This window comes from Streptomyces sp. NPDC111606, from assembly GCF_055656945.1.
In genome coordinates, this window is the sequence record NZ_JBVKBY010000017.1 from 1 (window position 1) to 57,114 (window position 57,114).

Annotated in this window: 47 protein-coding genes, 1 tRNA gene and 6 pseudogenes (1 of these 54 only partly in view); 22 read left to right on the top strand and 32 right to left on the bottom strand. The window is 68.3% G+C overall.

Going from position 1 to position 57,114, the window contains the following annotated elements:
- Positions 1–116 precede the first annotated feature (116 nt).
- The gene (locus ACZ7M7_RS40815; RefSeq protein ID WP_472126103.1) at positions 117–725 is read left to right on the top strand and encodes a hypothetical protein; all 609 of its coding nucleotides are present in this window, start codon (positions 117–119) and stop codon (positions 723–725) included.
- Positions 726–841: 116 nt separating this feature from the next.
- Here the strand turns inward: ACZ7M7_RS40815 and ACZ7M7_RS40820 are convergent, their stop codons facing one another.
- The 10 genes and pseudogenes from ACZ7M7_RS40820 to ACZ7M7_RS40865 form a co-directional block, all read right to left on the bottom strand.
- On the bottom strand, positions 842–1,198 hold the full coding sequence (locus tag ACZ7M7_RS40820; protein WP_472126106.1) for a hypothetical protein: 357 nt from the start codon (positions 1,196–1,198) through the stop codon (positions 842–844).
- Between the two features lie 340 nt (positions 1,199–1,538).
- Positions 1,539–1,961, bottom strand: a complete 423-nt coding sequence (locus ACZ7M7_RS40825) for a DUF6221 family protein (RefSeq protein ID WP_472126109.1) — start codon at positions 1,959–1,961, stop codon at positions 1,539–1,541.
- The gene (locus ACZ7M7_RS40830; protein WP_472126111.1) at positions 1,958–2,416 is read right to left on the bottom strand and encodes a hypothetical protein; all 459 of its coding nucleotides are present in this window, start codon (positions 2,414–2,416) and stop codon (positions 1,958–1,960) included. The genes ACZ7M7_RS40825 and ACZ7M7_RS40830 overlap by 4 nt, the downstream gene beginning before the upstream one ends.
- 197 nt (positions 2,417–2,613) lie before the next feature.
- On the bottom strand, positions 2,614–3,027 hold the full coding sequence (locus tag ACZ7M7_RS40835; protein ID WP_472126114.1) for a hypothetical protein: 414 nt from the start codon (positions 3,025–3,027) through the stop codon (positions 2,614–2,616).
- A 50-nt stretch (positions 3,028–3,077) separates the two neighbouring features.
- Entirely contained in the window at positions 3,078–3,446 is a 369-nt protein-coding gene (locus tag ACZ7M7_RS40840; protein ID WP_472126117.1) for a helix-turn-helix domain-containing protein, read from the bottom strand.
- 178 nt (positions 3,447–3,624) lie between these two features.
- Positions 3,625–3,792: a hypothetical protein gene (locus tag ACZ7M7_RS40845; RefSeq protein WP_472126119.1), complete on the bottom strand. Its 168-nt coding sequence runs from the start codon at positions 3,790–3,792 to the stop codon at positions 3,625–3,627.
- A 177-nt stretch (positions 3,793–3,969) separates the two neighbouring features.
- Positions 3,970–4,881, bottom strand: coding sequence for a zinc finger domain-containing protein (locus ACZ7M7_RS40850; protein ID WP_472126122.1), 912 nt, complete (start codon positions 4,879–4,881; stop codon positions 3,970–3,972).
- Positions 4,882–5,146: 265 nt separating this feature from the next.
- Positions 5,147–5,218, bottom strand: a tRNA-Ile gene (locus ACZ7M7_RS40855).
- Positions 5,219–5,424: 206 nt separating this feature from the next.
- Positions 5,425–6,048, bottom strand: coding sequence for a DUF932 domain-containing protein (locus ACZ7M7_RS40860; RefSeq protein ID WP_472126125.1), 624 nt, complete (start codon positions 6,046–6,048; stop codon positions 5,425–5,427).
- Positions 6,049–7,109: 1,061 nt separating this feature from the next.
- Positions 7,110–7,236 (bottom strand): annotated as a pseudogene (locus ACZ7M7_RS40865) (integrase core domain-containing protein); the annotation flags it as partial.
- Between ACZ7M7_RS40865 and ACZ7M7_RS40870 the strand changes: the two are divergent.
- The 5 genes and pseudogenes from ACZ7M7_RS40870 to ACZ7M7_RS40890 all read left to right on the top strand — a co-directional run.
- Positions 7,223–7,894: a hypothetical protein gene (locus tag ACZ7M7_RS40870; protein ID WP_472126306.1), complete on the top strand. Its 672-nt coding sequence runs from the start codon at positions 7,223–7,225 to the stop codon at positions 7,892–7,894. The pseudogene ACZ7M7_RS40865 and the gene ACZ7M7_RS40870 overlap by 14 nt on opposite strands.
- Positions 7,895–7,930: 36 nt before the next feature.
- Positions 7,931–8,671, top strand: a complete 741-nt coding sequence (locus tag ACZ7M7_RS40875) for a DUF2637 domain-containing protein (protein ID WP_472126128.1) — start codon at positions 7,931–7,933, stop codon at positions 8,669–8,671.
- 145 nt (positions 8,672–8,816) lie between these two features.
- Positions 8,817–10,238 (top strand): annotated as a pseudogene (locus ACZ7M7_RS40880) (replication initiator).
- 74 nt (positions 10,239–10,312) lie between these two features.
- Complete coding sequence (locus ACZ7M7_RS40885; protein ID WP_472126131.1) at positions 10,313–10,462, top strand: helix-turn-helix domain-containing protein; 150 nt, start codon at positions 10,313–10,315, stop codon at positions 10,460–10,462.
- A pseudogene (locus ACZ7M7_RS40890) lies at positions 10,462–11,739 on the top strand (tyrosine-type recombinase/integrase); the annotation flags it as partial. The gene ACZ7M7_RS40885 and the pseudogene ACZ7M7_RS40890, both read left to right, overlap by 1 nt.
- Before the next feature lie 707 nt (positions 11,740–12,446).
- Here the strand turns inward: ACZ7M7_RS40890 and ACZ7M7_RS40895 are convergent.
- From ACZ7M7_RS40895 to ACZ7M7_RS40905, 3 genes are all read right to left on the bottom strand, one after another.
- Positions 12,447–19,328 carry a polymorphic toxin-type HINT domain-containing protein gene (locus tag ACZ7M7_RS40895; RefSeq protein ID WP_472126134.1) on the bottom strand — a complete coding sequence of 2,294 codons (6,882 nt, stop codon included), beginning with the start codon at positions 19,326–19,328 and terminating at the stop codon, positions 12,447–12,449.
- Positions 19,329–19,470: 142 nt separating this feature from the next.
- Positions 19,471–23,082 carry a LamG domain-containing protein gene (locus tag ACZ7M7_RS40900; RefSeq protein ID WP_472126137.1) on the bottom strand — a complete coding sequence of 1,204 codons (3,612 nt, stop codon included), beginning with the start codon at positions 23,080–23,082 and terminating at the stop codon, positions 19,471–19,473.
- Between the two features lie 244 nt (positions 23,083–23,326).
- Entirely contained in the window at positions 23,327–24,676 is a 1,350-nt protein-coding gene (locus ACZ7M7_RS40905) for a VCBS repeat-containing protein (RefSeq protein WP_472126140.1), read from the bottom strand.
- A 608-nt stretch (positions 24,677–25,284) separates the two neighbouring features.
- Between ACZ7M7_RS40905 and ACZ7M7_RS40910 the strand changes: the two genes are divergently transcribed.
- Both ACZ7M7_RS40910 and ACZ7M7_RS40915 read left to right on the top strand, forming a co-directional pair.
- On the top strand, positions 25,285–27,276 hold the full coding sequence (locus ACZ7M7_RS40910; protein ID WP_472126143.1) for a glycosyltransferase family 2 protein: 1,992 nt from the start codon (positions 25,285–25,287) through the stop codon (positions 27,274–27,276).
- Positions 27,277–28,018: 742 nt separating this feature from the next.
- The gene (locus ACZ7M7_RS40915; RefSeq protein ID WP_472126146.1) at positions 28,019–28,387 is read left to right on the top strand and encodes a hypothetical protein; all 369 of its coding nucleotides are present in this window, start codon (positions 28,019–28,021) and stop codon (positions 28,385–28,387) included.
- Here ACZ7M7_RS40915 and ACZ7M7_RS40920 read toward each other — a convergent pair.
- From ACZ7M7_RS40920 to ACZ7M7_RS40930, 3 genes and pseudogenes are all read right to left on the bottom strand, one after another.
- Positions 28,384–28,926, bottom strand: a complete 543-nt coding sequence (locus tag ACZ7M7_RS40920) for a hypothetical protein (RefSeq protein WP_472126149.1) — start codon at positions 28,924–28,926, stop codon at positions 28,384–28,386. The genes ACZ7M7_RS40915 and ACZ7M7_RS40920 overlap by 4 nt on opposite strands.
- Before the next feature lie 592 nt (positions 28,927–29,518).
- Positions 29,519–29,722 (bottom strand): annotated as a pseudogene (locus ACZ7M7_RS40925) (transposase family protein); the annotation flags it as partial.
- 592 nt (positions 29,723–30,314) lie between these two features.
- The gene (locus ACZ7M7_RS40930; RefSeq protein WP_472126152.1) at positions 30,315–30,437 is read right to left on the bottom strand and encodes a hypothetical protein; all 123 of its coding nucleotides are present in this window, start codon (positions 30,435–30,437) and stop codon (positions 30,315–30,317) included.
- Positions 30,438–30,499: 62 nt separating this feature from the next.
- Between ACZ7M7_RS40930 and ACZ7M7_RS40935 the strand changes: the two genes are divergently transcribed.
- Positions 30,500–30,631, top strand: coding sequence for a hypothetical protein (locus ACZ7M7_RS40935; protein WP_451175721.1), 132 nt, complete (start codon positions 30,500–30,502; stop codon positions 30,629–30,631).
- A 239-nt stretch (positions 30,632–30,870) separates the two neighbouring features.
- On the opposite strand, the gene ACZ7M7_RS40940 is transcribed toward ACZ7M7_RS40935, so the two are convergent.
- Entirely contained in the window at positions 30,871–31,785 is a 915-nt protein-coding gene (locus ACZ7M7_RS40940) for a squalene/phytoene synthase family protein (RefSeq protein ID WP_472126155.1), read from the bottom strand.
- A 106-nt stretch (positions 31,786–31,891) separates the two neighbouring features.
- Here ACZ7M7_RS40940 and ACZ7M7_RS40945 point away from each other — a divergent pair, with 106 nt between their 5' ends.
- Positions 31,892–33,031, top strand: a complete 1,140-nt coding sequence (locus ACZ7M7_RS40945) for a DUF6183 family protein (protein ID WP_472126158.1) — start codon at positions 31,892–31,894, stop codon at positions 33,029–33,031.
- Positions 33,032–33,800: 769 nt separating this feature from the next.
- On the opposite strand, the gene ACZ7M7_RS40950 is transcribed toward ACZ7M7_RS40945, so the two are convergent.
- Entirely contained in the window at positions 33,801–34,271 is a 471-nt protein-coding gene (locus ACZ7M7_RS40950) for a hypothetical protein (RefSeq protein ID WP_472126161.1), read from the bottom strand.
- Positions 34,272–34,504: 233 nt separating this feature from the next.
- Between ACZ7M7_RS40950 and ACZ7M7_RS40955 the strand changes: the two genes are divergently transcribed.
- The 4 genes from ACZ7M7_RS40955 to ACZ7M7_RS40970 all read left to right on the top strand — a co-directional run bounded on the left by ACZ7M7_RS40955 (position 34,505) and on the right by ACZ7M7_RS40970 (position 36,529).
- Positions 34,505–34,867, top strand: a complete 363-nt coding sequence (locus tag ACZ7M7_RS40955; protein WP_472126164.1) for a helix-turn-helix domain-containing protein — start codon at positions 34,505–34,507, stop codon at positions 34,865–34,867.
- Positions 34,848–35,726, top strand: coding sequence for an RNA-guided endonuclease InsQ/TnpB family protein (locus tag ACZ7M7_RS40960; RefSeq protein WP_472126167.1), 879 nt, complete (start codon positions 34,848–34,850; stop codon positions 35,724–35,726). Before ACZ7M7_RS40955 ends, ACZ7M7_RS40960 begins: the two co-directional genes overlap by 20 nt.
- Positions 35,727–35,913: 187 nt before the next feature.
- Entirely contained in the window at positions 35,914–36,156 is a 243-nt protein-coding gene (locus ACZ7M7_RS40965) for a hypothetical protein (RefSeq protein WP_472126170.1), read from the top strand.
- A gap of 169 nt (positions 36,157–36,325) precedes the next feature.
- Entirely contained in the window at positions 36,326–36,529 is a 204-nt protein-coding gene (locus ACZ7M7_RS40970) for a hypothetical protein (protein WP_472126173.1), read from the top strand.
- A gap of 508 nt (positions 36,530–37,037) precedes the next feature.
- Here ACZ7M7_RS40970 and ACZ7M7_RS40975 read toward each other — a convergent pair.
- From ACZ7M7_RS40975 to ACZ7M7_RS40985, 3 genes are all read right to left on the bottom strand, one after another.
- Positions 37,038–37,706 carry a hypothetical protein gene (locus ACZ7M7_RS40975; RefSeq protein WP_472126175.1) on the bottom strand — a complete coding sequence of 223 codons (669 nt, stop codon included), beginning with the start codon at positions 37,704–37,706 and terminating at the stop codon, positions 37,038–37,040.
- The gene (locus tag ACZ7M7_RS40980) at positions 37,703–38,305 is read right to left on the bottom strand and encodes a sigma-70 family RNA polymerase sigma factor (protein ID WP_472126178.1); all 603 of its coding nucleotides are present in this window, start codon (positions 38,303–38,305) and stop codon (positions 37,703–37,705) included. Before ACZ7M7_RS40980 ends, ACZ7M7_RS40975 begins: the two co-directional genes overlap by 4 nt.
- 439 nt (positions 38,306–38,744) lie before the next feature.
- Positions 38,745–39,035 (bottom strand): SUKH-4 family immunity protein, encoded by a 291-nt coding sequence (locus ACZ7M7_RS40985; protein WP_472126288.1) that lies wholly within the window; start codon positions 39,033–39,035, stop codon positions 38,745–38,747.
- Between the two features lie 252 nt (positions 39,036–39,287).
- On the opposite strand from ACZ7M7_RS40985, the gene ACZ7M7_RS40990 reads away from it, so the two are divergent.
- From ACZ7M7_RS40990 to ACZ7M7_RS41000, 3 genes are all read left to right on the top strand, one after another.
- On the top strand, positions 39,288–40,367 hold the full coding sequence (locus ACZ7M7_RS40990; RefSeq protein ID WP_472126181.1) for an ArsR/SmtB family transcription factor: 1,080 nt from the start codon (positions 39,288–39,290) through the stop codon (positions 40,365–40,367).
- Between the two features lie 235 nt (positions 40,368–40,602).
- Complete coding sequence (locus ACZ7M7_RS40995; RefSeq protein ID WP_383614678.1) at positions 40,603–41,061, top strand: hypothetical protein; 459 nt, start codon at positions 40,603–40,605, stop codon at positions 41,059–41,061.
- A 260-nt stretch (positions 41,062–41,321) separates the two neighbouring features.
- Complete coding sequence (locus ACZ7M7_RS41000; protein ID WP_472126184.1) at positions 41,322–41,732, top strand: peptide deformylase; 411 nt, start codon at positions 41,322–41,324, stop codon at positions 41,730–41,732.
- Positions 41,733–41,937: 205 nt separating this feature from the next.
- On the opposite strand, the gene ACZ7M7_RS41005 is transcribed toward ACZ7M7_RS41000, so the two are convergent.
- Positions 41,938–42,120 (bottom strand): hypothetical protein, encoded by a 183-nt coding sequence (locus ACZ7M7_RS41005; protein ID WP_472126188.1) that lies wholly within the window; start codon positions 42,118–42,120, stop codon positions 41,938–41,940.
- Positions 42,121–42,314: 194 nt separating this feature from the next.
- Positions 42,315–42,503 (bottom strand): hypothetical protein, encoded by a 189-nt coding sequence (locus tag ACZ7M7_RS41010; RefSeq protein WP_472126191.1) that lies wholly within the window; start codon positions 42,501–42,503, stop codon positions 42,315–42,317.
- A 747-nt stretch (positions 42,504–43,250) separates the two neighbouring features.
- On the opposite strand from ACZ7M7_RS41010, the gene ACZ7M7_RS41015 reads away from it, so the two are divergent.
- A complete protein-coding gene (locus ACZ7M7_RS41015) occupies positions 43,251–43,589 on the top strand; it encodes a hypothetical protein (protein WP_383614685.1) in 339 nt (112 codons plus the stop codon).
- A 1,194-nt stretch (positions 43,590–44,783) separates the two neighbouring features.
- The gene (locus ACZ7M7_RS41020; protein WP_472126194.1) at positions 44,784–45,230 is read left to right on the top strand and encodes a hypothetical protein; all 447 of its coding nucleotides are present in this window, start codon (positions 44,784–44,786) and stop codon (positions 45,228–45,230) included.
- A gap of 93 nt (positions 45,231–45,323) precedes the next feature.
- Here the strand turns inward: ACZ7M7_RS41020 and ACZ7M7_RS41025 are convergent.
- Positions 45,324–46,482: pseudogene (locus ACZ7M7_RS41025) on the bottom strand (RNA-guided endonuclease InsQ/TnpB family protein).
- An 80-nt stretch (positions 46,483–46,562) separates the two neighbouring features.
- Here ACZ7M7_RS41025 and tnpA point away from each other — a divergent pair.
- A pseudogene (tnpA, locus tag ACZ7M7_RS41030) lies at positions 46,563–46,952 on the top strand (IS200/IS605 family transposase).
- A 397-nt stretch (positions 46,953–47,349) separates the two neighbouring features.
- Here tnpA and ligA read toward each other — a convergent pair.
- From ligA to ACZ7M7_RS41050, 4 genes are all read right to left on the bottom strand, one after another.
- Entirely contained in the window at positions 47,350–49,437 is a 2,088-nt protein-coding gene (gene ligA, locus ACZ7M7_RS41035) for an NAD-dependent DNA ligase LigA (protein WP_472126197.1), read from the bottom strand.
- A 90-nt stretch (positions 49,438–49,527) separates the two neighbouring features.
- The gene (locus tag ACZ7M7_RS41040) at positions 49,528–50,541 is read right to left on the bottom strand and encodes an NAD(P)/FAD-dependent oxidoreductase (protein ID WP_472126199.1); all 1,014 of its coding nucleotides are present in this window, start codon (positions 50,539–50,541) and stop codon (positions 49,528–49,530) included.
- Positions 50,538–51,068 (bottom strand): isoprenylcysteine carboxyl methyltransferase family protein, encoded by a 531-nt coding sequence (locus ACZ7M7_RS41045; protein ID WP_472126202.1) that lies wholly within the window; start codon positions 51,066–51,068, stop codon positions 50,538–50,540. The genes ACZ7M7_RS41040 and ACZ7M7_RS41045 overlap by 4 nt, the downstream gene beginning before the upstream one ends.
- Before the next feature lie 46 nt (positions 51,069–51,114).
- A complete protein-coding gene (locus ACZ7M7_RS41050; protein WP_472126205.1) occupies positions 51,115–52,182 on the bottom strand; it encodes a type III polyketide synthase in 1,068 nt (355 codons plus the stop codon).
- A 148-nt stretch (positions 52,183–52,330) separates the two neighbouring features.
- Between ACZ7M7_RS41050 and ACZ7M7_RS41055 the strand changes: the two genes are divergently transcribed.
- Positions 52,331–53,200 (top strand): UbiA family prenyltransferase, encoded by an 870-nt coding sequence (locus ACZ7M7_RS41055; protein ID WP_472126207.1) that lies wholly within the window; start codon positions 52,331–52,333, stop codon positions 53,198–53,200.
- Positions 53,201–53,418: 218 nt separating this feature from the next.
- Here ACZ7M7_RS41055 and ACZ7M7_RS41060 read toward each other — a convergent pair whose 3' ends face one another.
- Positions 53,419–54,060 (bottom strand): TetR/AcrR family transcriptional regulator, encoded by a 642-nt coding sequence (locus tag ACZ7M7_RS41060; protein ID WP_472126210.1) that lies wholly within the window; start codon positions 54,058–54,060, stop codon positions 53,419–53,421.
- An 84-nt stretch (positions 54,061–54,144) separates the two neighbouring features.
- Here ACZ7M7_RS41060 and ACZ7M7_RS41065 point away from each other — a divergent pair, with 84 nt between their 5' ends.
- A complete protein-coding gene (locus ACZ7M7_RS41065) occupies positions 54,145–54,882 on the top strand; it encodes an SDR family NAD(P)-dependent oxidoreductase (protein ID WP_472126213.1) in 738 nt (245 codons plus the stop codon).
- Between the two features lie 176 nt (positions 54,883–55,058).
- On the opposite strand, the gene ACZ7M7_RS41070 is transcribed toward ACZ7M7_RS41065, so the two are convergent.
- The 3 genes in view from ACZ7M7_RS41070 to ACZ7M7_RS41080 are tightly spaced (at most 21 nt apart) and all read right to left on the bottom strand, a layout consistent with a single transcriptional unit that may run on beyond the window.
- Entirely contained in the window at positions 55,059–55,835 is a 777-nt protein-coding gene (locus ACZ7M7_RS41070) for a hypothetical protein (RefSeq protein ID WP_472126216.1), read from the bottom strand.
- Between the two features lie 21 nt (positions 55,836–55,856).
- Complete coding sequence (locus ACZ7M7_RS41075; protein WP_472126291.1) at positions 55,857–56,348, bottom strand: hypothetical protein; 492 nt, start codon at positions 56,346–56,348, stop codon at positions 55,857–55,859.
- Positions 56,345–57,114, bottom strand: the 3' portion of a protein-coding gene (locus ACZ7M7_RS41080; protein WP_472126219.1) for an MCE family protein. It continues 469 nt past the right edge of the window; the window shows 770 of its 1,239 coding nt (coding positions 470–1,239); its start codon lies off the right edge, out of view — the gene reads right to left on this strand; it ends in the stop codon at positions 56,345–56,347. Before ACZ7M7_RS41080 ends, ACZ7M7_RS41075 begins: the two co-directional genes overlap by 4 nt.

Genomic DNA, 57,114 nt, shown 5'->3' on the forward strand with positions numbered 1-57,114 from the left:
GACGAGACCGACCTGCCCACCGAACTCACCGCATAGCCTCAAAAACGAGATCGCCGAGTGGCCGTCGATACACCACTCCAGCGGACGTGACCCGCATACGGAGTAACTTCCCTTGAATGGAGAACACTTGGGTAGAACGGGATTTGCCAGTCCTTGAGGCGATTGTTCAGTGGCTGGATGAGTCGTTCGGCACGTCGCAACCTGAGCTGAGCGATCTCGCGGAGAAGACCGGCCTCGACGTGACCACGGTGGCCAGGGCTGTGGTCGCGCTGGAAGGCGATCACTTGATCTCGCTTCAGAGGATGGGCGGCGGCCCCGAAGGCTGGTACGTGAAGCAGGTCTCGGGCGAGGCACGTAGACGTGTGGGGCAGTGGCCGAGTGCCGAGCAGTTCGTTGACACCCTGGTGCAGCGGCTTGAGGCAGAAGCAGAGGAGGAGACGAACCCAGAGCGCCGGTCCCGGCTGAAGGAACTCGCCAGGTCAGCGAAGACCTCCGCGCGTGACATTTTCGTCGATGTCACGGCCGCGGTGATCTCCAAACAGATGGGGGGCGTGATCACGGGTGACCGACCCCGGGGTTCGACCATCCTGGAGCACGGCGTGCGCGCGGGCCTCCAGGGACCGTCCGGTGTACGGCCGGGCAGCGCTCCGTCCGGGCCCCAGCGTACGCCGGCGGTCAGCTGTCCGCCCTGCGGTAGGCGCGGCGTCCGGCCAGGGTCTCGGTGACCGTGGCGCCCTTCCAGTGGTGTGCGCGGCCGGAGGTGTCGTCCGGGGCGGGCCAGCGGCCGCGCGTGCCTCAGCTCTCACGGCTCGGACATGGGACTGCTTCGGTACTGGAGGAATTACCGGCCGAGGGCCCGGCGGGCGAAGCGCACCTCATGCTCAATGCGCTCGCGCAGCGATGCTGGGAGGCCAACCGGGTTGCCCTCTGCATCGGCCAAGTAGAAGCCCAGTAGCCCCCGCCACTCGGCCTGGTATCGGTGCCCCAGAGCTTCGGCGACCTTCCCGCCAAGGGCGTTGATTTCCTGGTTCGGATTGTCCGCATCAGAAGTGTCGTACAACAGTCGCAGTCCGGGGACGACAGGGAGAGCGGCAGTACCCATGGGACCCGCGTCACCGACGATGCGATCAAGGGCTGCCTGATAGGGAACGTGGCGCACGGTGTAGTTGCTGATCGTGATCATCTGAGTGTCGCTCATCGACGTAACCCCTCGGCCAGATAGGGGGTTTAGCCTAGGACCCCCTCGGTTCGCTGGCCGCCACAGGCGCATCCCGCACACGCGAGCGAACACTCACATGAGGCCAGGGCCAAGACTCACGCCAGTCGCCACCCGTGCAACCGGTCATCCTCGCCGACCTCCGCCGTCACCCGCTTCCCGGGCAGGTCGCCCTCCGACAGGCCGACCGCCACAGCGATCTCGGCGGCCGGGTAGCGCTCCGATCCCCCTGCTCCTCCGGCGGGACGTCGGCTACGACCTCGGCCTGGGACCGAACAGCAGCAGCACGCGGACAGTCACTCGGTCGCTCATCATGTCCCTCTCAGCTCGTTTCAGGCCGCCACTCGGGGCGGTAGTCAGGGTGGTCGGCGAACCGCAGGGCGCGGTACCGGACGGCCAGGCCGAGACCGACGGCGCGGCCATAGGCGAACTCCGGCTCTGCGTCCTCGGTATCCATGTCGGCGACGGCCTCGTACTCTGCGAGCAGGGCGCGGTCGGCTTCGATGTCTGCGAGGACGCGGGCCGGGTCCTGGCGCGAAGCGAACTCGGCTGCTGCAATCGTTCCGTATCCGTCGAAGACAGGTTCATCCGGCGCCGAGGTGATGCGTGCATCGAAGTCGTGATACGAGAGGCGTCTCCAGTCAGCCCGCCAGTGCGCGGACTTCGTGGCGTGTTCGGCTTGCCGCGCGGTGTTCGCGATGAAGTCGAGGTGGGCGCGCAGGAACGCCACCAGGTCGGCATTCACGACCGCTTCCCGGCTGAGGCGATGATGTCGATCAGTGCGTCTACCGCTGCCAGAGCAGATGGACCGCCACCGAACACGGCGCTCTCCCACTCGCCACGGAGGCCCCGCTGCTTCTCCGCCAACTCATGTGCGTGGAGCGGCAGGACTCCGTCAAGGACCGCGCGCATCGCGGTCTCCGGCGTCTGGTCGGCGTCAATATGCTGCTGGTAGATCGCCACGGCTCCGCTGATCAGGCTGGGGACTCTCGCGAAGAAGTGGTCGGACTCGGCCTTCTCCGTGACGCACTGGCACGGTGTCTGCTGCGCCTGTACTGCTACCGCGCGGGTGAGATGCAGGATCGGCTGTGCCGGGATACCCAATGCCTCGTTGCCGAGGCGCCCGCTCTGGAACAGGAGGCAGTCCTCGCCGGTGTGGTAGCGGCTGCTGCCGTCGGTCGTGATGTAGCCAGCGCTCATGGGGCCATCATCTCCAAGTTGAACAGGGGCGTCTGGGGATTGGGCCCGCGAGAAGCTACGACCGATGCTGGGCTTCGAGGAGAGTGTCTGCCATGGAGCGGATCACGGCGCGTGCGGCGGCGACTTCTGCTTCTCGGTGTCGTGCGCCGACGGTGGCGCGCAGGGCGGCGTGGCCCCGGCGCAGCTCGCGGAAGCAGTCATACGGTACCGCCGGTGCCTGGGCTCGTTGGCGGGGCGACTGCCGGCGCTGGCTGGAAAGAGGCGTTCAACGCAGATCGTTGCGCCCTGGCCACTGCCTGCATCTGGGCGGTGTCATTGCGACGGAGCACGAACAGCGTCGCCAGGGCGAGGACACTGGGCCCCGAGAGCATGGCTGCAAGCCACGGCTGGTCATTGCTGCCAACGATGACCGCACCGGTGAGCATGCCGACCGTGACGACGAATCCGGCGGCCAGCCCACAGAGGTAGAGCCGGTGAGCGCGCACTGCACTCGCTTCTTCGGCAGCGAGACGCATCCGTTCCATGCGAGCTTCGTGCTCCCGGCGGAGCTGTGGCTCAAGGGCTTTGAGGGCGAGATGAAGGTGGTCCGCAGGCAGCTTGGCCCACTCCATGGCGATTTCCAGACCGCTGGGCTCCTGTCCGGCTGTGCCAGCCCCGTGCGTCATCGCTCTGATCCCCCGCCCCCGCGCCAGATAAGTTCCAGTTCCGTCAGCCCGTCTGGTGGCGGGCCAAGCCTCCTGAAGAGGTCATCGAAGCCCTCAGCGATGTGGCGCACTGCCAGGCCCGCCTCGTCATCCTGGGCGATCTCCATGAGGTCAGGTGCCGCCCCACGCTCTTCGCCAAGGCTGGCCCCGACGGTGAGCCGCCCTTCGCCGGACTGCAACTTGTCGAAGACCCTCCGAACGCATCCCTGCACTGTGGCCACCGAGACGGACAAGGCGGCGGCAACCTCCCTGTCAGTCAAACCGGACGCCACCAGGCGCAGGACCTCTCTCTCCAGACGAGTCAGCCGGATGAGCGGCCTCGACATGGGCTGAGCGTCGGAGGTCCGATCGTCGAGGGTGTTGGCACCTGCACCGGGACCTAGCTCCTGCCCCCGCAACAGCGCCACAATTACTGGGATCCATGCCCCGGCTGCCCGCAGGAGCCTCCACACAGAAGTCGGCATCCCCCCGCCCTTCGCCTTCACGCCACTGTAGCGCCGCCAATCAGTGTCCGGCCCCCTCCGTGTCGAAAGCGCCGAACGTCTCCCGTACGACATCTGCGGTGGCGCGCACGGCGGCGCGGACGACGGCGACGTTGACGGCCTCGGTATCCGGCTGGCCCCGGGTGGCGCGCAACACAGCGAGGGCCTGGCACAGCGGCTCATCGAGCACGAGGACCAGGAGGTCACCGTCCAGCGCATCGTCCGACTCGGCGGCGGCCCATTACGGCGCGGGCTGGCGCTGCGCCGCCTCGATGGCGTCGACGTCGCGGCGGATCGTGTCCTTGCCGACACCGAGCCGAGCTGGATGGAGCGCTGGCTGATGCCCGGCTCCTGGCGCATCAGTTCCTCAACCATGGCGCGGCGCGCAGTGATCGTGAGTGGCGCGGGCATGTTCACTGGCTCGCTCCTTGTGGCTGGCGCCGCCCTGGGCCTCGTCGAGGATGAGCGCAGCGGCCTGCTTGGCGGACAGCGGCCTTTTGCGCTCGGACACCGTGCGCCGGATACGCGTGGCCTCGGCGGTGTAGCCGTGGTCGTGGAGCAGTTCGGCGGCGTGCTTGCCGTGCATACCGCGCCGCTCACGGGCGGCGTCGAGGGTGAGACGCACGGCGGGGTTCTCGTTGATGCGGGCCTCGTCGTACGCGACCTTGCGAGCCAGGTGGACGTTGTCGCGGCGGACACGCTTCCCGGCGTGGCTCGTGCACGGCTGGCCGGCGGGCGAGTCGCACGCGGGGCAAGCCACGGCGCGGGACGGCAGGTTTGGAGTGGTGCTCATCAGTTCTCCCTCGGGGTGCAGCGGGGTGCGCCAGGGCAGGGGCCGAAGCGTGAGGTGGCCGCGCGCCTGGGTCTCCGCGGCTTCCATGCGAAGGTCCTTCGCGGCCTCCTCGACGGCCCGGCCGCCGATGGCCTGCTGGTAGCGCAGGTGCACGTCCTCGGCGAGGATTCGGCGCAGGTGCCGGTCGACCTCCGCCGGGGTCGCGTCGAACCGGCCGGGCAGCGCCACCGCCGGGGCCGGCCCGCGCTGGGCTGCGCGCGCCACCCACGAGACGATGACGGCGAACGTCGACCAGTCAGAGGTCTGGGCGAGCCAGCGGGCGATCCGGTCGTCATACGCACCCAGCCCGATACCGGCCGCGCGGAACGCGTCCCGCAGGATGCCCTCCCGCTCGGTCGCGGACGGGAAGACCCCGGGCGTCGGGTTGTCGAGCGGCTCAGTCTCGATCGGCCCGACGGGGATGCCGGGCGGGCTGTCAGTTCTCATGATCCTTCCTTCTTTGCGCGGTAGTTGTCGCGCGCGTCGCAGGGCTGGGTGAGCTGGGCGAGCAGCAGGGGCAGCGTCTGGAGGTCGCCAACCTCGCGGGCGTACGCGATGGAGGCGGTGATCTGCTGCTTGTCGTCGTCGGTGACCCAGTGGGCGATGACGTGGTGGCAAGTGGTGTGGTCTCGCTCATGGCGGGCTCTTGGAGCCCGGCGGCGGGAAGCGAGTCGGGAGAGTCGCGTGTCCGGCCGCCGGACGATGGATGGAGCCGCAGCGGCGGATTCGAACCCGCGACCCAGGACTTATAAGATCCGCGCTCTGCCAACTGAGCTACGCTGCGTCGATCTTGAGTTGTGCGAGCCGCCGCCCCGGTGACGGGGCAGGTGGACGGGGCGGCGGCCCTGGGAGCGGCCAGGCTGGGGGGGAGTCAGCCCGGCCGCTGGTCTCGTCAGGCCTGCCGCAGGAGCAGCAGGCGCGGGTGGGCCTTGGACTTCATCTCGTCGTCGGCGCCTTCCAGCGAGGCCGTGGCGCGGGCAAGTTCCTCGGTCATGGTCTTGCCGGGGCGCCGGGGGCGACGTGGTCCAGGTAGCCGGTGATCGCGCGCTCGGCGGTGTACGCGGTGCGTCCGACCCGCTCCGCCTCGGTGCGGAAGCCCTCGTCGAGGGCGCCGAGCCGGACGGCGTGGTTGGTCTTGGTGCGGTCGGAGGCGTCGTCGAGCGGCCACAGGTCGCCGACCACGTCGTGGAAGTCGCGCAGGGCGATGTCCGTGCGGGCGAGCGCGGTCTCCTCGTCGGCGAACCGCTCGAAGTACTTCACCGACAGGCCGAGCGTGCGGCGGGCTTCCTTGATCTCGTCGGTGGCCCCGGCGGTGTGGCGGACGGCCCAGCGGGTTACGGCGTCGCGGACAGCGAAGCGTTCGGTGTTGGCGCAGACGGGCCGCCACGGGGTGACGACGCACTGGAACTGGCCGTTGCCGGAGTGGTCGTTCATCACGGCGACGTACGGGACGACGATGTCGTTGATGCCGTCGGCGTCCACCGCGACGGTCTCGGGGAGGCGGATGGCGATAAACACGCGCTTCCCGCCCCGGATCAGCCCGGCCGACTCCCACACGACGTCGTAGCGGCCCACGAGCTCCTGGAGGAACTCGAAGCCCTGCGTGTACTGCACTCGTAACCCTATTTAGGCCTAGTACTGCAACGGTGCTTGCCGTGACTGCTGGCCAGCTCAGTCGTTGATGTGGTCATGGGTGGGGACCAGGACGGCTTGCGCCGTGCTGCTGCATGGACCGGCTGCGCGCTCAGGCAGCGCCGACGCGAGCCAGTGGCTGCTGCTGCGCGACCGCACAGCGAAGCGCCTGTAACCGACGCACCAGCAGCAGCCACACGTCACAGATGTTTCTCGGAAGTTGCGCCTGCGCTTGTCCTCTGACGGTGTATCAATCGGGCAGGAGGGCCGGGCGACCCGGCCCTCCTGCCCGATTGATACGTCGGTGTCTCGTCATGGGCATCCCCGGGTTCCGGTGGTGCCCATGAGGGGACTCTTGTCGCCACCGGCCGGGCGCGACAACGACGCTGACCGCCCAAGCCCCCAGCAAGACACCAACGAGACCCGTCAATGCATCAGCCGGGACACGGATCGGCCTCCACCAAGACCCTTGACGGCCTCACACGAGTACGCCCGGTGCCGGCGCTGAACAGAGGCGTGGGAGCGGTCAGCCGGTTCGCCACCGCTACCTCGATCACCCGGCGGATGGGAGGTTCGCACGACAACGGTGCTGACGTTCTCGAGCGTCTCCCGGACGGGCGGACCATGGTCATCCAATGCAAACTGGCGTACGCCAGGTAACCGACAGGGCAGTGTCTCCAACAGCCCTGGGATCAGCTACCGTTGCCGTCCTACAGCCTCCAAGCCAGGTAGCGCAGGATCTTATCTCCCTGCTCGTGGCCGTCCAGAAGGGATCGCACCTGCTGATGGCAGCGCTCGGACTGCAAAAAGGTCGAGGCACCCGCTAGAGGGGCTTGCACACCTCACCGCCTGTGGTCAGGACATCGACACAGGTGCCTGGCTGCCCTCGGTGGTTTGCTCGGGAATCTGAACCACTGCTGGCTGCGGCCGAGAGGTCCCGAAGAATGCCTCGAAGACGAGTTCGAACTCGCAGATGGTCGATTCCTTGAACACCGGTAGCCCGCGGATGGCATCGGCCGTAGTGTGCAACCGACGATGATCGTTTACGCCTGGGTCGTGGTCTTCTGCTTGAGGCGTTCGTAGGGTGTCTGGCCGCCGAGGCCGGCGTGGGGGCGATGGTAGTTTGTAGTAGTCCTCCCACTCGCGCAGTTTGTCGTTGAAGACCTCGGCGTGCGGGGACGACCTCGATGAAGCCAACGCGCTGTTCAAGCGCCTGGTGGAACTGCGCAAGCGGCGCTCGGCGACCATCCGGGACGTGCTGGGCGTGAAGAACATGTGGCACGTCGGCCCCTCGCCGCATTGGCCGCTCACGGTCCTGATCATCGACGAGGCGCACACGTACTTCCGCGAGTACAAGGGCAGCGACGCCGAGACGAAACGTTTGGCAGCACTCACGGCGGAGAACGCCCGGCTGGTGGAGGACCTGGTCAAGAAGGGCCGCAGCGTCGGCATCCTGGTGATCCTGATCAGCCAGAAGACCACCGGCGACGCCATCCCCACCTTCATCCGCGACGTGTGCCCCATCGGGCTGTCCTTCGCGCAGAAGACCGTGGAAGCCGCGGTGGCCGCGCTCGGTGACGACATCCGCAACTGGCCCGACGCCAGCCCGGTCACCTTGCAGGACCCCGCCTACGTCGGCGTCGCGGTGATGGCGATGCAGGGCCGGCCCGGCTACACCCGCATCCGCACCGCCTACGTCTCCGACGCCGACGCGGCCCGCGTCGCCGAAGCCACCTCGCACCTGACCGCCGACCCGGACCTGTGCCTGGACGCCCTCCTGCGCTCGACCGGCCGGACGGCAACGCCCGCGCCCTCGCTCACCAAGTGATCCCGAAACGCCCACACCGGAAAGGAGGTTGAGGATATGACGGAGCAGCAGTTCACCCGGCGCACCGTGACCGTGGTCATGGCGGTCATCGCGGCCCTGGCCTTCGTCTTCTCCTTCGGCAACGTCTGGGCACTCGCCCTGCGGCTCGGCGTCCCCCACCCGATCGCCCCACTGATCGCCCCCATGGTCGACCTGTCCGTCGTCGGACTCCTGATCGCCCTGCGGTTCCTCGCCCTGCACGGCGTCCCCAAGACGGAGTTGAAGGCCGGTGCCCGACTGCTGCACCTGTGCGGCCTGCTCACCCTCGCCCTCAACACCGCCGAACCACTGCTGACCGGACGCTACGGACGGGCCTGCCTGGAGACCGTCGCCCCGCTCCTACTCCTCGGCTGCGGCCACGTCGGCCCCGCCTTCCTCGCTCAGTTCCACACCCTCACCCACCCCACCCCGCGCCTGGAGGCCACCGCCGCCACCCTTGCCGCAGAGCCGGTGCCCGACGTAGCACCGTCACCCGAATCGGCACTCCCGACGCCCGTCCCGGACTTCGTCGCCTCCCCCGCCGAAAAGCTGGAGCCCGCTCCGACTCCGACCGTCGCAGTCGCCAAGACGGCCCAGCCCATCTCCGGCCCGGTCCTGCCTATCGCCCTGCTGGACGCGGCCCGACGCATCGCGGACACCCACCGCGCCGAGCACGGAACATCGATCAGCGCCGCCCACCTGGGCACGCGCATGGGCCTCGCCCTGCCGGTGGCCGCCGCCGCACTCGCTCAGCTCTGAGCCCCGGCCCTCACCGGCCAAATCCCCCTCGCTGAACCCACGCCCGCCCACGGGCCCGGTTCGTCATGCCTCGAGCAGCACCACCGCGCCTTCCCGCTACGTGGTGCTCGGGGCCACCCACCCGAACTGAAGGGACACGCCCCGAATGGTCACCCTGGACCTGCGTCACGTGGCAAGCCCCGCCGTACGGGACCTGCTCCACCTGGTCAACCACCCCGACTTCGACCGCGCACAGCAGCAGATCGAACGCCTCGGCGGCTGCACCGAACCCATCCGCCTGACCGGCCACAGCACCACTGTCGACACCACGACCGGCGAGGTACTGCGTACTTACGTCTCTTCCGAGGAGCCCACGGGCAGTCTGCTCACCGCGTGCGGCAACCGCCGCGCTTCCCGTTGCCCGGCCTGCTCGCGCCTGTATGCCGCCGACACCTATCACCTCATCCGCGCTGGCCTGTCCGGCGGCAAGACCGTGCCTGACACCGTCCGCACCCACCCCAGGGTCTTCGCCACTCTCACCCCGCCGTCCTTCGGCCCCGTCCACAACCGCCTCACCACCCCCAACGGCGACATCCGGCCCTGCCGCTGCCGCAAGCTCCACGGCCCTACGGATGCTCTGATCGGGACGCCGCTGAACCCGGCGACGTACGACTACAAGGGCGCGGTTCTGTTCAACGCCCACGCCTCCGCGCTGTGGGCCCGCTTCACCACCTACCTGCGCCGCGAGATCGCCGCCGGGCTCGGCATGACCCAGAAAGCCGCCCACGCGGTCCTGCGGGTGTCCTTCGCCAAGGTCGCCGAGTACCAGCAGCGCGGCCTGGTCCACTTCCACGCCGTCATCCGACTCGACGGCCCGGACGGCAACAGCCAGCCCCCACCGCCGGACGCCACCGTCGCCGTACTCACCGACGCCGTCCGCGCCGCCGCCGCGCGAGTCCGCGTCACGGACGAGTCGGACGCGGTCGGGGAACGCGAACTCGGCTGGGGCGAACAGCTCGACGTACGCGAGATCACTGCCTTCGGCACCGACGCCGACTTCACCGACCAGGCCGTGGCCGCCTACGTGGCCAAGTACGCCACCGAGTCCGCCGATGCCTCCGGCGCCCTCGACCGCGCCCTGTTCTGCCGCCCCTGCCAGGGACGCGGCGCCACCCTCCTGCCCCATGGGACCCCACTGCCGTGCACCGCCTGCGGCGGCACCGGGCAGGCCCGGCCGCTGTCCCGGCTCGCCGTCGCCCGCCACGTGCGGCAGATGATCCGCACCCGCTGGGAGCTGGGCAGGCTGCCGGAGTTCGCCCACCTCAAGCTCCGGAAGTGGGCGCACATGCTCGGCTTCCGGGGCCACTTCTCCACCAAGTCCCGCAGCTACTCCACCACCCTGGGCGCGCTGCGCGACGTCCGCCCCCTGGCGCACCGAACAGGCCCGCGCCCACGCCGGCATGCCCAAACTCGACCCGGCCACCACTCTCGTCGTCGGCCATTGGGACTACCTGGGCTCGGGCTACAGCCCCATGTCTGGCACCGCACAGAACAGGAACGGCAGTTCGTGGCAGAGGGCGGCTGCTGATGACTACGTACCCGCCTACGGCGCTTCACTAAGAACCGGACCCGTCACAGGAGTTGCTGACAGTCGCCCAGGTCATGGCCCGCCTCCAGCTCGGCCGCTCCGCCGTCTACGACCTGCTCCGCTCCGGCCAGCTCGCCTCGATCGCCCTCGGCCGCGCCCGCCGCATCCCCACCCACGCCCTCACCGACTTCATCCGCACCCGCCTCGAACAGGAAGCCGCCTGATGACCACGCCCCGCGACGCCTCCGCCTCCCGCCGTGTCCGCGCCAACGGTGACGGGACCGTCTACCAGCGCAAGGACAGCCGCTGGGAAGCCGCCGGATACGTCCTCGCCCCCGGCAACACCCGCAAGCGCATCCGCGTCTACGGCACCACCAGGAAGGAGGCCCTGGCGAAGCTCACGGAGAAGATCGTCGCCAGCAACCGCGGCCTCCCCGTCCCCTCCGCGCAGGGCAGCGTAGCTGCGTACCTGACGTACTGGCTGGAGAACGTCGCCGCCCACCAGCTCCGCGAGAACACGCACACCCGCTACACCGCCGTCGCCCGGCTCTACCTCATCCCCGGCCTCGGACGGAAGAAGCTCGCCAAGCTCACCGCCAAGGACGTCCGCACCTGGCTCAACCAGCTCCGAACCACCTGCCAGTGCTACACCCGTGGCCTCGACGCTGCCCGCAACCAACCCCTCTGCTGCGCCGCCGGAAAGTGCTGCTCCAAGCGGCTCTCGCCCCTGACCCTCGCCTACGTGCACTCCGTCCTCAAGTCCGCCCTGGAGCACGCGGTGCGCGAGGAGGAGATCCCGCGTAACGTCGCCCGCAACGTCCGCACTGGCACACCTCGACCGCGGCGCTTCGAACCCCTCACCACCGACGAAGCCCTCCAGTTCCTCACCGCCAGTCGAGATCACCGGCTGCACGCGCTATTCGAACTCGCCCTGCACACCGGACTGCGCAAGGGTGAACTCCTCGGCCTCTATTAGGAAGACATCGACCTCACAAACGGCACCGCCGCCATCCGCCGCACCCTCCAACGCACAAACGCGGGCGGGCTCAAGACCCTGCCCACCAAGACGCGGGCCTCCGAACGCCACATCGCCCTCCCAGCCAGTTGCCTCCACTCTCTGAAGCTGCACCGCGAACATCAGCAGGCGGAGAGGGACAGAGCTAGCGCCGAATGGCAGGGAAGTGGACACGTTTTCACTACGCCACAGGGCAGGCCGACCAACCTCACCCGCACCTTCACCACGCTCCTCCGAAAGGCTGGCCTTCGCCGCATCCGCTTCCACGACCTCAGGCACTCGACCGCCACGCTGCTCCTAGAACAGGGCGTCGAACTCGTCGTGATCAAGGAACTCCTCGGCCATGCCCACATCGGCGTCACCGCCACCGTCTACGCCCACGTCCGACTGCGCCTCCAGCGCGACGCCATCGACCTCCTCGGCTACGCCCTCCGCAACCCCGAGGAGACCACTGGCCAGCCCGACGACGGCGACGACGACCTACCGCTCTGCGCGGTCCACGTCCGCTCACGTTGCCGTCAACTACTGCCGTCAGACCACGCTGAAGCCCCGCCAGGACGCACCTGGCGGGGCTTCAAATTTGCATGAGGGATGCCGAATCAGATCAGCCCGAGCTCGGGGACCCCACGTCGATGCCAGCCGACCGCTCATGCCCCCAAAGATCAGGCGACAATAGCGACGGCCCAACGACGGCATGAGCACCGCTGAGATAGAGAATCCATCTCAACTCGTCGCAGGCGAAGACCGGCTCTCCCAGGGAATCCACCCACACCTGGAGCAAATTCCCACCAAGCAGAGTCACATCCCACCATTTCCAACGCCTCTGCTTCGGCTCGAATGAGAACAGAAGATCCTGCGCCGTCCACTCCTCTTCTCCACGATGCAAGGAATACCGGAGGCGGGCGTCCCTGTGCACCTCAGAGAAATCACCACCTCTAGCCCATGCCGGAAGGACATATTCTGGAAGTTGATCCAGTTCAAAGTCTCCGTGCCGGGAAATTTCTACTCCGGCAGCGACGAGCCCTCGAACGCGACGGGCAAAGCATTCCGCTTCTTCCCATCGCCCAACTTCCACATGAAACACTGCCAGCGGACCAACTGGCGGCACCATAGGGCGAACCCACAGCCGACCAAGCTCTTCCTCGACGGTTCCCGTCATCTCTCCATCACCTGCGATCCGTTCCAGAGGCCGATCACAGCACTCTCCCCGATCCTGGAATTATCGCATCCAAGAGCCCGGGGAACATCTCCGATGGAAGCCCGTACAAATCTGGCCCCTTACCTGGATCATCAATCTGCGGACGCCCCGACGAGAAGATGTTCCACTGTCGCCGACTCATACCAGATGGACGACGCTGGTCGATTGCAGCTGAGCGAACCTGAGCCACATACGAACTCGGAACATCGAAAGCGACTATTTGACCACCCGAGCCGCGGAATTGCTCTGTGTGCGCAATGTTCCCGCTCATGTTCAGATGCAGCATTCCGTCACCATCGATCGAGACTCCCCCATCACCATCGACCGACAGGCGCTGACTATCTGGGTGATCCGTCTGCAATCGATATACCGTCGTGTTGCAGTTGTGAACGAGTACCGGAGTGGCCCCCGCCAGCACATAGTACGCGTGGATGCCCGTGACCGTTAGGTCGTGGGTGCGCTGCCGCTTGTCGAAGTGACGGTTGGCCGTGACCTCCGCCGTGGCGCCGGACGGGGTGCGCAGCTGCATGCCGGGCTTCAGGGCGCCGGCCTTGATCCATGCCTGCTGGGACTCGACCCAGAAGGGGTGGGTCGTCGTGGCGATCAGCGCCTGTTTCTTGCCCGAGGCGGCCTTCACCGTGAGGTTGGAGAAGTGCTTGTCGTCCTCGGTGACGATGGTGCCCGCGACTTCCCGGACCGTGGTATTGCGGGTTTTCGGGTCGGTTGTGACGACCTTGTCGCCGAGCTTGATCTTCTCGATCGGCTTGGTTGTGCCGTCGGCCAGCAGGACCTTCGTGCCTGGCAGGAAACTATGGCACTGCGATTCCTCGGTCTTTTTCTTTTTCTTGAGAGCCTCCGCCGCCTTCTTCCTGGCATCTGCCAGTTTGTCCGTCGCCTGGGCAAGGCCGGCTCTTGCCTTGCCGACGGCCTTGTTGGCGTTCCACAGGTCCTTGGCTCCGCCGATCAGGTCGCCGACCAGATTGGTGACCCGCTTGGCGAGCTGGATGCCCTTGGCCCAGTTCCAGGGCGCACCGTATTTGGCGAGGATCTTGCCTGCCAGGCCGCCGGCGAAGCTGCCGGCGATATTGAGCAGGGTCTCGCCGCAGGCTCCGACGTCCCCGGTGGAGATGCAGTCGAGGGCTGCGTCCACGCCCAGGATGTCCCGGGCGATCTTGACCAGTGCCTTGCCCGCGGATTTGATCCGCTGCTTGGCGGAAGACTGCTGGAACTGCGCGCCCGCCAGATTCGCGGCAGCAGCGCTGGCCTCGGACTGAGCGTCTTCGACGGGGTCCGGTGTATAGCCGACAACCTGGCCACCCTGGCACTCGACCCGTGGGTCCTCACAGGCCGCGTTCTTCAGGCCAGTGGGATCGGCGTTGGTGACCGGCGAGTTGGTCGCGTATGCGTAGCCGTTGACCTGCTGCGGTTGCGTGTAGTCGATGAGCGGGTCGACCGAGATGAACTTTCCGATCACCGGGTCGTACTCGCGCGCTCCCAGGTGTGTCAGTCCGGTCGAGGCGTCGATGGTGCCGCCGACGTAGCCCTTCTCACCCGGCCAGGTTCCGGTCTTCTCGCCGCGGGCTACGCCGTAGGGGTCGAAGCGGCGCTGGCTGATCGCGCCGGTGGTGGCGTCGATGGCCACCTCGCCGGTGCCGTGGTGATCCGAGGCGACATAGGACAGCTTGGCCGCGGTGCGGACAGCGACCGCCTGTCCGGCGAACTCGTAGTAGCGGGTGGCTTCCGTCTTGGTGCCGTCGGCCGACAACTTCAGTTCGGTGCCGGGCAGGTAGACGGTGGTACCGGTTGGGTCCTTGCGTACGAGCCGGTTGCCGGAGGCGTCGTAGAGGTAGCTGGTCTTGGAGCCGTTCGCCTCGGTGACCTCATTGACCTTGTTGGTGTCGGTCCACGCCAGTGACTGGGCGTTGCCTCCGATGGTGCGCTTGGTGGTGTTGCCTGCGTCGTCGTACTCGTACGTCGACTGTTTGTCTCCGGTCGGGGTCTGCTCGGTGACCTTGGTGAGCTGGTGCGGGCCGTCGCCCTGGGCTCCGGCGGTGCCGTACTCGTAGCTGCGGGTGATGTTCTTCGCAGAGTCGAGGCCGGTGTCGTGGAGCGTCTCCGCGGTGCGGTTGCCGATGGCGTCGGTCTCGTACGACTTCCAGTACGGGGCCGGGCCGCCGAGCGAGCTCGACCCGGGAGCCGCGTCACAGGCGGTCGGCCCTGTGCCGTTCACCGGGGTGGTGGAGCCACGGGTGCCCGTGCCGCCCGCCGTTGTCCCCGTTGCCGCCGGAGTCCAGGCGTCCGCCAGGCGCTGGCGACTGTCGTACGCGAAGCACTGCACGTCCGGCGAGGCCGCGTTGGCCGTGTCCGCGATGGACAGAACATTGCCCGCCTGGTCGTAGGAATACGTGGACTCCTTCGCCGGTGCGGTGGCGCCGTAGACGTCGACCACCGAGCGGGTCAGCCGGTCGGTGCCGTTCTCGTAGAAGAAGTTCTGCCAGACCTTCTTGCCGCTGCCCGAGTACAACTCCAGCTGCTGGAGCCGGCTGGCGCGCGAGTAGACGGTGTTCGTGACGTACGACGTGGAGCCCGTCATCGTCATGGGACGCTGGAGGTCGTCGTACGTGTAGGCCAGTGCCTCCGACGGCAGGCCGCCCATGGCGGGCAGGCCGGTGCTCCGCAGGGTGCCGTCACGGTTGTAGCCGGCGGTGAAGACGTAGGTCCCGGCCAGGGAGCCCTGCGACGCCGGGACCTGGTAGGCCGTCTTCAGGGGGCGATAGAACTCGTCCATCGACTGGATGGCGGTGGTGAAGAACTCCGTCGGCGAGACGTAGCTCACGTGACCATAGGCCTGGCCGAGCCAGCCCGCCTTGTCGTACTTCGTCTCCGACAGCTTCGTGCCGGTGGTGGGCTCGCCCTGCCAGGTCGTCGCCACGCGGCCGAGGCTGTCGTAGACCGTGGAGATCTTCTTGTTCCGGCCGTCGTACGCGGCGACCGGCCGGTCCAGCTCGTCGTACTCCGTGCGCGAGGTGCCCGCGTCCGGGTCGATCGACTTGATCTTGCGGCCCAGTTGGTCGTACTCGTGACGCCACACGTTGCCCTTGGCGTCGGTGACCGTCTCCAGCGAACCGCGGGTGGTGTACGTGTACTTCATCGCGTCGTACGGCACACCCGCGCCCGGGGACGCGCCCCGGTAGTGGCGGAGCTCCGAGACGTTGCCCTGGCCGTCAGTGATCGTCGTCGAGGGCACGCCGCCGGTCGGCGGGTTGACGTGGGTCAACTCGCCGTCGTAGGTGGTCGTCGTGCGCCACTGCTCGGCGCCGCTGACGGCGAAGATCTGTGCCGTGGTGCGGCCCAGGCCGTCGTACTCCAGCAGGCTCTGCTGGCCGACCTGGCTGTTGCTCACCAGCAGCAGTTCGTCGGAGGGGGCGCCGGCGGCGTTGTACGTCGAGTTGGTCTTCTTGATGCTGCCGGTGCCGTTGTAGAACGTGTCGGCGACCATGCGAGTGCCGCCCGAGCCCTCGGTCTGGATCTGCCGGGGCCGCAGCAGGCTGTCGTAGAGCTGGTACTCGGCGCCGTATGAGCCGTCGTTCTCGATCTTCTCGGTCTTGATCGAGGTGACCTTGTCCTTACGGACGTTGTAGGAGTACTTGATGCTCGGTGTCTGCGTCGACGCCCGGTCTGCGAGCCACACCGAGGTCAGGCGGCCCAGTGCGTCATAGGCGAGGTCCGTCCGTCTGCCGTTGGGGTCCGTCTGCCCCTTGGACATGCCCCAGGCAGGGGCGTAGTCGGTGGTGGTGGCGTGGTCGAGGGCGTTGTGGACGACCGTCTTCGTCAGCAGGCCGTTGGTCTCCGTGTACGCCGTCTTCGTCAGGTTCTGCTTGGCGTCCTTCTGGGTCAGCGGGCGGCCGTAGCTGTCGTACGTCGTGGTGCCGGTGACCTGGTACGACGCCGTGGTGCCGTTGTGGGACGTCAGGCGCTCGGTCTTCGATGCGTCACCCTTGGTCGGCGCCGCACCGTACGCACCACCGTCATAGGACGTGCGCTCGTCCGCCAGGACCTGCGTCTTGTAGTCCGGGGTGGCGGAGCACTTCACCGACACCGACTCGCTGCGGGACGGCAGCGACAGGATGTTCTGTGTCGTGCTGTCCGCGTACCAGGTCCGGGTGCAGGAGTCGTCCTTGGCAGTTGAGACGTCGCCCAGGTCGTCGACCTCGGTGACCCGGCCGCCCTTCGCTGTGTCATATGTCGTCGTGGACTTCGTCTCGCGCCAGGTCCCGTCGGACTTCAGCTCGAAGCCGCGGCCGGTCTGGGTGCGCACGATCGACGCGCGAGTGGTGCCCCAACTGCGGGTCTGGGTGGCGGTGTAGTGCCGGAACGGAGTCGCGATGGTCTTCGAGACCAGCTTGTCGCCGTCGTAGGTCGCCGCCTCCAGCTGGTGGCCGGTGAACTCCTCGTCGTCCGTGTACGTGGCGCCGGTGGAGTCCTTGACCGTCACCGCGCGCGTGCCGCCGGCCGGATCCGCGTCGCCGTTCATGCCCTGCATGAACGTGTAGTCGATGCGGGTGGTCTGCTTGTCGGCGGTGCCGCTGGTGACAGTGACCTTGCCGTAGCCCTGCCAGCCGCCCCAGGTGAGGTACTTGGCGTCGGTGATGCCGTCCGGCTTCGCCTTACGCCAGGCCGCGTCGCCCTGGTAGCTGTAGCGGGTGACCATGCCGTCGCTGCCGCCGGTGCGGTCCGTCTCGATGACCGACGACACGACGTACTTGTGGAACCAGTCCGTGATCGGATCGGTGTAGCCCGGTGGGGCCCACTTCACCGGGTAGCAGCGCTTGGTGGACTCGCCAGGCTTGGGCAGGGCGTCTTTGGTGCAGTTGGTCGCTGCGTAGGTGACGTCGAGCTGGGCGCCGGTCTCACTGAGGACCATCGACAGACGGAAACGGTGGAACGGCGCGATGTTGTCGCCGACCGCGTCGACACGGTTGGCGAGCTGCTCGCCGACGAGGTCGACGGAGGGCAGTTTCACCGCTGTACCGGCGCGGCCCTCGTGCTCGATATTCGACAGCCACAGCGTCTTGGAGTCGTCGCCGTTGTCGGTGAACAGGTGCGTCAGGGTCCAGGCGTCTACGTCCTGGTAGGTCGTGGCGTCCTTGCGCATCTGCGTGACGATCGACGTCAGGCGCTTGGTCGTCCAGAACGTCTGGACCGGTGAGGTGCACTTGGTGTCGACCTTGCACTCCTGGTCGACCGGGACGTCCGGCCAGTGGGCGGCGTTGGCCTTGGTGCGCTTGCTCACCGCGCAGTCGAAGTCGGCGGTGGGCAGGCAGCGCTCGGCGGTGTTGAAGTCGATCCGGGCGGGGGCTTTCGCCGCGTACACCTGACCGTCGCGCTGGCCGTAGTCGATCCGCTTGAGGTAGCCGCCGCGGTGGTACGCCGTGCCGTTGACGTCCGTCTTGCCGTTGAGCGCGTAGTAGTTGGTCTCGCGCTCGTAGAAGTAGGACATCACGTTGCCGTGTGTGTCCTTGACGTAGTCCAGGCTCCAGCGCCAGGCCTGCTTGCAGTGGGCGCTGGTGAAGGTGGTGTTGTAGCAGGGCTCACCGGAGTCGTCGCCGAAGACTGGGGCGGTGAAGACCGAGTTGGTCTCCTCGTTGCCCGTGGCCCAGCCTGGCAGGCGGTTCTGGCCGAAGTAGTACTCGGTGCCGTCCGAGGTGGTGATGCGCCAGTACTCGCCGTCGTTGTCGCCGTTGGTGGCGCCGGTCAGCTTCTCGACCTTGCTGGCGTCGTCGGAGGACAGGTGCCACTTGCCGGTGGTGTCGTCCTTGACCAGCTCGCCGGCCATCCCGTTGAGCATGACGGTTGCGTTGTCGAACGCCCAGCACTGCTCGCCGGAGTTGGTGTGACCGTCCTCGGAGCAGGGCTTGTAGCGGCGCTCGATGTAGCCGGGGTCGTAGGAGAAGCCCTCACCGATCCAGGAGCCCTGGTTGTTGGTGGCCGAGGTGCGGCCGTCCGCGGACTGGGAGGAGTAGCCGAGGCCCACGGTGGGGACCTGGCCGCCCGGGGTCGGGACGGAACGCAGTGGGTAGTTCCAGTTGAACGCGCCGGAGGAGGTGGCGACGTTCCAGCTGGCCGAGGGGGACAGGGCGGTCGCCTTGTAGGTGCCCTGCGCGCTGGACGGGCCCGCGGCCACCGCCAGCAGGGAGGCCGTGGTGCCTGCCATCGTGGAGACGCCCTCGGCCGGGGCCGGGGCGGCCGTCACGTCCGCGGAGACCGTACCGGCGCGTACGTCGTTGACCGTGGGCAGCACCTTGGGCTGCTGCCGGCAGTCCTTGCTGCCGGGCGCGGCATACGCGGCGCATGCGGGCAGCTGCACCAGGCGCAGCCGGGAGGCGTACGAACCGCCGAAGCCCTCGGCGAAGTCGGAGTAGTCGACACTCAGGCGGACCTTGGCGGCCTTGTCGCCGCCGTCGGCCCGCTCGACCCCGAGGAGGACACCGGCACCGAGCTTCGCGGCGCGGGCCGGATCGAGGACGTCGACCTGTACCTCGCTCGGTGCCGCCTTGGCAGCCTTTGCACTCTTGGGCTTGACCACCTTCAGCGGCAGGCCGCCCGCTTCCGCGGTGGCCCCCAGCTTCACCTCGGCGCCGCCCCGCTTGGGCCACACCGCCCTGTCGAGGCCCTTGACCGCGGCCTTGCGGGCCGGGTCCGAGGGCCGGGACTTGGACTTGGCGTCGCGCCCCTTGGCGGGATCGCCGTCGTCCTGGACGCCGGGGCGGCTGGTGCGGCCCCGGGCGTTCTCGTCGAGCGCCACTGCCTGGACGGTCGACGCGGACAGCGCGAGGGAAAGCCCCAGCACTGTCGCGACGACCGTCTGTCTCGGCATGCGGCGGCTCAGTGAGCGGCCACGAAACATGCGGTCGGATCCCCTTTCGGAGGAGAACGTCATTGATTGGAGGGGGAAAGCGGCATGGGACGGGTGTGCCGGGCCCCTGAGGACCCGGCACACCGCAGGAAGTGACGGCCTGTCACATGTCAGGCACGGCCGTCAGTTCGGCCATCTGCTGCACCGCGATACTGTCGGCGGCACCGCTGTAGACGCGGACCTCGTCCAGGGCGCCGGCGAAGTACTCGCTTGGCCCGCGCAGCGAACGGCCCACCTGCAGGCCGCCGGTGGCGGGCCACAGGGTGTCGTCCTTGCCGTAGGCGCCGGCCACGAGCTGGCCCTCGACATACAGCCGGATCGAATTGGCGAAGGCGTCATAGACGACCGCCAGGTGCTGACCGGAGCCGACGGTGTCGGGCCGTTCCTGATCGTCGGTGAAGGTGACGACCTCGGCGGTCGCCGAGTCCGACTTCGCCACCGCCAGCTCCCACTGCCCGGTGGCAGCCTGGTAACGGACCTGAACACGGTTGGCGTTGGCGCCCGGCAGGGACAGCACCGTCTGCGACTTGACCGGGTCCATCGACGTGAGCAGGGCGCGGGCAGAGATCGTGAAGCTGCCGCTGCCGGTCACCGGGGCGGTCGTGGTCGATGCATAGTCCCCGTCCCCGTCCAGCACCAGGTTGCCGTCGCCGACCAGGGCCGCGGTGCCGAACGGATCGTCCGGATCGGGGCGGTAGATGGAGGCGTTACCCGCGAGAGTCAGCGCCTGACCGCCGCCGGTCTCGGCGGAGGCCCCGCTGGCGGCAGCGTCGAGCTGCCAGTAGCCCTTACGCACCGGCTTGATCGTCATCAACTCGGCGACCTGAGCCCCAGGCAGAACCCGGTCGAACACACGGACCTCGGCAAGGTCGCCGACAAAGTGGTCGCGATAGCCGCTCTTGGCCGTCGCACGACCGATCTGCAGCGGACCGTACGACTTCCAGGTCGAGCGCCGGCCGGCCGAGGCCTTCAGGTCCTTGTTGATATAGAGCTGGAGCTGGGGGCCGCCGCTTCGCTGGGCGTCGTACACACCCGTCAGCAGCACCCACTGGTCCTTGACCACGGATATTCCGGAGGAGACTGCCTTCCACTCTCCGAGCGAGTCGACGTCGTTGACCGGGACGGCGAACTTCCAGGCCTGCGCCCCAGCGTCGTAGCCCAGGGTGAAGCCGGGCTCGCCGGTGCCGTCCTGGCTGATCACCGTCATGTTCCGGTCCAGGGCGGTGGGCCGCACCCAGGCGCTCACGCTGAAACTCTTGGAGGTGTCGAGCACCGTCTGGCTGGTGTCCAGCCAGGAGTCGGCGCTGCCGTCGAGGCGGGCCGCCTTGTCGATCTTGCCGCCGGGTCCGTCCACACCGAAGGTGACGGCCGGGCCGGCCGTGGCCGAGAACTCTCCGCTCTCGTCGTGCGCGTCGGTGTTGCCGGCATTGTCGGCGAGGTTCCACTGGGCGAGAACGGGCTTACCCTCGCTGACCAGGAAGTGATACGGGGTGCTGCTCGCGTGGTTGGCCTTGTCGACGGCGATCACCTCGAGCACGTGCCGTCCCGGCCGGGTCGGCATCCAGTCAACGGAGACCGAGCCGCCCGGCGTGGCCGGGGGGAGGTCCTTCAGCACGGCGCCGTCGAAGGAGTACCGGTACTTGACGACATCGGTGTCCGGGATGGTGTCGTTCGGGTTGGGCGAGAAGGTGAAGGTGCCGTAGGTTCCCACTCCGTCGTGGTACTCGGTGCCCGGCGGGTACTGCGGGGAGTTCACCAGCGGCTTGCCCGGCCAGCTCCCGTCGTAGGTGAACTCACAGCGCTGGGCGGTGTCGCCCTCCGAGCTCCAGGGTCCGTAAGAGTCATCGCCGTCAGTGGCCCGGGCGCTCCAGTAGATGACGGTGTTCTGCGGGATCGTCGACCTGACGGTGTGCTCGAACTTGGTGCCGGAAGTCGGCGACAGCCACTCCTTGGTCAGGTACGTGTAGGACTTGGCTGTGCCGTTTTCGGTCCACTCGACCTTGAACTGGACCTTGACCTTGTCGGTCTGGCCGTTGCCGTGGTCGGGGTCGCTGGCGATGGCCTGCAGCTTCGGCGGCTGGTCGACGTATGCGCGGGTCGAACCCCACCGGCACAGGCCACCGGGGTCGGTGTACATGTCCGACGTCTTGATCTGCCGCGGCAGGGTGTTGTACTTGATCGACAGGTACGCGTTGCCGCAGATCCGCTTCCACTCGGCGAACCTGGACTCGTCGGCGGCGCGCAGGCCCAGCGTCATCGCGTTCCAGCCGCCCGCGGCGGCCGTCTTGATCTCGGTGGTCAGCTCGCCGGTCTCACCACTCTCGAAGTGCAGGTTGGCCTGGCTGGAGCAGGAGGTCGGGGAGATCGCCTTGTCCACGGTCTGCAGGTGGTCCACCCAGTCGCCGGAGGTGTTGGACCAGTTGCTGGACGAGGTGAGCGAGTAGTCCTTGCCGCCGACCCGGTACAGCCGGATGGGCTCCGCGGTCGGCGTGGCGCTGTAGATGTGCTCCACACGAGCGGAGAAGGTCGCTCCGATGATCTGCTTCCCCTTGTAGTAGGAGAGCGGCATCGTGAACATCGTGCGGCGCACGCCGACGCCGTTGCAGGAGACCGGGTTGTAGTCGGTGGGGCACTTGCCCACGCCCGCGCTGCCCGAGTACTTCCAGTCCTGCTCGCTGGGCATCCCGGACATGATGCCGGTCCAGGACGTGCGCGAGGTGGTGCGCTGGATCGGGTCGATGACGACCGGGAAGACGGTGTCTTCGCCGTTGAGGAGCTTCTGGTCGGGGAGCAGGCTCATCTTGTCCTTGCCAACCTCGACGCCGAGCGGGGCGACTCGTCCGCCGCCGCCCGGGCCTTCGAGCGCGGGCTCGGGGGCTGTCTCAGCCTGCGGGCCAGGCGTCGCGCTTTCGTCCGCACCGGCCACGGCGGAACTCAGAGCCTTGGACACGGCCTTGGGGCCCTGCGTGCGGGCTGCGGCCTCGGTCACGGCGGCCGAGTCCCACATCGCGGGTTCGCCCGCCTGGAAGACGGTGCCGCCGACGGCGGCGTCCTCGGCCACGATGGCGCCGGCGGTGTCCTCGGCGACCTTCAGGCCCTGGGTGGTCAGGCCCAGGTCGATCCTGTCCAGCCGCGGGTCGGCCGCCGCCTCGGGCGACTTGACGACCAGCAGATGGCCGAAGCCGTCGGCCTCGGCCCGGACGGTGAGGTCCACGCCGGGCAGGGCGTCGACGTAGGTGGCGGTGTCGCCCTTGACCTGCGGGGGAGGCAGCTTGCCGTACGGCCAGGTCAGGGCGAACTCACGGCCTGCCCGCTGCATCGTGACGAACGGCTCGGATGCCTTCCCGGCGGAGAAGCTCAGGTCGACAGTGGCGGCCTTCGGCCCCCAACTGCCGTCAGCCCGCTCCACCAACGTCGCGTCGACGTCGACCCACTTGCCGTTGCGGACCGTGCGGACGGGCTCGGTGTACTCCCGGGCCGTGAAGGAGCCGTCAGGCTCGGCGAAGATCTCCCTGCGCTCGGTGCGCAGCCCGACGGCCTCGGTCTTCTTGCCGGTCTCCTGCGCGACCGCGAGGGCCTGCTGCTCAGTCTGCATCGGCTGGTCGGCGGCCACCGGCGTCTGATTCTGCGCCGGCCTGTCTCCCCCGCCCGGGAGGACCGCCACGCCGGCCACCACCGCGCCGGTGACGGCCGCCGCCACAGCGGCACGAAGCACGACGCCTCGGCGTATCGGTCTGTGTCTGTCTGCGGACACGGGTCTGCTCTCCAGTTGGTTCACGTCTGTCAGAAGGTCCGGTTCGCCGGAACGCCTGCTCCGGTCAGGCCGCGCCAGGCGCTTGACGGTTCGTCAGGTGGACCGGCGGCGCACAGGCAACGTCCCCGCGAGGGCTGCCGCCCTCATCGGGTCGCGCGTCAGCACGCCCGGCGGGCACGTGAGTGCCACGAGCGTGGTGACGTTGTCAGCGGGTGGTGGCGCCGAAGGCGACGCCGCCCGCCGGGATACCGCCCTCGCCGGGCCTCAAGGTCTGCGTCGGCGCACCGCCGGAGGCCACGTTCCAGGGGAAGCCGTAGACCGCGCGTCCTTCGGCCGGGCCGTAGGGCACCCCCACGTACAGCAGCGAGGAAGTGCCGCTCAGGGCAAGGCCGGTGAGCATGCGCGGTGCCGGTGCGGAAGGAACGCCGTACCCGGGGTCGATCGAGACGTCGGAGGCACCGGGCGCGCCGACCAGCGGGACGATGTGGACGCCGCCCTCGTCCGGGAACTCCTCGGTCGTTTCCTCGCCGGGCACGCCGATCGCGAGCCTGGTGGTCGTGGCCGTGGAGGTCGTGTTCGGGGAGGTGTTGGCGGCGGCGAGGCGCTTGCCGAAGAGGTCGCCGGCCTCACCCGCGCCGTCCACGTCCGCGGTGTTCTGACTGATCCAGGCGGTCTCGCTGAAGGTGCCACCGGCAGTGAGCCGGAAGACCTGGACGGCGCCCGCGTCGACGGTCGTCTTGCCGTCCTCGCCAGGCACACCGACCGCGAGCAGCGACTCGGTGGTGGAGGTGGCGCCGGAGGGCCGGTAGGGGACCATGGCGAGTGCGGTGCCGAACTGGTCGCCGACCTCCGCTTCCCCGTCGATCGTGTCCTGGTCCTGCCCGAGTCCGCCGAGCGGCTTCGGGTAGCCGGCGCTCAGCGTGTGGCTGAACCAGGCCACGCCGCCGGCGAAGGTCGCGGTGCCCAGTGCCTCGCCGGGTGTGCCGACCGCGAAGTGGGTCGGGGTCGCGGCGAGCGCGCCACCGAAGCGGTCGTCCTGCTCCGCAACGCCGGGGACCGTACCGCCGGTTTCGGTGTCCTGGTCCATGCCGACGACCGTCTGCGCGGTGCCGCTCACGTAGTAGAAGGAGCCGGCGTCCTCGACGGTGCCGATCGACTCGCCGGGGGCGCCGATCAGCAGGTACGGCGTGCCGCCGGAGGTCTTCCCGGCCGCGACTGCGTACCCGACCCAGTCGTCGGCCTCCGCGGTGCCGCCCAGCGGCTTGTCGCTGCCCTGGTAGATCTCCTTGACAGCCTTGCTGCCTGCGTTGAGCCCGCCCGTGGAGCCGTAGATCACCTGCACGCCTCCGGCGTCGGGCGCGGCACCGATGTCCTCGTACGGGGAACCGACCACCAGGTCGCTGCAGCCGTCGAGGTCGGCGTCGTAGACGGCCAGCGCGTGGCTGTACTGGTCGTCGGCCTCGGGCACGCCCGGTACGCCGTCTGTTGCCTGCGAGAGCGTGAGGGTGCCCTTGCCGCCGCCGTAGACGACATGCACCACCCCCGCCTTCTGCACGCCGTCGACACTCGCCTCAGGGTCGGCGATCGCCGTATCCCTGACGCCATCGCCGTTGAAGTCCGAATCGATACCCGACGGGCACGCGACGGCGGCTGTGGCGGGTGTACCGCCGACGGTGCCCTCCCATGTCAGCAGTGCCCCCGCCAGAACAGTGGCAGCACCAAGCCGCCAGCCTTTCCCCACCCTTGACACAGATACCTCGTACATAAAGAGAAGCTAAAAAGGTCAAGCGATCATCCCCTTACGCGAAGCGCACACGCAATACACGCCCCGTTACTCGTGGATATGACAAAGATCACAGCGATTGCACATATCACCCATAGGGCGCGCATAGGATCAGCCGGGCATCAACCGCCCCGAAGAGGCCTCCAAGGTATCTCCACTCGCCCGACCTGCGGCGTAGCGTCGCCCTGCCAGCAGATCCGACCTGGCTCGAAACCGGCCCTTCATCGGGTGGTCATTACGCGGGCACAGAGAGGTCATGGTATCTTCACATTCCTTTGTGGCACCTTCCCTCGCAATTGACGCCCAACGGCATTCGACCGGCCAATTAAAAAGCCATCCAGAATACGGGGCGCGCCCGTTATTTCTTGGAGAGCGTGACGATGGCTACCCCGGCCGTTTCCGTGATTGTCGCCGCATACAATGCGATGCCTTATCTGACGCGTTGCATTACATCCGTCGCCGAGCAGAGCATCGGGCAGGATGAGCTGGAGATCATCGTCGTCGACGACGGGTCAACCGACGAGACCGCCAGGGAGCTTCACCGCTTGGCGGACGTGTACCCAGGGTTGATCACCATTTTCGAGCAGCCGAACTCCGGCGGCCCCTCGGCGCCTCGTAACGCCGGACTCGACCACGCACGCGGACGCTTCGTGTTCTTCCTGGATGCCGATGACTACCTGGGCCCGGAAGCCCTCGACCGCATGGTGGCCATGGCCGAGAAGAACGGCACCGACGTCGTGCTGGGCAAGATGGTGGGCGTCGGCGGACGCGAGGCCCCCGCCTCGATGTTCCGGCGTGACCAGCCGAAGACCGACGTGTTCTCCTCCCGCGTCTACTGGACGCTCAACCCCATGAAGCTGTTCCGCCGGGAACTGCTGGAGCGTCACGCCCTGCGCTTCCCCGTGGACCTGTCCATCGGCGAGGACCAGCTGTTCGTGGGGCCCGCCTACCTCCACGCGGCGGGCATCTCCGTACTGGCCTCCTACGACTGCCTGTACTGGGTACATCGGGAGGACGAGGGCAACATCACCCTGCGGACTGGCGGAACCGAGCCCCGGCTGACCTTCCTGCCGCGCGTGGTCGACATGATCCTGGAGGGCGTGCCGCCCGGCCCCGGTCGCGACCACCTGGCGCACCGGCACCTCACCGTCGAGGTGCAGCAGTTCCTGGACCATCTGGTGCACGAGACCCGCCCCCAGCAGGAGAAGGCCCTCGCCCGCCTAGCCGAGACCATCGCCCCGCTGTGGCACGAGGGCCTCAACGACCGGCTCTCGGCGATGGCCCGGCTGCGGCTGCACCTCGTACGGCACCAGATGCTGGACGAACTCCTCGCACTCGTACGGTTCGAGAAGGAACTCGCCCGGAGCTCCGTGTCGACCCCGGTCATCATCGACCGCGGCCGCGCCCTCGCCCGCTACCCCTTCCTCCGCGACCCCGACCGCGCCATCCCCGACAACTGCTACGACGTCACGGCTCAACTCGGCGTACGCCACCGAATCGACCGTGCCGAACTGCACGGCACCACGCTGCACCTCGCCGGACACGGCTACCTCCACCGCGTCTCCACCGAGGACATCAGCACAGAACTCGTCCTGCGCGAACGCGACTCCAAGGAGGAGTTCCGGCTGCCGGTCACGCACACCGCGACGCCCCGACTCGGCGACGATGAGGACGAGGGGTACTACGCCTACGAGAAGGCCGGCTTCGAGGCCACCGTCGACATCACCACGGCCGCCGACGGCGGTCCGGTCCGGGACGGACTGTGGGACATCTCCCTCACCATCGGCGCACAGGGCATCACCCGGGAAGTCCGCATCGGCAGCAAGCGGGCCACCACCGTGTCCGCCAAAGCCGCCACACACGTCGTGCACACGACCGACGGGCCACGGGCCGCCACCCTCTACACCACCCACCCGCACGGCAACTTCACGCTCGACCTCGGCGAACAAAAGCACCCCGTACTGCCCCACGTCGGCCTGGACGACACCGTCCGATGGGCCGCCGACGCCCCCACCGAACTTGAGTTCACCGGACGCTGCACCCTCGCCGCCCACCCCGAGGGCGCTCTCGCGGTAGCCTTCCGCAACGACCGGGGAGACAGCACCTCCTTCGTCGCCTCGACCAACGGCGGCTCCTTCGTGGTACGTGTCCCCGTCGAGGGACTTCCCGCCGGCATCTGGCACGGCGAACTGCAGCTCGGCGACTGGGCACTGCCCCTCCCGACGATCCCCAGCAACCTCGCTGCCGCGAACTGGCGCCGTCGCGCCCTGCCCTGGTACGCAAAGCCCGCCGCCGACGGCGAGAACGGCTTCGCCCTCCACGTCGCCAGGACCGACCTCGTCAAGGCAATGACTCGACGCATCAGACCCTGACAGGGAACAGCGGCCGGTTGACCCACAGCTAAGTGATGATCCGGCCAACACGCCGTCCGCATCAGCATCATGCGACCTGTAACGGAACAATGCAGGTTCTGGCCCGATCCATCCGTTTGCGGAGCAGGCCCCGGGCAGCCCGTCAGTGATCACTGGCCGGGGCGACTGTGAGTTGTGCCCGCAGTGCCGGACAGGTGCAGAGGAAGACGGGCCTCCTGCTTCGGGCAGGCCTACGAGGACAGCCTTGCCTTCAGGGACTTGTGGTCGCTGGGAATGATCCTTAGCTGTCCGCTCGGGCGGCCGGCACTGGACCACCTAGTGCCGCGGTTGGGCCGGACGGGGGGCGGTAGCCGCGCTCGACTGCCGCAAGTAGTCGGGGAGTTCGCCGCCGACGATGCGCGGCGCGGGACCGGCGGTCCACGTCGCCGCGACCGGGATCAGTTGGTACGTGCCTGGCCGCATTTTCCGCAGGTGACCGGGAGGCCGCCGCCCGCACAGAGCAGGTCGTCAGCAGGACGGGAAGCGTGTCCTGACACGGGAGGCCACGGCGTCACCAGGATCCGCGCCTACCTTCTGCGATGCTTCAGCATCCCGCCTGGGCTGCTACGCCGACGCTCGGCTTATGCTCTCGACCCAATTGTTCGGGAGGGGCGGGATGTTTCGCAGTTCGCGTAGGGGCCGCGGGCCCATCGGGCTTGTTCGGCGAAGACTCTGGGCGGCGACGTCGGTGATGATCCTTGCTGTGTCGGCCGTGAGCGGATGCGCGTCGCAGGCATCCAGCCCCAAGCCTGCCGCCGTCCAAGCTCGCACACTCAGTCAAAAGGAACTGGAAGCCGCGAGACTGGCCGAGGGCGAAGCGAGCGGCTACGGAGTAGCGCCGGGCACCGAAACACCGGCGGACATGAAGACGGTGGTGACCACCACCACGCCGGAGACTTGTCTGCCCGCGATGAAGCTGCTCCTCCACGGCTGGGCGGAGGGCGCAGTGGGCTATACGCGGTTCCACCTGAGTGACCCCGAGAACAGCGTAGGGACCAAATCGGTGGCGCTGACCAGCTACCCCACCGGTCAGGCCAAGAAGGTGTTCGCCTCGGTTGAAAAGTCACTCTAAGTGCCCTGGTCAGCGGACTGGTCGACCCGTAGCAGGCTCAGCCCTCCCGGGATGACGTAGTCACCCGTCTCTGGGAACACCAGGCCTGTCCACTGCTCCCACTCGGCGATCGTGCCGGTCATGGTCTGCGACTGGGGAGCCGCCGCGAGAATTCGGGCGCCCAGACGCTGGTGGGTGCGGATCCAAGGATCGAGGGCCATGCCGTCCTCGCGGGTCCACCCCATGAACGCCTCGACCGACGCCAGCGGATAGCGTGCCTTCAACGTTGGGCGCACCGGCGCGATGACCCGTGGCCATCCGGCGCCCTCGGCGAGCCGACGCAGTGCGTTAAGCATCTCCCCGGCAAGGCCGCGTCCCTTGAGTGACGGCGTAACGATCGCCCCACAGATCACCAGAGTGTCGGGTTCGACGCCCTGCTCTCGGCCTTCGACGGCGCGGATGGTGGCCTGGGTGTAGCCGGTAGGGAGCGTTTCGGTCCGCCCGTCCCACCGGATCGGTATACCCCAGCCGGACGCGACCGGCAGCCCGCGCTCATCCACCAGCGTGAGATCGAGGTCGGAGAACCACTCCCGGATCCTGCCGATATACTGCTTGGCCAGCCGATCGGCTGTGATGAATCCGGGAAACCCTCACTGAAGAGCTCGCGCAACTGCTCATCAGGCCACGTACGTGCGTCTGTTCGCTCAGCGATCAATGTCACGGGCCCGTTTATAGCGCACCCTCCACAGGCCGAGCGAGGAAGTTCAGCCCCCCAGGGCTTCGGCAGATTCGCCTGACGATTCGTGATCATGTGAGTCCGAGGAGCGCGAGGGGCCGGCGGGGTTCGCAGGCGTTGCGGCGGAGAGCTGCAGCTATGTTCGTGGCTCCGGTCAGCCGCAGTGCCCCGACGGCGAGGTTGCGCCAGGTTGCCATCGCACGGGGTGCGTTGCCTGTTCGCAGTTGGGAGGCGTCCTTGGTAAAGGTGGTGTCCCGGATGTGGTGAAGGGCTTCCACCTTCCAGTGGTTACGCACGAGTGAGGAAAGTGGCGCGGGGGTAGCCTGCTCGGCGGTGAGGGTGGTGACGGCGTGGATGGTCTTCACAGTGGTCTTGCCGGTCTTGCGGTCGTCGGCGATCCATTCACCGACCGCCAGCAGCGATCTCGCCCCGGCCAGTACCGCGCACTCGGTGAGCGCGAGCACGACGACGAGAGCGTGTCGCACTCCGCGCGGATCGCGCGGGTCGGGCACCTCGGCCAGCCGCTCCGGCAGGCCCGGCACTTCTGCGGGTACAACCCGTGGATGATCGCGGAGTTGATCAAGGGCGGATGGGATCGGCGATGATGCGTCGGCAGGCACGGTCCTCCACTCGGATCAAGGGGCGTAGAGAACCCCATGATCGTGGGAGTCCGTGCCTGTCTCGTCCCTGGATGACCGTTGAACTGGCAGATCGTCACGGACCGGACGACCTGCAACTACGCCGAAGCCCTGCGTCTCGGGCGCCCAGGGACAAGACGAGGGGGCTGATCGGTTTGGGGTGTCCGTCGTACAGGCTGAGCTTGAGCTCCGTCCGGGTGGAGATGATCTGGGTCACCGCGGCGGCGGTCTTGCGGGGCGCAGCGGCGGGCCTGCTTATACCGCGCATCGCGTACCAGCTTTCTGTGGCCCCAGTCGAAGTCTGGCGAACTCAGTGGCCAGCAGGTCATCTCTTCGGCGGTGCTAGGAGCGGACGGCTGGACCGGGCCCGCTGACGCGACGGTTACTTCTACGGTCCTAGCACGCCTTCTCGCCGCTGTCTCGGCCGGTACTGGTCTCGGTGCGGGCCTTCACGCCGGGGTGCTTCGTGCGGGCAGCCAGTCCTGGCTCAGCCCGCGACTCAAACGGATTGCTACATCACGATGGCCGGCCCGCTCGGCGACATCGAGGATCCAGGATTCGTCGACGTGCACGATCACGCGGCAGCGCCGGGCTGGTGCTCGGCCTGCCTGTCGCCGCCGTCGCCCGCCACCACGGCGAACTTCTTGAGCACCCGGTCTACAACGGCCCCTACGCCCGCGCCGCCGCCCTCATCCACACCTTGGCCGCTGCCGCTGGCTGGAGCGCTCCAACCTCACCGTCGACTGCGCCGTCGCCGTCATGTACCCCGAGGCCAGTAACATCCCCGTCAATCCCGACTGCCAGCAGCTCACGGCACTCGCCCACGAGCTGAACAACCCGCGTTGCACGGCCGACCGCATCGCCGCCATCCTGCGTACCAGGAAGCCCTGAACTCCGACCGGACAACACAGGCTCCACAGCGAACCTCCGAAGGATTTACGGAGCCGACCACCAAGGCACGAAGGCCGGAGCCCGCAAGCTACCCGCGGGAGGCGGGCTCCGGGCAGTGAGAGGCCGAAGGCTGACCAGGGGTCCGCTGTGAAGTCGTCGGTGCGCTGAACTCTCCCCGTCAGACGGCTCACACATTCGCGGGCGGACAGCGATCCTCCGTGTGCAGCGGCGCGGCTAAGTCACTTTTGGAGCTCCCTGCGAGCCCTTCGACGAGCGTCCAGCATCACTCGAAGAGAGCCCATCATCGGCGGTGATACGGACCCGCGCAGCAACCGGGCTCCGTGCCCAAGCGCCGCATCAGCGGTCAACAGCTCGATCTCGACGACCGCCTCCAACAGCACCCCGTTGGGGTTCGCGGTCAGGGCCGGCAGTTCCTTGGCTGTGAGCAACGAGGCGCGGGCTACCTCGATCTGGCTTTCCAACAGCTCCCGTACGCCCGGTGATTTGCGCCCTCCTGTGAGGTCTTTCTCTGTCACCGAGAAGCGTTCCAGCGTCTCCACCGGAATGCCCAGCCGCCCTTCGGCCAGGTCCTCGGCGAGGTCGTTTACGAAGTCCAGTCGCTGGCTGCCGTCGATGAACATCCGGCACCCCGCCCGGAACTTCCCGTCGTCGTGCTCCGGGCCGAGCAGGGACGCGACCAGCATGAAGGCGGGCAGCGAGTAGGCGTCGACATAAGCCTGATAGTCGGCCTCCGTGGCAAAGCCCGTGAAGTCCAACTCGGCGGCAGCGGTGGAGAGGTACTCCTGCATCACCTCCCGGAGCCGGGGGAACGCGGCGGTGGTGTGCAGCAACGTGCGGATCAACGCATCGTCGCTCACCCCGCTGTCCAGCGCCTTGCGGATCGCCTGATCCCACGACTCCCACGCCGCAATTCGCTGCGGCTTCGCGCCGGTGTCCAGCAGATTGTCTCCGCGGTGCATCACCGCCGTTGCCACCACCACATGGGGCAAGGCCGCCTTCGGAAGTAGCAGACGGGCCGCGAGATATGAGGCACGCCGAAAACGCGCCACGGACTTCCGCTGGGCCCCGTAATCCCGCCGCAACTCCGCGTCTTGGATACCCGCAACGTCCAAGCTCTGACTCCACGCGCTCATATGCTGATCGTAGGGGAACGCTGCGGACGAGCGTGCCGCCCGGGGGGCCGCCGGGCCATCCGAAAATGCGTTTCGGCGCGCCACCCGCCCCTCGTAGGATCTCGGAGTGCCTGACCGGATAACGAAGATCGTGACGCGGCTGCCCCGCATGAAGAGTGTGGCGAAGGTCAGGGACGAAGCGGAGCAACGCCTCGCTGAGGGGGACGCGGCCTTTCTGGCGGACCTCGGGAAAGCGCTGGTGAAGCAGTACGGTTCCGCCGTCCCTCCGATGTGGCAGTACCGAAGCGTCTACGACCACATCCTGCGTCTACTGACAACTACGCCCGGAGTAGGCCACATCGAGCACGCGGTTCGTCTGGTGGCCTCAGTCACCTCCCTCGCTCCGAAGCAGGCACGCTATGCCGCATCCCTGCTCGCCTCCGGCCAGGACCCGGAGCAACTTGGGACCGCCTTCGCCGGCGGCTCTACGCGGGGGAGCGGGGCAGAGGAACTGCGGGCCTGCCTCCTCCAGGAACTCATTGTCAGAGGCGTACAGGTCAGCGCACTCCCTGACATCGCGAGGTGGGCAGACTCCTCACACTGGAACCATCACCCACTCCGCTGGCTGCCCTTGTCACGGTCCGAAGTGGCCAGGCCGCCGCTGCCGAGCTACTCCCTCAGCGGAAGCAGCTACGAACTGCCCTCTTCCGAAATGGACAGCCCCACGAACCTTTCCCCCAAGGACGTAAACGTCCCTGCCGTGGTGGAGACGACAGCGGATCAGGGGGTGTCGGCCCTGACCTCGGCTGTGGCCAACTGGGCAGCCGAATCCAACGGACGTTTCGAGGCCCGGACCTTCGACCTCGCGGGGGACCTAGGCGCTCCAGCGGTTGCCAGCCTGCTGCGGTTGCTGGACCTGGAGTGTCTGACGGGGCTGGGGGCAGGCAACGGCTTCACCGTATCGGCCCTTCGTCCTCAACGAGCTTGGCGGACTCTCTTCGCAGCAGCGTCCGCAGGCGGCGGGTACAACCACGGTGAATACGGCGCTTACGGGCGGCTGGCCACCTGGCGATCCCTCGGCGCAGCCTCCGGCTCCGCCGAGGGCGCGTCGTTCGACACGGTGGAGAACGACGTGAAGAACACCGACTGGTACGACTTCAGTGCCGACAGTGCCTGGTTCGAGCACGTAGCCTGGAACATAGGTCTGGTCGCGGTCTCCTCGCGTCGTCGTCGCCTGGCCGTGCTCGCCGCCACCGACACCGATTGAATTGCCGCCCCCTCCGGCTTGCACCGAGCCCCCTGGGCGCGAGGGGCCGGACCGACGTGGCCGCCAGCCAACGAAGCAGCGTGTTCCGTTCACAGTGATCCCTCCAGCAAGAAGATCCACGTGAAGGTCAGGCGTTGCGTCATCGTCGCCCGACGCCCTGCTGATAAGTAGGAAGGCCTGACGGCTGACGCGAGCGGTGCCCCGTTGTCGTTGCTGCGTGGAGCCCGGGGAGTGGCCTGAGGGGGCTGCTCCTCGGGCGCTGTCCTGGGACCGGCCACCCGCGCAGCACCAACCCTCGGTGGCGGCCACCACCGGCCGATGACGACCAGCGGCAGGTCGACGCCTCGGACGCCAGCCCAGGCTGAACAGTACGGACATGACGGGACCGCCCTCGCCGATGTACAGCCGGCCGGCGTTCAGCAGGGTCACGGTGAACAGGCCGACCAGGATCACGGCCAACGGGTACAGCAGGGTGCGGGCTTCCTCCCAGCGTCCGTCCGGCCGACGGCGAACAGGCCCGGCGCGGTGCCCAGCATTGCGGCGCCGATCAGGCCCGGATTCAGTGACTCGGGGGAGGACCAGGCGCCGAAGATATGGCCGGTGAGGCCTACGGCCGCCAGGAGTCCCCCGATGAGAAGGCCGGTCAGCGCAACCGCGATTGACAGCATGGCATCGGCTGCGGTCAGCGGGCGTCCACGTCCACCGGAGGCTGCCCGGGCGGGGGAGTCGGATGCCTGTTTCATGAGGGCTCCCGTTTGTGGGGCGGGGGTCAAGCGACAGGGGAGGAGATGCGGGACGACGGCGAAGCAGTAGGAGCGGCGCTCGCCCGCTTGCGCAGCTCGCGGGCGTACATCACCCGCAGGCTCACCACAGAGGTGGCCGCCGTGGCGAGGACGCCGCAGCCGATGGCGAGGCCGGCGGACAGCGCCGTGTGGTGGTCGAGACCGAGGGTGCGCTCGAAGACCGGGGTCGCGCCCACGGACAGCACCGGAGCCAGACACAGCGTCGTCAGGTGCAGCCGCCACTCCTCCCGGGCCCAGGTACGCCCCTGCCGACCCGCGCGCCGGGAGCTCACGGCCATCACGGCGTAGGCGACGGCATACGGCAGCAGGTAGGCGAGCAGCAGACGCCACTGGACCGCCCCGAAGTCCAGGTACGAGTACACGATCCAGGCCAACGCGGCGGCGCCGACCAGGTGGGCCGCGACCAGCACCGGAAACGGCGCCCACGACCCCGACACCCCGTCGACCGCCTTACGGCGGTCGAGTGTGCGTGAGGCGATGAGCGCCGAACGCGACCACCGACCCGGGATGCATGATCGCCACCTGGTTGATCGGTTTCCTTGAGCGCAGCCCCTGTCCTTCGGGGCGGGGTTGGCTCATCTTCGCAACGTAGCCGCGCAGCGGCGGAGTTCACTGCGTTGTCAGTGGTCTCCACTATGGTGATCACGTTGTTTCGACAGGGGGTGTTCACGTGCTTTCGGGCCGCAGGTACCGGCTCAGGCTCGCTGCCGAGCAGGCTGCCACGTGTGAGGAGTTTGGGAGCATCTGCCGGGCGGTGTGGAACACCGGACTCGATCAGCGCCGCCAGTACGGGCGGCGCGGGGCGTGGATGAACTACGTGCCCCAGGCCGCCGAGCTGGCCGTGGCCAAGCGGGAGCACCCGTGGTTGAAAGCGGCGCCCTCGCACGTGCTTCAGCAGACGTTGAAGGATCTGGACCGGGCGTGCCGGGAGCACGGTACGTTCAAGGTGAGGTGGCGGTCGAAGGCGCGTTGGGCGCCCTCGCTTGCGTTTCCCCGCCGGGAATCTCATCACCGTGGAACGTCTCGGCCGTAAGTGGGGTCGCGCGAAGCTGCCCAAGCTGGGAAGGGTCACCTTTCGGTGGTCACGCCCGCTCGGCGGTGAGGTACGGTCTGCGACCGTCAGCTGCAAGGGCGGCCACTGGTTCGTGTCGTTCCTGGTCAATGACCAGGCGACCACGCCCGAGCAGCACGCCATGCCGGACACGGTGGCCGGGATCGACCGGGGCGTGAAGGCGGCGGCCGTCACCTCCGACGGCGAGTTCTTCGACCGGCCCTTCATCACCGCCGGCGAAACGGCGCGTTGCTGGCGGCTTCAGCAGCAGCTCGCCCGCACGACCAAGGGCAGCGCCAACCGGGCCAAGGTCCGCGCCCACCTGAACAAGATCATGGGCCGGGTCGCCAGCCGTCGGGCGGACTTCTGCGCCGTCACGGCCGCGCACCTCACTGCGAAGAACGCCTTCGTTGTCCTGGAGGACCTCAAGACCCGCAGCATGACGGCCTGCGCGTCCGGCACGCTCGCCGAGCCCGGCAGCCGTGTGGCCCAGAAACGGGGCCTGAACCGGGCCATCCTCGACAAGGGATGGCACCGCCTCGAACTCGCCCTCATCAGTGCGGCCCGCTACACGGGCACGCGCGTGGTGAAGGTCAACCCCGCATACACGTCGCAGCGGTGCTCCGCCTGCGGCTTCGTCACCGAAGGAAACCGCGAGAGCCAAGCGGTCTTCGCGTGCAAAGCCGCAGGCTGCGGACACACCGCGCACGCCGACGTGAACGCAGCGATCAACATCAAACACGCGGCAGGACATGCCGTGTCAGCCTGTGGAGACCTCGGCAACAGCCGGTCCGTGAAGCAGGAACCCGTAAGCCGGGCGACCGGCCGAACCCCCGCATAAGGGAATCCCCCTCCTTCAGGAGGGGGAGGAAGTCAACCCGAGCACGAGGTACGAGGAGGTCGTCAACCCGTACGTCAGCCATGGAGGGACGGTATCGCCACAGGTGGCGGCCGTGGGCTGAGCCCCAACGCTCCGCCAAAGGCGGGGACCGGAACATCCTGGCGAGGGTGCCGTCGTTGAGCCGGGCATGAAGATCATCGCTACCGCCGCGCTCGCCGGCTCTGCTCTCCTCACCGCCGCCATCCCCGCCTCGGCGGATGACGGGCCCATCGACTTCGGCATCTTCCAAGGTGTCAACGACACGAAGGGCTCGAATTCCACGGACTCGACCGTGGCCTGGGGCCAGACGAACAGCGAGTCGAACGGGACCGTCCCGAAGCCGGCGCTGGGAATGCTGGTGAACGACCTGCTCTCACCCGGCCAGCAGTGACCGGCCACCCGAGCAGACGCCGGCCGAGGCCCTGACGCTGGTACTCGACCGTGATGGAGATCTTGTTGATACTTGCCGACGCGGCAGGCATCGCACACCACCCACACCGGCGTGCCGATGTCGTGTCCGGCCCCGTCGATCATCCGGGTGCGGCAAGGTGTTCGACCTGATGGCCGCCCTCAACGAGTCCGTCGCCAAGGCGAAAGCCTCCCGCGGCGAAGGCACCGCCGACGTGCACGAACTGTCCAAGAAGAAGGCTGCGGCCGAGAAGACATCGGCGAAGAAGCAGCCCGCCGAGAAGACGGCGGCGAAGAAGTCCACGAAGAAGGCGGCGGCGAAGAAGACGCCGGCGCGCCGGCCGCGGAGCGCCTAGCCGCCGTCCCATCCGCCCAGCTTCCGAAGCGGGTTGCCCGGGACGTGGTGGGCGCACCGGGTGCGCCCACCACCGGGCTCAGTGACGGGTCTCCCACCACAGGATCAGCAGGGTGACGGCGCCGCTGCCGAACTTGTACGCCGCGCCCTGCAGGAACTCAGCTGGGACGTTCCGTCCCTCTCGTCCGATCCATTTCCGCAGGTGACGGATGGTTGTGGCGCGTCGGCTGTCCCGGCGTGACGGGTGCCTTGGCGGTGGTTTGGCGTTACTCTCCTCCATACGGAGTTTCCTCTCGTCAATGGGCGTGCTGGAACATCGCGCAAGGAGCCCTCCCAACTCAGAGGCCTAGGAAACCTGTTGGGATCACGGGCTCCTTTTGCGTGTCGCCCTGATGGCTGTTCCGGAGCGTACTGCGGTGCTGTGCCGACTGTCTCTCGCGATGCTGTTGGTGGACCTCAGATCCTGGACTGGCGTCAGCCCAGGTCAGGCGACACGTGGATACGATCAGTCAGCGGCGGCTGAAGTCGTGCAGGAGGTCGGCGAGGCGCCGATCGGGACGCTGGACGATGATGCAGGAGCCAGACTTCGCGGTGGCGAGGCGGTCGACCTCCATCTCCAGTCCCCCGGTTGGGGCGCTGGCGCGGCTGGAGCCTGTCCTGCGGACGTACGTCGCGACAGCTTCCAGGGTGGCCAGGAAGGCGCTGTCGGGGGCGTCGGAGTCGAGGACGTCGTCGGTGACCTCGTGCAGCCAGTGCCGCGCCTCCTTGGTCTCTCCGATGGAGAGGTGGTGCAGGTGTAGGCAGTAGGCGGCGGCGCGGTGGCCGGCGCCGGCGGCGAACTGCCACCGGAACTGGGCGCTCTCGCGGTGGTCGGTGAGGTAGAGCAGGCAGGCGAAGACGAGGGCGCCGTCGACGTCCAGCTGATCCTCGGTCACCGCGTCGGGTTCCTGGGCGAGGCGGTCGACGTGGTCGGCGGCGTCGGGCTTGTTGAGGATCCAGCGGCACACCACGGACAGCCGCTGCCCGGCCTGGGCGGCGCGTGCCATGTCCGGGGCCGGTCGGGTCGCGGCGGCGGCGCCCTCGTGGGCGAGGCGGCGCAGCGCGGCGCCGACGTCGAAGCCGTCGTGCCGTGTGGTGGGGATGCGGGCGTCGGCCAGGAGCTCATCGATGGCGGTCACTGTCCCGCTCCTTTCCGGGTCTTGCTCAGGGCGGCAGGCAGGCCGAGCCGGATGCGCAGGCGTTCCTTGCCCTTGCGGCCGTGGTAGTCGACGGTGCGGGTGTCCAGGCCCATGTAGCGGGCGATCCGCTTGGTGGGGTAGCCGAGGAGATGGCGCAGGACGATTACCGTGAACTGGCGGGTGGGCAGCTCCAGAATCGCCTCGTACAGGCCGTTCGTGCTGCTGCTCATCTCCAGTTGGCTGCGGACCGCCTCGAGGTTCTTGGCTATGGGGCCGTTGATGAGGAACGCTGGCGGGCGCCCGTCTTCGTCCAGGCGGCGGGTGACACCGCGGTGCAGCACGGCGAGGGTCTGCTGTTCGAGGTCGCCCTGCTGCAGCAGTTCGTCCCAGCCACCGAGGATCTCCAGGAACACCTGGTGAACAACGTCTTCCGCGGCCCGGCGGCTGCCGAGATGGATCTCCGCAAAGTCATGGAAGAACTCCTGGTGCCCCAGATAGAAGGCCTCGAAGTCGAGGGGGAGATCGGGAGGATCCTGGACGGGCTGGCCGTGGCCGCCGTCCTGGGGCGATACGTCAAGGTCGACGTCGCCGTTGCCCATACGTTCCTCCAGGGGTACGAGCACCGCCCTCTTCGCTGAGGCACGTCCGGGTCGTACGCCGGTGGTGTCCGTGCGCGGGCCAACTCACCCACACAAAAGCCCAGTTGCTTCGGGCTCTCAGGCACCACCCTGTCGTTTTTCGGGGCCTGAAACTCATACGACCCTCGAAAATCGCGACTCTGCGATCTTCTCCATAAACGGAACGTAACTTCGGCATTGATTTGCCCGTTTCGAATTCAGCGCGTGAGCTGCAACAACGGCCGCAAGGATGAAAGTTCGCCCTTCAAGGACCGAACCGAGCGCTTCAGTTGGCGGCTTTCGTCAGATCTACCGCTCAGTGCCTGCTGCCGGGGCGCCTTCGGCGAGAAGGCGCTGAACATGCGCGGCCAGCAGAGCGGGCGCGACCGTGGGGGTGACAGGTAGCCACGGCCGCGGGCAACTACCAGAGCCAGCGGTCGAGGAACTCGGCCCAGATGAACCCGTTGTAGCCGTCGAAGGCAGGTGGATCGATCTTCTTGAGTTCGTCAGCGAGCATGCTGAGCTCAGCCAGAGCTTCGTCCTCGCGGTCATCAGGATCGCTGAGGATCTCGGACTCGCTGACGTGCAGGCCGTAGTGGTGAAGGGTCCGCAGCCACAGGTCGATGGAGGAGTTGGCGAACCATGCCTCGCCTTGCGGAAGGACGTAGTGGACCGTGCCTGTCCCGGGTTCGACGCCGAACGACCATTCCATGCCGGGCACGAGGTCGCTATGGCGGTTCTGGGTGAGGCCGTAGAGCGACCTGCCATCTGACGTCTGAGTGCCGGAACCGCCTCCACCTCGAACGATACGTACTCGATCAACTGATCGACGATGGGGATCCCGACATCAACCCCCCGCCCACCACCCGGTGCCCGCCCGCCTCGGTGGTGGCGGCCCCGGCAGAGCAGTAGTGGTGCGAGTACGAAAGGGATCGGTGAGTAGGCGGGCGCGGTCTACGCCTGAATGCCGCATCGAGCGCGGCGGGTTGGGGCATGCTGGGGGTGCGCTCACGCGCTCAACTTCGACGCAGGGGGCCGGTCGGTGTTACGTATTCACTTCACGGCCGAAGACCTCGCCCGGACCCGGGTGGCCGCAACGATCGGCGTCGCAGCCGAGGTCTACTACAGCCTGGAGCTGCTGAGGGAGAACCGGGAGCTTTCTCACTTCCGGTCGTGGCGGTCAGCGGTCGCGGGCCGGATGGGAGCCGACACGCGCCCCCTGACGTCCCTGGTTCCGGTGCGCGGTCCGGGGCTTGATCTGCTGGCACTGATGGGCGATGTGCCCTCTGTGGACCACGCCGTGGACAACTTGCTGCACGCGCCGGTATCCCGGCTGCGACGCGAGCTTGAGGGTCTCGACTTCCACCCCGGCCACCTGCCATGGGCCAGGCAGGTGTCTGAGGGCGACCGCGAGGCGCGACAGCAGCTCGCCGAGGCCGTGCGCGCCTGCCATCGGCTGACCGTGGAGCCTTACTGGCATCGAGGGCGGTCCGAACTGGTCGCGCTGTCCACCCGTTGCGCGAACCTGGTGCTGGAGGGGGGCATCGATCTGCTGCTGCGTTCGATCTGCGCACCACTGGTCCGCTGGCGTCCACCGGTGCTCGAAGCTCCCTACCCGCGCCGAGTTGAGGTGCGTCTCCAGGGCAGGGGGCTGATCATCACGCCCACGGTCTTCTCGAAACACTCGGTGAGCCTTCTGTGGGACCCGCTCGATCCCGCCCAGCCTCCCCGACTGACCGTGCCAGCTCTGCGCCGGTCGCTGACCGGCAGCGAACCTGCAGAAGCCGACGGCTCCGCCGTGGGGAATCTGGAGTCTTTGCTCGGCCGAACACGAGCCGCCGCCCTGCATGTGACAGCGGAAGGCTGCACGACGAGCGAACTGGCCCGCCGCCTCAACGTCACGGCTGCAGCGGCCAGTCAGCACGCGAGAGTGCTGCGGAACACGGACCTCATCACCACCAGCCGCCGAGGCGGGTCCGTACTGCACTTCATCACCCCCCTCGGGCTGGCCCTGCTGCGGACCGGCGCTCTGACGGAACCGTGAAACCCCTGGGAGTGCCGCCGCGCCAGATTGGCGGACGCCGCGCCGCCCTGGACGGCTGGCACCGGACAATGGTGGCCAGGTTCATGACGCGCCGGACGTCTCGCCCCCCTTTAAGCCATGACTTAAGAGGTAGGCCACAGGCGGTCTACCTGCCCAGGATGTGAAGCCGCAACAGTACCGACGCATGGTCTGACCGGCAGTCTGGTCTTCGGCACACCCCGACCGAGAGGCACCCATGAAACTGAAACAACTCGCCGCCACAGCAGGAGCAGCACTGCTGACCGCGCTGGTACTGCCGGCAGACGCCCACGCCGCCGCCATTGCCTGCGGAGGTGCCGTCTCGACCCAGAACATCGGCGCACAGGGCTGTATCTCCGCCGAACGGTTCAAGGAGGGCCGCGTCTTCATGCGGACCATCACCGCTCACGCCGTCATCACCAACTCCCGTGCCCACGCCTCCTACGTCGACTACGAAGCGTTCTTTCGGATCCGTGAAGGCGGCCACTGGGTCAAGCTCGGCAACGGCCGCACCATCGTCCAGCGCAGGTCCACGATCGGCCCAATTGAGCTCGGCAACACCGACCGCGTCTGCGGTCCCGTCAACGCCACCGCCGAAATCCGGGTGCATGTGAGGCCGGCCGGCGGGGCGTGGAGCAACTGGACCGGAGCCGTGACGAAGCAGTGCCAGACGTGAGCTAGGTACGACGACGCCCTCGCCTCCCGGAGTTGGAGGACGGGGGCGTCCGTATTTTTCGACTCCTGCGGCCTCGGGACGTCGGTTCAGCCGTTGGCGCTGAGAACTATCTGGTCAGGGCGTGAGCGTGCCGACCCGGTTCTCTGACTGCGGCGTTGGAACGCCTTGCCCACGGGGACCAGGCGGTCGCCGGATGACCGGGCCGCTGGTGCTGATCGAGCCGTACGCCCACCGGCTCGGCGGCCACCATCAACACGCCCATGGTCGCACTCGCCGGAACCGGCCCCCCCCCCGCATCCTCCGAGGACGCCGACGAGCAGTACGAGGGGTGCCTGTCGTTCTTCGACGTCCGCGGCATGGTTCCCCGCCCGCTGACGATCACGGTGGAGACCACCGCGCTCGACGGCAGCACGGTGACGAGGGTGTACGAACGCGGGCTCGCCCGGCTCGTGGCCCACGAGATCGACCACCTCGATGGACTGCTCTACCCCTCGGTCGCCTCGCTCTACCGGGCTCTCGCGGAAGCCGAGGCCACCGCGGCCGACGACGGCCTGCCGCTGCGGCCCAAGCCCGTACGCATCCGCCGGCCCGAAGATCCGCTCACCGCCGAGGAGATCGACCTGCCCGATCGGCTTCAGTCCCAGCCCCACCCGAACGCCGAGATGCGGTAGGGCGTCCTCACCTCGGCGGCCCAGGGAACAAGATCAAGTCCTTAGCGCTAATGGCTGTTCCGTTGGTCCCCAAGGCCGTATACGGGGCGGTGGGCATGGCCTCGGAGCTCGCCATCAAGTGGATGCGCAACGGTGCCCCTGCCGAGCTCCTCGTCGACGTCGGACGCCCCGTCACAGGCCCGGACTGGGGCCCTTCGAGCCCAGGTTAGAACAAGGTGGGCGCCTCGACGGCCGCCGTCGCGCTCGGCAGGTCCTCGGGTAGTTGGTCCTGCCAGGCCAGAGCGTCAGCCTTCGGAACGTGGGTCATCGAGCCGGGGCACAGCACCAAGGGGCGCGGCTCGCGCTTGTGGTCGTGGATGCTGACCATGCCCGTGCGCCGGGTGGGCACGCCAGCCACCTCGTCGTCACACACGGGGCACCGGACGCGCGGGTATCTCGCCATGCGACCAGTGTCGTATGGGGCACTGACACTGCGGTAGGCGGACAGTCGCCGGACTCGGGGACCGGGTTCACGACCACACCCCTCACCATGGCCGCGGTCTCACTTCTCGGCCCGCCCTCTTTCGGCCGCGGCCGCGCCCGTCAACCACGGTCCTCGTACTGCTCGACGAGCCATAGGTACTCCCGCCGCAGGAACTCCCAACCGGAGCGCGCTCGCACCGGCGGCAGGTAGTAGCAGGTGTCGCAGCAGGTCTTGACCCACGGCATTCCACCCCAGTCCTCGCCGACCAGACGACGCGCTTGCGGCCTGGGGACGGGCAGGTCTGGCATGTGACCGACGCTTGGCGGGTCGCCTGGTTGACTACCTGCCACACCGTGCGGCCCTGGCTAAAGGGCACGGTCTTCCAGTACAGGTCACCGAACTTCTCTTCCCAGTGCGGCGTGGGGTGGTCGGGCCAGACCTCGCGAAGCCTTTGCTCGGCGCGCTCAATGATCGGTGCCCAGCCCGCGCCGGAGGCGCTGAACATGTGGTGCGTGAGGGTGGGCCGGGTCTCGGCCCGGAGAGCTGCCGTGTACTTCTCGCCGGTGTCGGACTGTCGCTGACGGGCCCTCTGCGCAGCCGTCGACTGTTTCCTTGGCACCTGCTGCTCGCTCCTGGCGGTCCCCCACGCTCCCGCCGGATCGAGGTGCTGCCTGGGGAAGCGGGCCCCGGAGGACCTTGACCGGTCGATCACCTCGCGGCTTGGGCGCTGGTGTCGGCGGGCGGCGTACGCATCTTGCCGGGCGAGAGCATACCGCGATGCCTGCAGTGTGACGTCTTCCCGGAGGACCTCCGCACGGGGGCTGCCGTAGGCACGGTATTCCCGAGGTTGCCGCCAGGGGACATCTCCGCTGGCGGCAAGCTCGGCAGATCCGTTCATCTCTCCACATTATCCGGGGGTTTGGGGATGTCGGCGCCCGACCGTGAATGGGGGTGGCAGGCACATGCCCACGCCGTCCCCGATAGGGTCTTCTCGTTTTCGTTGACGCGGCGGCTCGTTCGCCCGCTCTACAGATGCAGATAGCTGAAAGGCGCACATGCGTATTCGTTCTCGTATAGCCGCTGCAACCGCCACCACCCTGGTCATCCTGGGCGGAGCCATCGCGACAGCCCCCACCGCCACCGCAGTTGGCGCCGACCACTGCGACAAGAACACGGCCAACCACTGGCGGCACGTCAGCGATCTCGCCGGGGCGGCCCTGCGCAACGGCCCTGGACAGGACTACGCGAAGAAGAAGACCCTGGACTTCGGAGTCAACTTCTACGTGTACTGCCAGGACACCAACAGGCACGGCAACGTCTGGTATTACGGGAAGGACTGGGTCGGAAAGTGGGGCTGGGTCTTCTCCGAGCGCACATCTAAGGGCCAGGGCTAGAAACGAGAGCGCCCCGGGGTAGGCAGTCAGTCGCCGTCCATCTCCCGCAACACGGGCCGAACGGCCTCGGTGTGCGGAAGCCTGGTTCACGACCATCCCTCGCCGCGGCGGCGGTCTCGCTTCTCGGTGCCCTTTCGATTGCGGCCGCGCGGCTGCGGTCGCCCGGGTCCGCCTTGGCGCGGGCCCGGCGCCGCTGGGCGCTGAGGCGCTCGACCTCGTCGCGGCGGGCGGCCGGGTCCTCGGCCGGCTGGGTGTACCGGTCCAGTCCCCACCGGTTGGCGAGCTCGGTCCGCTCGGCGTCTTGACGCTTCCTGCGGGCTTCGGCGCGGGCGGGATCCGGCAGGAAGCGCCGCAGGGCTCGGTGGGCCCCTCGGCTCGTCGGGAGTTGGACGGACCTGAGCCGTCCTGCGAAGGCATGCTCGACGGGTAGCGGCGAGGGCGATGTCCCTGTTAGCGCATAACTGTGACGCCGGAGAGACCCGGGCCAGGATCCGCACCCACTGGGCCGGTGGCTTCTGGACGGTGATTCAGTCAGCCCGTGGACCTGGGACCAGTGGCAGAACGTCACCCCCATGTGGTCCGACGATCCGCCGTTCTAACCCAGCATGTACGACCTCGTTGTTGCGGCCTGCTGAGGGGCCAGGGCCCGGTCGTCGCCACTGCTACCGCCGCCCACCGGTGTTCCCTGAGGCCGAAGTACGTGCCCGAACTGAGGGTTGGCCGCGACGCACTCGTGGCCGGCGACCGGGGTCCGGCCCTACCTGGACCCCGGTGACCATGTGGCACATCCCTCCGACCCCTTCCCGGTTATCGGATCAGGGAGCGCAACACGGGGACGCTGACGCCCCCGCCGGTCAGTCCGGCAAGGACGGCTCCGGCCAGTGGGCTGCCGCTGAGGAAGGTAAGACCTCCGCCCACGCAGCCGATGAACAGCGCTGCCAGAAGCACCACCGTGGTGTGCACCGTAGCCAACGCACCCGTGCTCCGCCGGACAGGCTTTAGGGGGTTCATGCCGTAGCGGCGCCGTAGGCGTCAACGGAGGTGGCAGGTGGCGGCTGCCCATCCTGAGGTGCCGTCCCGCGGAATGTGGGCCCGCGTGTGGTGGGTGGTTTCTGGCGCTACCTTCGTGACGGCCACACTGTGACGTCCCGCTTGGTGGCAACTCCATTTGAGTAACCGTACTCAGGCGTTCGGATGTCCGTTCGCTTCAGCATGGTGAACATGTTCAAGTGGGTTCTGGACCTTGGCCTGGGGGGCCTGTTGTTGGGGCTCGAAGTGGCGGCGCTGGTTGCCTTCTGGTTCGTCGAGGGCATGAAGAAGTGGGCTGCCAGCGGAGGGCTGGTTCCCGGTGCGACGAGCCGGTTCTTCCTGGTGCTGAGCGTGGGGTCGACTTCCTCGGCGCTGATCAGCTACAGCTTCTCTTGGGCCGATCTGCCGGTTGCCTGTGCCTCCCAGGCGGTTGTGGCTGCTCTTCTCGCATTGCTGCTGCTCCTGGGTGCAGGAACCGAAAGCGGCAAGCGGATCAGCCGACACCGATTGCGGCACCGCCTTCGCCGAGAACGTCTTCGCTGGCACGAATCCCAGCGCGAAGGCAGTGGACACGCATCGGCTCCGGTCCGCCGGTGCTGGTGGCGGCGGTGACATCTCGGCAGTCGACTTGACCCGGCCCTAAAGGACCGTGCTTGGAGGTAGTGCCCAACTGGCTGCTGGGTTGGCTCCTCCGTCCAGACACCCTTACGGGGTGGCAGGGACGCGTGACTCACGCCCCGCATTCCACACGCTCTCGCCGCGTTGGGCGATGTTGTGGGAAGCATTTCGGTCGGCGTGGGCAACGACCCCGCATCCCCGGCAGATGAAAAGCCCCTGGTCGACACGGTTGCGCTTGTCGACGTGGCCGCACTCGGCGCATGTCTGCGACGTGTACGCGGGATCAACGAAGACCAGGGGCACGCCTGCCCACCTGGCCTTGTAGACGATGAAGTCTCCGAGCTGGGCGAAGGCCCAGGAGTGGAGGGTGACCCGTTGGGGCTTGCGGAGCCGTACCCTCTGCCGGATTCCCTTGAGTTCTTCCAGGGAGATCCCGGCGGAGGTGCGTTCAGCCTCGGTCACGATCGTCTCTGCGATGATGTGGTTGGTGTTCTTGACGTGCCGCTGTTCGCGGCGGGAGCGCTCCTTCAACCGGCGCTTGGCGCTCTTGGTGCGCTTCTTCTGGAGTTTGGCCCGCAAGGCAAGCTGACGCTTGCGGTACCGGTTCAGGCCACGCCCGGCGGCCTGGTAGCCGGCGGACGTGACGGCGATGTTGGCGATACCGAGGTCGACGCCGATGAACGAGTCCGGCTCGTACTGGTCGGCCTCGGGGGATATCGCAGGTGGCGATCAGGTAGAAGGCGCCGTCACGCTCGATCAGGTCACTCTCGCCCTTGCGGTCCTGCTGGAGCACCTTGAGCGCGTCCGTCGAGCACGCGAACCGAACGCCCTTGACCCGTCCTGCGGTGGTCCAGATGGAGACCGTCTGCGTGTCGTACTGCCAGCTCAGACACCGATCGTCATATGGCTGCGCGGCATCGGGCCGGAACATGATCGGCTTGGACTCGACCTGCCGGCGGCGCTTGCTGGCCGCCTTGCCGTAATTCCCGGCTTTGAGGTTGGCGTGCAGCGCGGTGTACGCGTCACGCACTTTCTTGATCACGTGTTGAGCTGCCTGCGCACCCAGACCGCAGGCTCTGAGGTGCTGGTACGTGTGCTTGCGCAGTTCGTACTCACGCGGCACCTCGCTGGCGAACGCAACCTCGGACACCCAGGTCGCCAGATCGTTGACCGTGCGCAAGGTCGCCGACAGCGCGGCGGCCTGCTCGGCCTCCGGTAACAGCTTCACCTGCGTCACGATCTTCATTCAGATCAGCGTACGACGGTTGATCCATGTCGCCACGCTGGGAGCCAAACCCCGATATCCGCACCGGGGCGTAGCGTCGTCTGCACCCTGCACCCTGCACCCTGCACGCGCACTTGGTCTTCACCCCGAAGTACCGGCGCGGACCGTTCACCGACGACATCCTCCACCGCTGCGCAGAGATCATGCGTGATGTGTGTACCGGCTTCGGTGCGGAGCTGCCGGAATTCAACGGCGAACGCGATCACGTCCACCTCCTCGTGCACTATCCCCCGAAGGTCGCCATCTCCCTACTCGTCGGCAGCCTCAAGGGCGTCTCAGCCCGCAGACTCCGCCAGGAGTTCCCCGCCCACATCCGCAAGTACCTGTGGGGCGAACACTTCTGATCCCCGTCCTGCTTCGCGGCCTCATGCGGTGGCGCACCGCTCGCCGTGATGAAGGAGTACATCGCGAACCAGAAGCGTCCAGCCTGAGGCCAACAACGCAGACCCGCACTCCGGTGAGGGTCACCCCTATCGAGAGAAGCGATTCCTCCCAGACCTGAAGGCCCGGGGTTCCTCGCTAGATCCCGCTGAACCGGACCATGCGGCGAGTCGCTGACGGGCCGGCACACGACTTCATGGGGAAGCCCCGGCTGGACGGGGGAGACCAGCCGGGGCCGTGTGTGGTGTCGTGCGGAGGGCGGTCGCCTCTCGGCGGGAGGCTCCATGGGGCTTCAGCCGGACGATCGTCCCCATGGGCCATGGGTGAGGCCCGGGGACACTGTCCCCTCCGCAGCCACATATAGATGAACAGACTGCCGTGTTGGGTTGTTCCTTCCCCTGCCGGAGTTCCGCTGTGAGGTGGGGCACCCGGCCTCACAGCTGCGGGTCACTTGAGGAAGTCGGCGACGAGGGTGGCGAATTCGTCGGGACCGGCCAGTTTGATTCCGAGGTCTTCGGCCTTGGCCTGCTTGGATCCGGCGCCGTCTCCGGCGACGACGAGGGTGGTCTTCTTGGAGACGCTGGATGAGGAGCGGCCGCCGGCCCGTTCGATGAGCTCATTCATCTGGTTGCGGCTGAGCTTCTCCAGTACGCCTGTCATCGCGCCGGTCACGACCACGGTCATGTCGGCCAGCGGGCCTTCCGCAGCCTTCGTCTTCTCTGTGTTGCTGTCGGTTTCGTCGGCCGCGGGGGCGGGCGGGGTGGCGCCGGGTTCGGTCATGTTCACCCCGGTGGCGGCGAGTTTGTCGACGAGCGGGGCGAGTTCGGCGAGTTCGGCGACGATGGAGGGGGCTTTCTCGGTGCCGATGCCCTCGACCTGCTGCATCGCGTCGGCGTCGGCGGCACGGATGTTGTCCATCGTGGCGAAATACCGGGCGATCCGGCGGGACATGGAGCGGCCGGTTCCACGCAACCCGAGCGCGCACAGTACTCGCGACAGTGGCTGCTGCTTGGCCGCGGAGATGGCCGTGAGGAGGTTGTCGGTGCTGGTCTCGCCCATCCGCTCCAGGCCGAGCAACTGTTCGCGGGTGAGGGTGAACAGGTCGGCGAGGTCGGCGACGAGGTGGGCGTCGACGAGCTGGACGATGCGAGTGGTGCCGAGGCCCTCGATGTCGAGCTGGTCGCGGCCGGCCGCGTAGGACAGGGCGGCGACCAGGTGGCAGTTGCGGCCCATCGCGCAGCGCCAGCGCTGCTCGCTGGTGTCGATGGCGGCACCGCACCGTGGACACACCGTGGGGAAGGCGATGGGCTGTTCGTCGCCGGTGCGCAGGTGGGCGACGGGGGCTTCGATGCGGGGGATGACGTCGCCGGCCCGGTGGACCATGACGTGGTCGCCCAGGCGCAGGTCGCGGCGGGTGATGTCGGCCGGGTTGTGGAGGGTGGCGTAGGTGATGGTGGCGCCGTCGATCTCGACCGGTTCCAGGACGGCGCGTGGGGCGATGATGCCGGTGCGGCCGACGTTCCACTCCACCTCGAGCAGCCGTGTGATCTTCTCGACGGCGGGGAGTTTGTAGGCGATCGCCCAGCGCGGGGCGCGTGTCCCGGATCCGGCGGTCTGCTGGTCGGCGGCAAGATCTGCCTTGATGACGACGCCGTCGATCCCGAAGGGCAACCCGGGTCGCAGGGCGGCGATCTCCTGCACCCGGGCCAGCACGTCCTCGACGCTGTCGGCGGTGATGCCGGGCACCGCGGTGGTGGCGGTGGTGTTCACCCCGTACGCGGCGGCCTGCGCCATCAGGTCGCTGTGTGCGTTCTCGCCCAGCCGCGCGGCGAGTGTCGTGTCGGTGTCGGGCAGGGGCAGCAGGCCGTAGCCGAAGAATGTCATCGGCACGGTGTAGGCGCGCTCCTTGGCGCGCAGGGTGCCCGCCGCGGCGCCGCGGGGGTTGGCGAACGGCTGCCCGCCGTGCGCGGTGCGAATCTCGTTGGCGTGCTCGAACTGGGCGGTTGTCATCAGGACCTCGCCCCGCACCTCGACCGTGACCGGCTCGGCGAGTTCTTGTGGGAGGCCTTCGATAGTTCCGATCGCGTGCGAGACGTCCTCCCCGGCCGTCCCGTCGCCGCGGGTGATCAGCTGTCTCAGGCGGCCGCGGGAGTAACGGGCGGCGATCGCCAGGCCGTCCAGCTTCGGCTCGACACTGAACCTTTCCACCTCGTGTCCGATCCTGCGGGCCAGCGAGGCGGTCCAGGCGGTGAACTCCTCCGGCGAGAACACGTTGTCCAGGCTCAGCATGGCGACCGTGTGCGGGACGTCGCCTTCCGTGGCGCCGCCGGCGACCTTCCCCGTTGGTGAGTCGGGCAGCACCTGGTCGGGATGGTCGGCCTCCCACGCGGCGATGCCCCGGACCAACCGGTCGTAGGAGTCATCGTCCAGCATCGACGTACCGTCCGCGTAGTAAGCGGCCGACGCCTTCACCGCATCCTCGACAGCCTGAGCGTAGGCGGCGGTATCCACGATCACTGCACCTGGTGTTGTCATGCCCGCTATCCTGCCTGCCACCACTGACAATGCCCCTGGCCAGCGTGGATCTCACGGTGTCAGGGCAGGCATGGAGGCCGGGCCAGGCCACTACTGCAGTGCGCGGACCGCGGCCGAGAACACCGGGGGCATCCGGGACGCTGCAGGGACGATGAGACGGGCGGCGCCAGGACGACGGCTTGCGGCCAGGAGGGCGCCGGTCAGTAGCCGGTGGCGCCGGGTCAGCCGGGTCCAGGCGCGCTCGTATGCTGCCGGTTGTCCGGCGGCCAGGCAGCGGATGGCGGCCCCGGAAGTTGCCAGTGCGAGGGCGATGCCTTCGCCGGTGAGGGCGTCGAGGTAGCCCGCGGCGTCGCCGACGAGCAGGACACGGCCGGCGGTTCTGTGCCGTACGCGCTGTCGCAGTGGTCCGGCGCCGCGTACCGCCGTTGCGGCCGGGCCGCGCAGTGCCGCGGTGAGGGTCGGGAAGGCGGCCAGGTGTTCGTCGTATCCGCGGCGGCTGCGGCTGAGGATCGCGACGCCCACCAGGTCGTGGCCGATCGGTGTCACGTAGGCCTCGCCATGCCGGGACCAGTGGACCTCCACGTAGTCCGTCCACGGTTCGACGCGGTAGTGGCGGCGCAGTCCGTAGCGGCCGTGCGGGAGGGCCGGCAGTTCCAGGCCCAGGCCGCGGCGCACCGGGGAGTGCAGTCCGTCGGCGGCGATCAGCCAACGGGCCGTGGTGCCCGCGGCGGTGACCGTGTCCGCGCTCTGGCGCACCTCGCCGACCTTGCCCGGCAGTATCCGTACGCCGAGGTCGAGCGCGCGCTGGTGCAGGGCGGAGTGCAGCGTCGTGCGGCGGATCCCCAGCCCACTGTGGCCGCGGAAGGACGCTTCGGCGCGGGTGGTGCCGTCCACGTAGCGGATGCCGCGCAGTTCGCGGCCGGTGACCTCGATGCCCAGTGCTCGCAGCGCGGCGACTCCGCCGGGCATGACCCCTTCTCCGCAGGCCTTGTCCACAGGCGTGGTCCGGGGTTCGATGACGGCGGCCTCCAGTCCGGCGAGCGCGGCGTGGATGGCGGCAGCCAGCCCGGCGGGTCCGCCGCCGGCCACCAGTACGTCGATCATGCCGACGCGGGCGCGGTCGCGGTGGTCAGTGCCTGGTTCTCGCAGCGGACGCGCACGGTGAGCAGGGCGGCGTTGAGTGCCGTGAAGGCGGCCGCGGTGGTCCAGGCGGTGTGGACGAGGGGCAGGGCCACGCCCTCGGCGACGACGGCCACGTAGTTCGGATGCCGCAGCCACCGCCACCGGTAGGGACCGCCTGTCACCAGCGGTAGACCGGGTACGACGATCACCCGGGTGTTCCATCGGGGGCCCAGGGTGTGGATGCACCACCATCGCAGTGCCTGGGCGCCCGCGAGCACGGCCAGCACGGGCCAGGCCAGGGGGGGTACGAAGGGCCGGTCGGCCAGCCACACTTCGGTCGGGCAGGCGATCAGCAGGCCGGTGTGGAGGGCGACCATGGCCGGGTAGTGGCCCTGCCCAGTCTCGGTCGCGCCGCGGGCGGTGGTCCACCGTTCGTTGCGGCGGGCGACGACGAGTTCGGCGACACGCTCGGCGGCGACGGCGGCCACCAGCAGTCCGTACCAGATCATGTGTGCCTCGCGTCCTTCCTGTCCTTCGTGTCCTACGAGGTTCGAACTACCAGCGCAGCAGGACGAGTTCGCAGGCGAAGCCGGGCCCCATCGCCAGCAGCAGACCCGGCGTGCCGGGCGGAGGGCGGCGTTGGGCCAGGGTGTCGCGCAGTACGTGGAGCACCGACGACGAGGACAGGTTGCCCACGTCGGCCAGGTGACGCCAGGTCACATCGAGTGCCTCCTCGGGCAGGTCGAGGGCCTCGGTGACGGCCTGAAGGACCTTGGGGCCGCCGGGGTGGCACACCCAGGCGGTCACGTCCTTCGGCTTGATCCCGTGGTCGCTGAGGAACCCCTCGACGTCATCGGCGAGGTAACGGCGTACCACATCAGGGACCTTCGGGTCGAGGATGACCTGGAAGCCGCTGTTCTTGATGTCCCAGCCCATGACGCGCCCGGTGTCCGGATACAGGTGGCTGCGGGAGTCCACGATCGTCGGGCCGGCGGTCTCTTCCGGGCGGCGCGGGCGTTTCCCACCGCACGCGACGACCGCGGCGGCGCCGTCGCCGAACAAGCCGGTGGCGACGAGGTTGGCCATGGAGGCGTCGTTGCGCTGGAAGGTGAGCGAGCACAGTTCGACCGAGAGCAGCACCGCCACGTGGCCGGGACGGCCCAGCAGGTAGTCGTGCATACGGGCCAGGCCGGCGGCGCCGCCGGCACAGCCCAGGCCGAACAGGGGGAGCCGCTTGACGTCCGGCCGCAGTCCGAGGCGGCCGGCCAGCCGTGCGTCGATCGAGGGGGTGGCGATGCCGGTGACCGAGGTGAAGATCAGCAGGTCCACGTCGGCGGCGGTCAGGCCGGCCATGTGCAGCGCGCCTCGGACGGCCTTGGCGCCCAGGTCGGTGGCGGCGGCGATGAAGACGTCGTTGGAGGTGCCGAATCCGTCCAGTTCCCCGTATCGCTCGAGCGGCAGCGTCATGTGACGCGACCTGACTTTCGTGCTCCGGTGCAGCCGGTCCAGGACTCGGCGGTCGCTGCCCTCCGGCAGACAGGTACGGGCCACCATGTCGGTGATCTCGGACTGGGGGCGACGGTGCGGTGCGAGGGCACCGTGAACGGCGGCGATCCGCGTCATGTGGTTCCCGTCCGGTTACCGACTGGGGTGAGTTGCTTCCCACGTGTTCCCCGGACCGGGCCTTCAGCACCATGGATCGCCCGTCCGGCCGTTCGCCACGGGGCGCGTGCTCGAGCCGGGTGGGGTCGGGGCGCCTACGATCGGCCGGGTGGGCACTCCCGAGCAATCGACGGTCTGCGGCCCGGCCGCGAGTTGGGCCGGCCGGGTGGGCGGCCTGGCCGGATCGTGCCACCCCGGGCCTGTCGCGGCGGTCACCGCCTTGATGGCCGCCCTCGCCGTCACCGCCGGCCAGGGCGCCGCGCGTTGTGTCCTGACCGCCGCCGCGGTGCTGACCGGGCAGTTGTCCGTCGGCTGGTGCAACGACGCGTTCGACGCGCGCCGGGACATCGCCGCCGGCCGTCGGGGCAAACCCGTTGTCGACGGCACGGTCGGCGTGACGGAGGTGTGGGTGGCCGCGTATGTCGCGCTGGGGCTGTGCGTGCCGCTGTCGTTCGCCTGTGGGCTGTCGGCAGGCGCCGTTCACCTGACCGGGGTGGCGGCGGCGTGGGCGTACGACCTGCGGCTCAAGGCAACAGCGTGGTCCTGGGCGCCGTACGCGGTGGGCTTTGCCGCGCTCCCGGCGTTCGTGGCACTGGGGTTGCCGGGGCAGCCATGGCCGGCCTGGTGGGTCGTCACCGCCGGGGCGCTGCTGGGAGTCGGCGCGCATCTGGGCGATGTGCTGCCGGACATCCGCGGGGATCTGGCGACGGGCGTACGGGGCTGGCCGCACCGGCTGGGCCCGGACAGCGCGCGGCTGCTGCTGCCGGTGCCGCTGGTGGCCGCGTCCGCGGTGCTGGCGCTGGGGCCCGCAGGACCACCCGGCAGATGGGGAATTGCGGCGTTCGCGGTGGCCGGCCTGGTCGCGGTGGCGGGGACGGTGCTGGGACGCCGGTGGGAGCGAGCGGCGTTCGCGGCAGCGGTCGCCGTGGCGGTGGTGGACGTGGCGTTGCTGCTGCTGCGCGGCACCGGGATCGCCTGACCACGCCGCCTCAGCTCAGGGTATCGCTCCGCGCTCTTGAACCTCGCGAGCGATGACGAAGGCCAGGGCCGAACAGTGACGAGGGCAAGGACCGCCGCCCGGCGCGGGGGAGAGGCCACTCACTTTCCGATCACTTCCCGTACGACGATCGCTAGGCCTCTGAACAAGATCCACGCAAGGCAACGCCCGGCGGATCACATGGCCGTGATGGCACCAAGTCAGTTCTCGCGGACCGGACTGCGCCCGCTTGTGCGGCGCTTCTGCCCCTCGGGCCTGGGCAGAACCGCCAGTGCGGTGTCTGCAATGGTCCGCAGGGTCTCCGGGGCCAGGCCGGCTTTGCCTACCGCCTCGATACCGCGGACCACCGTCAGGAGCAGTGCCGCCAACCGCTCCGGATCCGCGGCGCTGTCGATGTCGCCGTGGCGCTGGGCGGCGCTGATCTCCGTCCGCAGCAGGGTCAGTAGTGCCGTCATGGTCTCGGCCGACCGTGCGGCGACCGTCGGATCGTGCTGGGCCAGTTCCGCCGCGCCCTTGGCCAACAGGCACCCGCGGCGCTCGGTGTCGGAGGCGGTGTTCTCCGCCATCAGGTGCACGTATCCCGACAGCCGGGCCCAGGCCTCTGCGTCCGGGCCGCCTGCCAGCCGCCCTTCGGCCACCTCGACGACTGCGGTGCACCAGTCGCCGAACACACGGTGGAACAGCTTGCCCTTGTCGCCGAATGCGCCGTACAGGCTGCCCTTGCCCAGGCCGGTCGCCTGGGCGATGTCGTCCATCCGGGTTCCTGCATAGCCGGTCGCCCAGAACTGTTCCCGGGCCCGCTCCAGGACTTGGCGTTCGTCGAATGCGCGTGGTCTCGGCATGGTCTCAGCCTATCCATTCTTGACTCGATCGTCCATTACTGCCTACGTTATGGACGATCGATTCCACAACTGAAGGAGTTCGACATGCCAGGCGTGCTGCAGGAGAAGGTGGCCGTGATCACCGGAGGGACCAGCGGGATCGGGCTGGCCATCGCCCACCGCTTCGTCCGGGAAGGCGCACGGGTCTTCGTGACCGGCCGGGACATCGACCGCCTCGAAGCGGCAGTCAAGGAGTTGGGCCCCGCGGCCACCGGCGTACGATCCGACGTCTCGGTCCTGGCCGACCTGGACGCGCTCTACGCGCAAGTCCGCGAGGAGGCCGGACGCATCGACGTGCTGGTGGCCAATGCGGGAATCGTCGCGGACGCCGCGCTCGGCGCCCACACCGAGGCGAACGTCGACCTGACGCTCGCCGTCAACGTCAAGGGCCCACTGTTCACTGTTCAGAAGGCGCTTCCGCTGCTGGCGGAGAACGCCTCCATCCTGGTCGTCGGCTCGAGCAACAGCGTGCGGCCCAATGAGCACCTAGAGGTCTACAGCGCCTCGAAGGCGGCGGTGAGCAACCTCGTGCACAACTGGGCCCGGCAGTCGCGGGAGCGCCGATTCCGGGTCAACGTGCTCAGCCCGGGACCCACGCGGACCCCTGGCCTGCTGGGCGCCGCGGGGCCGGACGTCGACCAGTTCGCCGAGGCCGTCGTGCCACTGGGCCGGCTGGCCGACGCCGAGGAAATCGCCGAGGCCGCCCTCTTCCTGGCTTCGGAGGCCTCGTCGTTCGTCACCGGCGCCGAACTCTTCGCCGACGGCGGCTACACCCGGGCCTGAACCACGGCCGGTGGTGCGCATCCGGTTCCCTCGAAGCCATGGGGGCCAACGTTCACTGGATGCTCGGCGGACACGACCCGCACGGTGGCCCGATGAGCGGCTCGCGGGGGCGGACGTATCCTGCGCCGGGTTCGGCAATGGTCGGTGGGCGGCGCAGCGATGGCACGCCTTTCCCGTCAGAGTGCGTCGACCGCGCTCACCTTCCACCGCTCCGTCGTGCGGGACATCGTCATCCGCACCCGGTTCAGGTCCACCCGGGACCCCGATACCTGCGTGCTCTCGGTGACCTGGTTGACGAAGAGCAGGACCACGACTTCGTCCGAGGAGGCCGAGGCGACGGAGGCTGCCGGGGTTCCGCCGGAAGGAGGGGCGGCGATCGTCGCCTTCACCACGCCTCGGTACTTCTTCGCCGTCGGGCCCACCACGGCCTCCGTCGTCTTCCCGTACTCCCTGCTGAAGTCCCCGGTGAGGTGGGTGCGGGCCCTCGCGAAGTCGCGATCCAGGTGGCGGTAGTCGTACGACAGGACGATCGGTGCCGCCTTGCGTGCGGCCTCGACCGCCTCGGTGCGGGCAGTCTGTGTGCGCTCTCCCTCCCGGTACTGCCACCCAAGTACGGCGACCGCCACCAAACCCGCCACGAGCAGGGCACCGAGCAGCGCTGTGAGCAGCCTTCGGGGGCCGGGTTGGCCGGGCTTTTCCGGCGTCTCGGCCTCCTCGAACGCCTCCGGTGACGGCTCCGGCGGGTCTTGCCAGCCGTCTTTCGGGGCCTCGACGAGCACGGTGCGGCTCGCGAGCGGGCGATCGGACCGGTCCCCGCCCCCACTGTCGATGGCCGCCACTGAGTCGGCGTTGTAGCGGCCGCGTTCCGCGCGCTTGGCTGCCGCGCGGGCTGCCGCCGTCATCGTGCGCCCGGTCGTGATGCCGGGGGCGCGACCGGTGGTCGTCTTCGGCATGGTCGTACTCCTCGTTGCTTGTCAGCCGACGAACTCGACGTCGGACGTCAGCCAGCGGCCGTCCCGGTGGACCAGGTTCAGTTGCAGGCGATACGTGCGCGACTCTCCCTGGGGCGCGGCCGTGTTGGTCACCTTGCTGTCGGCGACGACCAGGACGCGGGCAGAGTCCTCGTCGGAGCGGACGATGCCTGCCTCCAGAATCTGGCCCTCGGATACCGACTTGTTCGCCGCGACGAGTCGTGTCAGCTGCTCCGTCTGCGCGGCGAACTGCTTCTTGAAGTCGCCGGTCGCGCCTGCCAGTACGTTCGCGCTGTCACGGTCGTAGCGCCGGTAGTCGAGGGAAGTGAAGTTCAGCGCTGACTGGCGGGCCGCGACCAGGATGTCCTGGCGGACCTGGTTCGCTTCGCGCTGGGCGTAGACGCCGAGGGCCAGCCAAGTCGTGAGTGCGGTGGTCAGGACCGCCGAGGCGACGAGTCCCGCCGTCAGTGAAATGGAGCTGCGCAAGTTCTTCATGCCATGGGGCCAACGAGTAGCCATTGCCACGACTCCTTTCCGAACACGGCCTGCTGGCCGCCCTTCGAGCCGATCTCGACGGCCCTTCCGTCCGGGCCGGCGGTGGTGCCGGTCTCCGGGTCGTACGGGGTCACGTAGGGCGCGTTCTGTGCGCCTCGTACCGATGACTCGCTGCCCTGCGGGAGCGTGCAGCGGGCGTGGGTGTTCGCCCCGCGCGTGCTGGTGTCGGCGGGGTCGCGGCGGGCCGTGCCGTAGCCCTGCGTGCAGGCCGGCGGGTCGTCGGCGTTCACCACCAGGCCGAAGTGGGTGGTGCCGTCGCCGGGGATGACCGTGTAGCTGCCCGCCACCATCACCGGGAAGGTGACCAGGGCCTGCTCCACGCCGGGCAGACGCGCCATCGTCACCTGGCCGCCGCTGATCAGGTTCGCCAGCAGGATCGAGAGCCTCGGCGACACCGACTTCAGCAGCGAGTTCACCTCCTGTGCCGCCGGCCTCGCGTTGCCGATCAGCCTGCGCAGGTCCCCGTCGCTCGCCTTCAACTGCCCCGTGAGCGTGGCCAGATCGCTTGCGAACGACTTGATGGACGAGCCCTGGTCAGCCTGTGTCTTCAGTACCTTCCGTGAGTCCTCGATGAGGGCGATCGTTTCCGGCAGCGCCTCCGACGCCGACTCCACCAGCTCGTTGCCCGAGTCCACCAGACGGCTGAGATTCGGGCCCGTTCCCGCGAACGCCTCGCCCAACTCGTCGACCGTGACCTGCAGATCCC

What these genes read in the sequence shown, in the direction of transcription:
- ACZ7M7_RS41070 (WP_472126216.1), bottom strand. Translation starts at nt 55,835, where the DNA reads ATGCCGAAGACGACCACCGGTCGCGCCCCCGGCATCACGACCGGGCGC.
- ACZ7M7_RS40885 (WP_472126131.1), top strand. Translation starts at nt 10,313, where the DNA reads ATGGCCCGCCTCCAGCTCGGCCGCTCCGCCGTCTACGACCTGCTCCGC.
- ACZ7M7_RS41020 (WP_472126194.1), top strand. Translation starts at nt 44,784, where the DNA reads ATGTCCGTTCGCTTCAGCATGGTGAACATGTTCAAGTGGGTTCTGGAC.
- ACZ7M7_RS40935 (WP_451175721.1), top strand. Translation starts at nt 30,500, where the DNA reads ATGTACCCCGAGGCCAGTAACATCCCCGTCAATCCCGACTGCCAGCAG.
- ACZ7M7_RS41000 (WP_472126184.1), top strand. Translation starts at nt 41,322, where the DNA reads ATGGTCGCACTCGCCGGAACCGGCCCCCCCCCCGCATCCTCCGAGGAC.
- ACZ7M7_RS40910 (WP_472126143.1), top strand. Translation starts at nt 25,285, where the DNA reads ATGGCTACCCCGGCCGTTTCCGTGATTGTCGCCGCATACAATGCGATG.
- ACZ7M7_RS40990 (WP_472126181.1), top strand. Translation starts at nt 39,288, where the DNA reads ATGCCGCATCGAGCGCGGCGGGTTGGGGCATGCTGGGGGTGCGCTCAC.
- ACZ7M7_RS40965 (WP_472126170.1), top strand. Translation starts at nt 35,914, where the DNA reads ATGAAGATCATCGCTACCGCCGCGCTCGCCGGCTCTGCTCTCCTCACC.
- ACZ7M7_RS40895 (WP_472126134.1), bottom strand. Translation starts at nt 19,328, where the DNA reads ATGCCGAGACAGACGGTCGTCGCGACAGTGCTGGGGCTTTCCCTCGCG.
- ACZ7M7_RS40850 (WP_472126122.1), bottom strand. Translation starts at nt 4,881, where the DNA reads ATGAGAACTGACAGCCCGCCCGGCATCCCCGTCGGGCCGATCGAGACT.
- ACZ7M7_RS40980 (WP_472126178.1), bottom strand. Translation starts at nt 38,305, where the DNA reads ATGGGCAACGGCGACGTCGACCTTGACGTATCGCCCCAGGACGGCGGC.
- ACZ7M7_RS41060 (WP_472126210.1), bottom strand. Translation starts at nt 54,060, where the DNA reads ATGCCGAGACCACGCGCATTCGACGAACGCCAAGTCCTGGAGCGGGCC.
- ACZ7M7_RS41075 (WP_472126291.1), bottom strand. Translation starts at nt 56,348, where the DNA reads ATGAAGAACTTGCGCAGCTCCATTTCACTGACGGCGGGACTCGTCGCC.
- ACZ7M7_RS40835 (WP_472126114.1), bottom strand. Translation starts at nt 3,027, where the DNA reads ATGGAGTGGGCCAAGCTGCCTGCGGACCACCTTCATCTCGCCCTCAAA.
- ACZ7M7_RS40985 (WP_472126288.1), bottom strand. Translation starts at nt 39,035, where the DNA reads ATGGAATGGTCGTTCGGCGTCGAACCCGGGACAGGCACGGTCCACTAC.
- ACZ7M7_RS41045 (WP_472126202.1), bottom strand. Translation starts at nt 51,068, where the DNA reads ATGATCTGGTACGGACTGCTGGTGGCCGCCGTCGCCGCCGAGCGTGTC.
- ACZ7M7_RS40830 (WP_472126111.1), bottom strand. Translation starts at nt 2,416, where the DNA reads ATGAGCGCTGGCTACATCACGACCGACGGCAGCAGCCGCTACCACACC.
- ACZ7M7_RS41065 (WP_472126213.1), top strand. Translation starts at nt 54,145, where the DNA reads ATGCCAGGCGTGCTGCAGGAGAAGGTGGCCGTGATCACCGGAGGGACC.
- ACZ7M7_RS41050 (WP_472126205.1), bottom strand. Translation starts at nt 52,182, where the DNA reads ATGACGCGGATCGCCGCCGTTCACGGTGCCCTCGCACCGCACCGTCGC.
- ligA (WP_472126197.1), bottom strand. Translation starts at nt 49,437, where the DNA reads ATGACAACACCAGGTGCAGTGATCGTGGATACCGCCGCCTACGCTCAG.
- ACZ7M7_RS40815 (WP_472126103.1), top strand. Translation starts at nt 117, where the DNA reads ATGGAGAACACTTGGGTAGAACGGGATTTGCCAGTCCTTGAGGCGATT.
- ACZ7M7_RS40940 (WP_472126155.1), bottom strand. Translation starts at nt 31,785, where the DNA reads ATGAGCGCGTGGAGTCAGAGCTTGGACGTTGCGGGTATCCAAGACGCG.
- ACZ7M7_RS40995 (WP_383614678.1), top strand. Translation starts at nt 40,603, where the DNA reads ATGAAACTGAAACAACTCGCCGCCACAGCAGGAGCAGCACTGCTGACC.
- ACZ7M7_RS40875 (WP_472126128.1), top strand. Translation starts at nt 7,931, where the DNA reads ATGACGGAGCAGCAGTTCACCCGGCGCACCGTGACCGTGGTCATGGCG.
- ACZ7M7_RS40970 (WP_472126173.1), top strand. Translation starts at nt 36,326, where the DNA reads ATGGCCGCCCTCAACGAGTCCGTCGCCAAGGCGAAAGCCTCCCGCGGC.
- ACZ7M7_RS41040 (WP_472126199.1), bottom strand. Translation starts at nt 50,541, where the DNA reads ATGATCGACGTACTGGTGGCCGGCGGCGGACCCGCCGGGCTGGCTGCC.
- ACZ7M7_RS40840 (WP_472126117.1), bottom strand. Translation starts at nt 3,446, where the DNA reads ATGTCGAGGCCGCTCATCCGGCTGACTCGTCTGGAGAGAGAGGTCCTG.
- ACZ7M7_RS41010 (WP_472126191.1), bottom strand. Translation starts at nt 42,503, where the DNA reads ATGCCAGACCTGCCCGTCCCCAGGCCGCAAGCGCGTCGTCTGGTCGGC.
- ACZ7M7_RS40820 (WP_472126106.1), bottom strand. Translation starts at nt 1,198, where the DNA reads ATGAGCGACACTCAGATGATCACGATCAGCAACTACACCGTGCGCCAC.
- ACZ7M7_RS41015 (WP_383614685.1), top strand. Translation starts at nt 43,251, where the DNA reads ATGCGTATTCGTTCTCGTATAGCCGCTGCAACCGCCACCACCCTGGTC.